This window comes from Xanthomonas hortorum, assembly GCF_011305375.1.
In the GTDB taxonomy this organism is placed as follows: Bacteria; Pseudomonadota; Gammaproteobacteria; order Xanthomonadales; family Xanthomonadaceae; genus Xanthomonas; species Xanthomonas hortorum_E.
The window spans coordinates 1-47,052 of sequence record NZ_VCME01000026.1 but is presented as its reverse complement, the minus strand read 5'-3'; the positions used below and the strand labels follow the sequence as shown (position 1 = coordinate 47,052).

Below are 47,052 nucleotides of genomic sequence, written 5' to 3'. Positions count from 1 at the left end.
TGGGCAAAGCGCCGCAAGGTCGGAATCTCGTGCAGCGCTTCTTCCATCGCCGGATCGCTCAACGCATACCACTGCTGCAGCAAATGAATCCGCAACATCGTCGCCAGTGCGTATGGCTGCCGACCTGGGCGTCCCGACACCGGATAGTGCGGTGCGATCAGACCGAGCAAGTGCTGCCACGGAACGACCTGCTCCATCTCGGCCAGGAAGATCTCCCGTCGGGTCTGCTTGCGCTTGCCCAGGCCTTCAGCGTCGCCGAACGTCAGTTGCATGGATTACTCCTCAACATGAGGCGGGTAGTGTCACGTATCTATGGTGCGTTGTTCAGAGGTTCCCTAACTCCGCAAGAGGCGAAGGAGCGGGTCTGCGCGGCGCTCTCGCGCGACAAGCGCTTTGCCAACCCAGCGGAAGTGTTTCCGAAGTGCGTCCGGCAGGTTTACTACGCGGGCTATCACATCGATATGCCGGTCTATCGCATCCGGAAGGAAGACGATGGACAGCGAGAGGTGTTTGAGCTGGCGGGTGACGGCAGTTGGGACGTGTCCGACGCACGCGCGACGACAAAGTGGTTTCGGGAGGAGGTCTCGACGCGAAACAAAGCGCATGAGGGCGAGGGGGAGCAAATGCGCCGTGTCGTTCGCCTCACCAAAGGTTTCGCTCGCAGCCAAGAGGACTGGAAGGACGAGACCACCAGTGGGATCGTGCTCACAAAGCTGGTGGTGGATTATTTCGTTCCCCGCGCCGGGCGCGATGACGAGGCGCTGCTGGATACGTGGAAGGCGATCGAGGCCCAGCTCAAAAAGTCGACGGTGGTGGCCCACCCAGTGAACGCATCGAATCTGGCCGAGGAGGGTAACGCGAAAGTTTCATTCTTCAAGGAAAAACTCAGCTGGGCGCTCCAAGAACTTGCGATTTTGGAAAAGGGCTGCACGCGGTCTGAGGCGCGCAAGGCTTGGGATGGCGTCTTCGATAGCGGTTACTTCCAGAAACTACCTGATCCGACCGTTAAGGATGATGCAAAAAAGGTCTTCTTTATTGCTGCTTCTGCTAAATCCGACGTCCGCAATGACGGCAACGGCCGCTTCGGCTAAGGATGAGGCGTCTGGATTTCACGGCAAGCTATGTTGAGGAGATTGAGCAGGGTCTGGAACAGTCCAGGCCCTGCTCTTGGCGTCGCTTGCGTCCGGAAGAGGAAGGTGCGTTCTTGCGCTTTGGACTGGTAGCAGCATGGTTGGTGGACATGCCTACAGCCTGGCATCGCCATCCTCTGATTGACCATGTCGTAATCGGCATAAACGCAGTGTTCCCCTTCGCTGACCCCGTTGTCGTCGCGCTACAAAGCATTGCAAAAGGCGCACCGTATTGGCCGCACATTGATCCGACTGGGAATATTTGTCTTGGTCGGCTTCGCTACTCGTCGGCGGCACCGATACGTGTTCTCAGCACGCTGCAGGATGCGCTGACTGTCCTTGACATGTCGGAGGAGGAACGGAATGCCGAGCATCGGCGTGAGTTCCTGGCCTACTGGTCACAATTGGGGGAGACAACCCAAGCACCTTACCTGTGCGTGATGGATGGTGCGAGAAATTCTAGGGATATTGCCTATTACAGCGGCCCGTGCCGAGGAGTGTTCTTTGCAGAAGATGCGACGCGTTTGGACGCATGGCTCATGCGTATCGGAAAGCAACCGCCGAAGGTGGCTTCTACCACGCATCTTATCTGGCTAGATAAACCACTCCTGCCGGATCAATTCCCCAAGACGGGAAGGGATGTCATTGCATTGGCAGGGCATCGTGCGCTTGAACCGCACGTGCGTGCGGGAAACGCGCTTCCTGTGTTGTTCGGCTGCGAGATTGATGGCAATCCCGTGTATGTCTGCACGGAGATTGAAGGAATTAGCGCTAAAGGTGCGGCGAAGGGATTTCGACCATCCAGGCCGCGACCGCCTGCTCTCATCGCTGCGAGCTTTTATGCAAAACCCGCAGTGCGCAGGAGTGTCCAGCGCGCTGACTACTCGTGGGTGCACGGGCGCGGCAGGAATGCTGATATCGAGGCGCTGCGTGGCAAGCGGGTCACCATTGTGGGTTGCGGTGCGCTCGGCGGCTTTCTAGCGAGAGCGCTTGCCCAAGCTGGTGTTGGCTCTCTGCTTTTGATCGACTCGGACGAAATGGTTTCGAGCAATGTCGGGCGACACGTGCTTGGTATGGAGGCTGTAGGTCAGGACAAATCAGTGGCCTTAGCGAAAAGCCTGCGTGCTAACTTCCCTCATGCGGTCGGCTTCGATTCCTGGAAGGGTTCGATTCAGAACGCTAGCACAGAGCAAAAGATGGAGCTCGCCGCTTGCGACCTTCTTGTGGCTGCTGGCATCAACCTAGCCGGCGAGCTGGCTCTGGATCGCTGGCGAAAAGAGCTAGAAAGCCCACCTCCACTAGTTTGGACATGGATTGAGGAGTTCGCAGTCTCGGGACATGCTATCGCCCTTATAGATAAGGCCTGCCTAGCTCAATCTCTTGACGCGGACGGGGAGTTCCTAATGAGGCTAACGTCGAGCTGGCCGGCGGGGCAGGGCCACGCTCTGGAAACTGGTTGTGGTGTTGCATATCAACCTTACAGCGCCGCTGACATGATGGGCACGATCAATTGCGCGCATCGCCTTTCGCTTGATGTCCTTCTTGGAAAGCAGCAGAGAAATGTCGTTCGGTCGTGGCTCGGTGATCGAGATGTTGCTGCTGCCGGTGGATGCACGATTGATGGTGTGTTTGATCGCTCATTCTGCGAAATTTCACGTGTTTGGGCGTGGTAGGCGATGACCATCTTTGCTTCGCTACCAGAAAGCTCTCAGCGCGTCGTCATCGAGAAAGGTGTGCTTGGTCATATTGCACGGCATCGGCAACTATCTTGGTATTCAAGGGAGGCAGGAGGCCAAATCTTCGGAACAATCGGTGCAAGTGAAGTTGTAATTTCTTCGGCATCAGGACCCTATAGGGGTGATCAACGCTGGCGGTTTAGCTATCGTTCCAATGCCGAATCCGCTCAAAGGGCGATTGACCAGCACGCCAAAAACGGGCTCTTCTACTTGGGGGAGTGGCACACGCATCCGGAGAAGCATCCGATGGCCTCGGCGGCTGACGTCGAGGCAATGAAGCGACTGCGCAATGCTTCGGAAACCAGGTTGAATGCCTTGTTGATGTTGATTCAGGGGAAAGCCATCGGTGCCCCCGGCATTGCCATCTATTCGTTCGGTCTGGATGGCCTCGCTCGCTGGAAAATCTTTCAAGACTGGGCGAGCAACGACAATTAAACTAGCCATGGCTAGCCGTCAATAGTAGTGGTGAAGCTTGGTGGAGATCGGCGGCTAGATCCAACGACTGCTTGTTTTTCCAGTAAATAAGTGGGTCGCAGTGTCTGGTAGCTGCAGGAAGAATTAATCTGAGGAATCTGCCTTCAGGAATCCGATATGGTGCACGGAATTAATATCAGCGGTGAAGCGTCCAGAATTGGATTCGCGCGCCAAATCGAACAGAAGGAGGTGATGGCCGGCCAAGTTGTATATGCTTTCGAGGTGATAGCGCGCCAGGATTGCTTCAACCTTTGACTTGTGAATGGAAATTCGGAAGCTAGTTTTCTCGGTGCCGAAGTTGGAGTAGTAGCTCTCTCCGTATGCCCAGTATTTAAAAGGCTGCACGATTCCCCAGAATCCAAGCCAGCGTCCCGTGTGCTGATCGATGTGTGCTTCGTTAAAACGAACAAAGCCATCATGCACAGGAACGATCGTTTGGTCTGGCATCCGCATGGGGAGCGCACTCGTCTTGAAGCTTGGCCAGTGGAGTAGCTGCTCTAGAAGTCGTTGCGGTCCCCGAGAGAGTGACCCTGATCGACGTGTCTGCCCGCCAGTGCCACTTCCGCCTGTCCGCGTATCCTCCGGAGAAACGGTGGGCTCATCAGTGCGCGTATTCACCTCATCAGCTTGCAATTGAATTCGGACAACGAGCGTCTGATTGTGTTTTTCCCACTGGCTGACTGCAGCGTCGCTTTCATTGGTTTCCCAAGGGTCCCCGTTACGCTTGATAACGTCGCAATTTGCGGCATGCGGGCGACAAAAGAAGTGGGGAATCGTCGGTTTACGCCCCGCTTGTGGCTCGCTTTCCCTGCGGTAATAGGCATTGGATACGCATCCCTTGCATTGCAGATGCCCGCTCATAGCCTGGCGTTGTTGTTCGGTGTATCGAGAAAGCTCAAAGGCCGTGTAAACGTGTTCGGTACGTCGATCAATGGCTTCTTGCATTAGACATCCCCTGTCGTTCTAGCAATGCTTTCTGACGCGGGGGCGCCGTGTCAAGCCCAGACGTAGGGCGCTTGGTCAGGCGATTCCATTCTCTTTGAATTCTGGCCGCGGCCGAGACTGTCAAGGTCGGAAGGCGACTTCGGCATAGCTCGCCCTTATTCCGCTAAAGTCCCGGGTTACGTGCGGAATGGCGCAAGCGGCTAAGTCTGTCTGGAAGGAAGTGGTTGTCGATGATGTTGAAGGGCCTAGTGGCTCTGCTGTTGGCCCTTCCTTTGGTTCCTGGCGCAGCAGCAGATTTCGTTGGCCGCGCCACCGTCACAGACGGCGACACGCTAACCGTGGCAAGGCAGCGCATCCGCCTGTGGGGCATTGATACCCGGAAAGCGGCCAACAATGCACTACCAAAGACGGACGTCCTTGGCCCTGTGGCCGGTCCGCCGCCGCGCTGGACGGCTATCTGCTGGACGATACGTCCACTGCCAGCTCAAGGGCACGGACCGCTACGGCAGGGTGGTCGCGGAGTGCTTCGTTCAAGGGCAGTCGGTCAACCGCTGGATGGTGAACTCCGGTTGGGCGGTGGCGTATCGGCAATACGCCACGGCATTCATCGCAGACGAAGCCGACGCGCGTCTGCGGCGGCGGAATCTCTGGCAAGGACCCTTCCAGATACTCGCGGGCTACTGCCGAAGCAAGCGCGACTAGGCAGCACGCTAGGCTCCAGTGGCTGCGCAACCCATGCCGGGCCGATGCCGCATCAAGGGCAACATCTCCCGTCACGGCAAGAAGATCTACCACATGCCCGGCCAACGGGACTACAAGCGCACGAGCATCGACCTGAGCCGCGGCGAGCGCATGTTCTGTCGTCCCGAGGCGGCAGCTCGGGCAGGGTGGCAGCCAGCGAGTCGCTGATTTCGCTCGCCACGGTAGAGCGAGCTGCGATGGTTTGGCATGCACTCTTTTGTCTGCCCCGGTCGGTGATCGGGACGGTAGACTCTGCTCGACTGAGGTGGAGACCAGACCCAGGTGGACGGAGTGCAGCGCATGGAAACAACGATGACCAATCAGCCCAAGAAAGGGGAGTTCTTCCACCTGCAGCCGGACGTTCGGCGCGGGGGAAAAGGCCATGGGGTTGTCTTTGAGAACCGAGACGCTCTCCTCACTCCGCCAAGGCTAATTCTGAAGCCCAAGGACGGCGGATTTCCCGCTTTGCGCGAGATCCCACGCCTGGTCTACCACCCCAGTGAAGGCGTGCTTCCCGAAGATCTAGAAGGGGGGTTCAGTGGTTACTGGCTGGTGTCAGAGCGCCTACGTCGAGTGATGGAGACGGCAGATCCTGGAGCGTTCGCGTTTGCCGAGACCGACTATCGTTTGGCCGATGGCTCGAAGGGGCCAAACGTCTACCTGTGCGATGTGGTCCGCACGGTTGACGCGCTGGATGAAGATGCCTCTCACCTAGATATTAAGGTTAGTGACGAATACGAAGACGGTAAATATTACAGCCTGGCGGGGGGCTCGCGGCTGGCCTTCAAACGCGACGTGCTCGGGACGGCGCATGTGTTCAGGCTGCCATTTCACGGCGGCGTCTTTTGTGACCGGGTGTTCAAGGATGCTGTGAAAGCAGCCGGGATAGGCGCGCAAGGTAAATCGGATGGCCTCTGGTTCTACGACGTGGTCAACCGATAAGGCGAGCCACAAGGTCGCAAGGAAGGAGCCTGATCCATGCCGAACTACCGAACGCTTTTTCAGAACCACCACAGCATCGAGCAGCAGACGCTGAAGAACAGCGAGTTGCTTGATGAGTTGCAACGGGCGGGGAAGTTTGACATCCACGCACCGGAAAACCGACTGTTCTTGCCGGCCAACCCCGCGTTCGCTCAAACGATGGGCATCACGCCACATAGCGGCGGCCCTCTTAGCGCATACCAGTATGGGCTGCTTGATCACCTTGAAGATCTTTACGCGTCCCGAGATGGACAAGCCATGTTGGAGGGCGACCCAGCGGCAATGGACCGCGTTGTCCAGCGCGTCGAGCAACTACGCGATACCGTCAAAGTAGGCCTAATCAACGGCGACTTGAACACCAATACGCCGGTTGGTTTAACCCCTCCGCAGACCAACCAGAAGGTTCAAGACTTTTTCCGCGATATCCCGACCTATCAGCAGACTCATGCCCAACAAATTGAAGCTCTGAAAGGATTCACTGGAGTGGATCACGGCTGGGGTGCCGTCGCGCACTCTGAGTCGCGCATCGTCGCCACGCTCAACCAAATCCAGGTTAGCAATAGCGCAATTATCCGGGGCGGGGATATCCAGCTTCAGCGCAGTGGGCTGTCCCTTGCCCTTTCCAATGCCCACCACGATGGGCGCGTGGTTTTTTCAGAGCAAGGCATCCTCAAGGTCGAGCAGACCCTGGGCGAGGAGGCCGCACATAACCTGCGCGTCCCCCGAGGCCAGCGGGGTGGCGTATCCATGGAACTGCTGCTGGGCGAAGCATCGGCCAGCAGCTTGGTGCGCTCGGGCGGCTTGCTGGCCACCGGCGCCGATGCGGTGTTGACTGCTCGCCGTTCTGCCGAGTTGCTGGAACAAAGCAATGCCACCGCCGCGCAGTCTGAGGTCACCCATGCCCTGGCGCGCAATGTCGGCGGCTGGGCCGGTGGTGCATCCACCGCCGCGGCGCTGGGCGGAACCGGCTTCGTGCCTGCGGCGATGGTGGTGGGCGATGCGCTGTTGATGAGCAAGGCGTTCGACAAAGGCGCCGATTTGCTGGACAACCGCGCCATCTACCACCAGACCGACAGAGTGGGCGTGGAGTGGCAGTTCAACGGTCGCAACTGGCAGCGCGCAGCGGCCATCGACCTTGCCCAGGATGGCCGCCGCACGTCGGGCGAGCAGCCCGTGGTGGCCAGCTACGAGAAGTCGCAGGAGCTAGGTGCGCTGGCCAACGCTAAGGCGGTGGAGCTGGCGTTGGGCAAAGTACCGCCGCCCCAGAACCCGTTCAACATCCCCGCACGGGCAAGCGACCAAGTGGGATTGGACAACCAGAATTGGGAGCGCAATCCCGAGCGTCAGACTTGGGAGCGCCAAGTCAGGACCGCCGCGTCCGGCACCGATGAGATTGGCAGCTATGCCATCCAACTCGCGCCCCCGGAACGCGTGCAGCAACTCAATCAGGAGGCGTTGGCACGCATCGAGAGCAACATCGCCACGGGGCGCGAAGCCATTGCCGCCGCCTACCTGGAAAACCACGCCGCGCAGCGTGCTCAGGCCTACGGTGTCGAAGTGCCGGCGGCAGTGGAAAGCGTCATGGGCAAGCAGTATCACGTGCAGGCACACGACGGGCAGCTCTACCAGCGCAACGAGTCGGGCCAGTGGGCCGGCAAGGATGGCGTCGCCAGTGGCAACCTAGCGGCGGAGCTGGAGCTCACCAACCAGATGCGCCAGGCCTCGCTGGAGCGCGCTCAGGAAACCTTGGCGGCCATCCAGGCGCTTCCCGCGCCCACGGCTGCGCAGATGCAACACAACGAGCTGCTGCACCGTTACCGGGCCGCAGGCGTCGATTTGAACGTCAACCCAGATACTCAGCAGGCCGTGGAGATGGCGGCGCAGCGCACCAGGGACGCCAGCGGCATCACCGGACCGACCATGCAGCTACTCCAGCGCAACGAGTCCGGGCAATACGGCTACGACAGCCCCATCGCGCACCTGCAACGCGGCAGCGATGGCGTCGCTCGCGTGGTGGCCGTTACGAGTAGTGAAGACATCCGGCAGGCGTTGGGTGAGGCGCAAGGCAACCGGCGAGAGGCGCCAAGCTTTGGGCGCGTGCCTGAGGGAACTGCAGACGCGGACACCTCGACCTCCGAGTCGTCCAACCCGCAACAAGTGCTCGACATCCAGGCACGCATGCAGGCCTCTGTCGCGGCGCAGGCGCGGCAAGAACGCGAACAACAAGATCGCCTCGCGCAAGAGCAACACGCCACCCAGGTGCGGGAGCACCTCCAGCACGCACAGACTGAGCGCGAAGATCGGCCGCAAAGCGAGCAAGTGCTCCAGGCGCACGTGGTGTTGGAAGGTCAACGCGAAGCAGAGCAGCAACGTGAGCTAGAAGAACGCCAAGTGCAGGAGCGCCAAGCGCAGACCAGCCAGCAACGCGAGCTGCAGGAGCGTGATGGTAGGGAAGTCCAGCAACGCCAAGCTCAGGACAACCAACAGCGGGAGCAGCAAGACCGCCAGGCTCTAGAAACCCGGCTAGTTGAAGTCCAGGAAGCTCAGGCTCAGCAAGTCGGGCATCAGGAACAGCCGACTCAAGGACTCGAACCGCAGCAGGACCAACGTCAGCAAACCTCGCAGCAACCGGACACTCAGACGCGTGCTCCAGATGCTGCGTTGGTTCAACAAACGCCACGACCCAAGTCGCAGCAAGAAGACGCACGCCAGCAGCCAGAGTCGCAGAACCAGCAGGCACGCGAGCACCTCGTTCCTGACGCGCGCGATCAGCTGAAGCAAACGCCCGGTCCTGGCGATGCGCCGCCGCTTCAAGCACGAGAGGCGGAACGTGCGCTGGAAATGCAGGCAATAGAGAGCCGCGACACAGCGCGCCTGTCAACGCCTCCATCCGATGGCCCGGAATCCGGTAACCAACCTTCGCAAAGTGCGAAGGCCGATGCGGTGCCCCCAGCGCTGCATCAGCAAGTGCAAACGCACCCAGCGGAGATAGAGCAAGCGTCAGTCCGCCAGCAAGACGTGGCGCGTGAGCAGGAGGCAGAGCCGGTTCGCGTCATGGCCCCAACAACGCCTGCGACAGCAGAACCGTTGATTGCCTCGCGGTTCACAGCGCCCACCACTCCTGAGCGAGAAGCCGAGGCAGAACAGCCTCGTCCTTCAAACGCCTTGCTCGCTGATCATGGGGCGGCTTTGCTGCCGGCAGCACACCTCGCGCAGGCACACGAGCAGTCCTTGGAAGACAGGGCTGTGAGTCGCTTGCCCGCAGGATTGGCGGAAGCGGGAGACCTGCGCACCCAATCGACTCCGGCGCAGGAACACAGCGCCGCAGATCCAGGCGGTGCCCTGTTCCTGGAAGAGACCATGCGCTCGTTGCGTCAGCTGCAACAGGAGATTGAGGCGGCGGATCGGGAAGACGAACGCTTTCACCAGGAATGGAAGGAGTATCGCGAGCGCGGAGAACCCTATCCCTTCGCTCGCGACGGGGCGCGCGACAAGGAGAGTGGAAGCATTGATGCATTCAGCGCGCACCAACCAAGTCGCCGCTCTCCCAGCGAAGCTGCTGAGCAAACCGATGCCTTCCCATCTTTAGCTCAGCGCTCCACCGGCCCAGGGAGAGGGGATGCGCCAAACGAATCGTCGCAGACCGAACGGAAATCCATTACCGGCGACCCCGACGTGGACGAAGTGCTCTATGCACTGGAAAGCAAGAACGAGCTCGCGATTGAGCAAGCCCTGACTCGGGTGGCCAACAGCGCAGCAACCCAGGCGCTGATCAAAAAAGGCAACGAGTTCCTGGAAGCCCAGGCGATGCAGGAAGCGCAAGAGCACGTCGCCACGCGCCAGGCGCTGGGGATGGATGTCGCGGCCGAGGTCAACACCAGCCGCGGTCCGGTGATGGTGATGACCTTGCCAGAGTTCGCCAAGGGGCCGATGCAGAACGGGCCCCAAGGGGACGGCGGCGGTGGAGATGGCGGTGGGGGCGGTGGAGGAGGCGGTGGTGGTGGTGGTGGTGGAGGCGGTTAGTCAAAATCGCTTCCATGACCCGCTGAGCTTAGGACACCTCATGGACAAGCAAGACCCTTCTGCAATGGCGGAAATGCTGGCGATGTTGAACGCCTCGAACGCCTCGTTGCAGCAGACCATCAAGGTGTTGACGACGCTGGTGTCATCCATGCAACAGCGCGAACACAACCTGCGCGATCTCATCGCCGAACAACTTCAAGTGCTGCAAAGCGCGGTGGGCAGCGCCGACTCCAAGGTCAATCGGGTGCTGGAGAACGCACTCCCGAGACTGACGCAGCTGACCAATCAAGCGTTGACGCAGACGCTGGAACCGGCCGCCAAGCGGTTCAACAAAGAAATGGCCACTGCGGACGAGACATTGCAGCAAGCCACTCGGCGTTACGCGCAGGCCCAGCAGTCCCTGGAGACACGGATCACGCGGCGCATGGGCATTGCATCCGCCACGATGCTCGTAGCGGGCGTGTTGGGCCTGGGGGCAGTGGCTTACTCGGTGGGCATCATCAACGAGAAGCGCAGCGAGCTGGTGCAACTCCGCACCTCAATCGACTATTGGGAGCGGGTTTCGCGCGCTGACCTAGCTCCCTGTGGCGAAGGCCGGCTCTGCGCCACGCTTGAGAAGAACGGGCCGCGTTACGGCAACCAGAGGCAATACAGAGCGGTCAACCTGCGCACTGCGCCGGCCGCGCGATGAAGTTTGCTGATTGTGGCCAGGTGGAAGAAAGGGTCAATTTTTCAAGGAGAAAGCGATGATTCCAATTCGTCCAACGTTGATTGGTAAAACTTTAGGTAGTGAGGAAATTTATATGGTTTCCGACTCCGTTTTTCAATGGGATGCTTACCAGTCAAAGCAATCTATGGAGGCTAATCATCTCAAGCATTTGAGCGATTTGCTCAAAAAGCAGAATCCACAGTTAGCATTCGAGACACTTGGACCAGGCCTTGATCCGCCTGATTTTTTAATATCTAGGGATGGGGTGCGGAGCGGGATTGAATTGACTGTTTGGCCCGCAGAGGATCGGATACAAAGAGCTGAATTCTTCTCAAAGTTGCAAGATAAACTTCTATCTTTGTATGAGTCCGGTAGGCTGAGGGGACTCGTTGGCATGGAGTTTCGGTTAAACTTTAACGGTTTAGGGGGTAAACCGACAAAACTTTCTGACTCGGTTCTTTATGATTTGGTCGGTCAAATTGAAGGTTGTGCAGATAGTCGCCCCAATGCCATTGATTTTTTTGGCGATGATTCCCCCCCGATGCCGAGTGGGAGCGTGGTTGGTTCGGGGGTTGACTGGTCTGTCACTGCAGTAGCGGACATTCCCTTTCATGGAAGCGATTTTGCAAATCGAACAGGTTTTGAGATCTCTGCTGGTCAGCAGAGCAACTTAAGTCAATCTCTCTTTGATGAAATTCTTCAGAGGGTGATAGGCGAGAAGGATAAGTCTGGAACGGATGAGCTCCTAATTTCGGTTGGCGCCCCTAATCGGAATGGTCGTGCACTTACGGGAGACGTGTCAGCGATAAGCTCGATTCTTAAAAAATGGAAAGGCTTGGTTTGCTCGCCTGTCCACTTAAAGAGAATATTTATCGACATATGGCTTGCCGATGTTGTGTTTGTAATTTATGAGAAGCCGGATGACTGACGGTTGGATGATGGCTCGGCTCTGGTCAATTCATCATTTGACTTTCATCAGCCTTGGCGTTCGCCATCCGCAACGCGCCGAGTGAGCTCGCTTGGTTACGGATCGCCGCGTCGCTCCGATTTCCCACGTGCGCCAATAGCGCGCCCACCAACTCGGTATCCTCCAGCGATTCCGCGCCTGCAAGGAACACGAGCTCTGCCACTCGCGTGCGCCGCTTGGCTTCCTCGCGGCGCTGCGTTTCCCTCGCTTTCGCCGCTTGACGTTGGCTCGCTAAAAGTTCGCGCGCCTGAAGTTGGGCCAGTCGTTCCGTCGCTCGATGGATTCGGTCGTGGTAGTGATTTGTCGCGCTCATCTGATTTCTCCTCTGCGTGCTTACGAGTCAACCAAAGAAATGGCTCGCGTCAAGTTCGTGCCGGCTTGAAAATTTGGGATCCCTCGAAATCGAAAAGATCTGAAAAACAAGGCTTAAAAGAAAGAAGCAAGAGCGCACTTATGCAATGTTTCACATTGCGCGCGCAAAGGGCTCCGCCCCTTGGACCCCAAGCGCTCCGCGCTTGCGCAAATCAAAAGCCACGGCATAAAGAGAGCAACCTCATCCGGAGCTCTGCATGGCCATCTACCACTCTCGCGTCAAAGTTTTTAGTCGTTCCCGCGGCGACTCTGCTGTGGCCGCAGCCGCTTATCGGGCTGGCCTGCTTCTTATCGATCACCTCACCGGCCAGCGTCACGACTACCGCCGACGAGGTGGAGTCGTGACATCCGAGTGTCTCGCTCCCCAGGACGCGCCCGACTGGGCGCTCGTCCCGGCCGAGCTCTGGCAAAAGGCCGAGGCGGCGGAGAACCGAAAAAACTCGGTCGTGGCCCGCGAGTTCGAGGTGGCGTTGCCGCACGAGCTCAATGACGAACAACGGTCCGATCTCGCTGTGGCCATTGGGCAAGCCCTGGTCGCCCGCTACGGGTTTGCTGTGCAAGCCAGCATCCACTCCCCGGGCTCACGGGATGGGCTGAACCATCACGTCCATCTGCTGGCCACTACGCGTCGGCTGACCAGCGAGGGCTTCGCCGAGAAAACGAGGGAGCTGGACGGCGGAGCGTCGGGGAAGATCGAGATCGAGTGGATCCGCCAAGCCATTGCATTCACCATCAACGAGCACTTGGCCGCTGCCGGCATCGATGCTCGGGTCGACCACCGCCGCCTGGAGGTCCAAGCAGAGGAGGCTCTGGCTCGCGGGGACTGGGCCGAAGCCATGGTGCTGTCCCGCCAGCCCACAAAGCACGTAGGCAAGACGGCCACAGCACTGGCCCGCAAGGGAGTGATGACTGAGCGTGCCGCCGAGAATGCGCGCATCGTGCGAGACAACGAGAAAGCTTTCGAACAACTGCTAGCCCAAGCTGAGCGGGAGGGCAGGGCGACTCTGGGCTCCGCTGGTCATAGCCACGACCGGGCGCAGCGCGACCGTCGACACAGGGTTGGCTCCACAAAAGACCTTCCGTCTTCTGTGCCGGGTTTGGAGATCCACGGGCTTCGAGGCATGCGCCTGTCCGAAGCGCTTGGTTGGTCTGCAGAAGAGATGGAACCTCGACCAATGCGCTCCATCGGTGAGTTGGTCATGGAAGCGGCTCGTGACCTTGCAGAGATCCTCTCGACTCGGTCCGACCTGGTGTTGGTGGCAACCCAGCGACTGTTGCGGAACTGGACGGCGCAAACGGCGACGTTTGTCGACAACGCCGACCTTCGCCGAGGACTTGATGGGCTGGTCGAACGACTGGGCCGCCTCAAGCGCAGCATGGTGAAGTTCGCCCAACGAACCAGCGCCTTGGGGCGTGCGAAGAAGCTCTTCCACCTAGCTGAGCAGGCATGGGAGCAGTTCAACGGCGACCATCCCCGTCCCGATGGCGAGTGGTCCTCTCAAGAATGGGAAAAGCGACGAGGACGGCGGTTGGCCGTGCTGGAAAAACGAACAGCCGAACTGGCGACAGCCCGGGCAGCGGTCTCCGAGCAGCGGTGGAACGACTACGAGAACGAGATTGAGATCCGCGCGGCTCAAGTGGAACAGTGGAGCGAAGCGATGCTCGCAAGTCCAGAGCCTGAAATCGTCCATGGCTCTGTTGCATCTATCGACGCTACTCCAGCCATGCCCAAGCCTTCGCCGATGCCAGTGCCTGTTCCGCAACCAACACGCCGGCGCCCGCGGCCCTGATGGATATCGAAAGCCCCGCAAGTGCGGGGCTTTTTTTTATGGGGTCCTTAGTGCCGGGGACGAGGGCGGAGATCTATCCGCTCGATCCCAATGGGCTCCTTGGGGCGGGGGACGTCCTCCTTGTTTTTCTTCTTCTTGCGCGCCTCTCGCCACTCCTCGATTGAAGCAGGCATGGTCGGCACGACGCTGCGATCGACAGCCGCTCGTTTGACGAGGATGGGTTGAGAAGGTGCCATGGCTGACGCCTGGGTTTGACTTGCCGGCCCTGGCGCGCCGAGCCGTAGCAACTCTGTAGCCAAATCGAGTGAGTATTGGATGTCCTCCACTTGGTTAGGGGGTAAGCGTGTGGTGTGTTGCTGGAGGAGGTGGCCGAGCAGGCGGCTGGCGACTTGGATTTGCGTTTGGTGGTGCATGGGTGCTCCTGTGTTGGGTAAGCCCTCATCCAACCAAGAAACGGTGCTTACGCAAGAGCTCGCTTGTGGCTGCATTTCACAAATTTGAATACGCGAAGAAATTCGATGGCAGTTATGCCAATTGACGAATAGGAAAGATTTCAACTGGGTCGGCGTCGCCGATTTGTCGTTTGTAGAAGCACATGGCCGCTGAGGCAACGGGAGCAATCACGCCGTATCGGCGGGCTCTGGCTTGTGCGCGATGCTGACCGACCAGCCGCCGGTCTCCTCCCGTTGCGTGGTCAGCAGGTCGTAGGTTTTCACCATGTTGAGCAGACCGGAGTGGCCGTAGAGGTTGGGTGAGAAAGACGGGTCAGTGCGTTTGAGGTATTGGCCCAGTGCTCCCAATCCAACCTTGCCTTCAGAGGTGTCTCCCGTCAGCAGGGTGACGGCTTCAACCAAGAACCGAGGGCGGCGCTTGGGTAGCGGCTTGGCTTCAGCGCGGGGCGCTTCTTCTTTCGCCGCCTCCGATTTCAGGACAGGAAGTTCATTGCCCTGGACTTCGGGTGCTGCCGCTTCCTTGGCCTTCCGGTCCCATTCGAAGAACTGGTCGCAGGCGTTGCGCAAAGCATCCGGGGTCTTGGGCTCGCCCACGATGAAGACCGTTGCCCCACGCTCCCGGAGCTTGCGGCAGAGGTAGGAAAAGTCGGAGTCGCTGGTGACCAAGCAGAACGTGTCGGCTCGGCTGTCGAACAGTGCCTCCAAAGCGTCTAGTGCCAGAGCGATGTCTGCGGTGTTCTTGCCGGAGGCGTATTGGTATTGAAGGCATGGAGTGAACGCCTGGCGGACCAGAACTTCCTGCCACTTGTTGGCGAGCGTGTTGTGGTTGCCATACCCACGGCGAAGCACGACCCGACCGAACTGCGCCACCATGAGTAACGCGTGTTCCACGATGTCGGTCGGCACGTTGTCGCAGTCGACCAATACAGCCACGCGAGATTCGTGCGGGAGGTTTGAGTTGCTCATGTTTGCGCGTCCCTAGGAAGCAATCCGAGCATCCATACCGGTATGCTCACGTAGCAAATAGAGCAATCCACCGCCGTCTATGAGTTCCAGAGGCTTGTTTTTGACGAAGTTGAAGGCGTCTGGCCCATAGCCACTGGTGCACACCAAGATGCCTTTGCTCGCTCCCTCGTTTTGCATGGTTCCATAGAGATCTCGAACAGCACTAATACCCACTGTGTCGCGATACCGTTTTGCTTGGATAACCACCTTCCCACCGAGCACCGGACGGGTATCGAAGGCCACTGCATCCACGCCTCCATCGCGAGAGTTGCGGGTGAGCTTAGTGTCGAGGCCCATCTTCGAAAACAGATTCGCCACCAGCACCTCAAACTCTCCTGGAGTCAGTTCTAGCAGATTAGGCCGCGATTCGAGTGTGGAGAGCACATCCCCCTGCTCGATGAAGCGCTTATCCACCATGTCGAAGTCGATGATAGGTTTGATTGCTTGGAGCTCGTCTGGACGATTGGAGACCTGGGCGCCTAAGTTCCGAAGGCACGGGATCTTCTCTACACGTTCCAAGCGGAGTTCCAGAAACGCTATCTTTGTTGTGCGAACTGAAACCACCGGGACTCGCAACTCGCGGCCGCTCGCGGGGTCGTGCGTGTCGATCATGCCGTTGAAGGTGACCAGCGATAAAGCGTTCGCTTGATCTGCCTCGAAAACTTCGTGCAGGGTTCGAAGCGCAATTGAAGCAATGATGTCCTGATAGAGTGCTTTGATCTCCGCCGGCTTACGGGCCTTGGATTCAATGAGATCCTTCGTCTTGACGTAGCGGTATTCAGCATCTGCAGGAATCGTTGATATTTCTGGTAAATCGTATTCGATGACAAGCTCGGACGAGTCCTGGCCATAAGCAAGTTTGAAGACCTGGGGGAAGCCCTCGGACGGATATTCTGAGCGTGTCAAAACCATCTCGTTGTAGGCCACGATCGCATCGGCATCGTGCGCCATGTAGGCCGATTGGAGAGCATCTATCTCGGTGTCGCGACGTTTGACATCGGCTTCGTAGACTGCTCGTTCCTTTTCGTATTTGGCCTTCAGTCCGGCAACACGATTGCTTTTGGCTCTTTCTTTTTCTTCAAAATCGTTCAGCACGAGCCTATGCGCCGCTGTTGCTTTCGCTACAGCTGCGGCATGGCGACCAGAGGCACCCGGAATGAACCGATAGATGCCCGTGGGGAGCGGAACTGGCTGCATCTCGGGAGGGCGAGCAGGTTGCAGATCCTTTGGTGTCTCGAACCGTTCAAAAGGCTCGACATGCCGAAGACTTGCAAAGTCGATGGTGTCGTCATGAGACAGCGTATGGGCAAGGATTCCACGCAAGTCCTCCATGCGGTCGGCAAGCTCTGCGTTGAGGTCATCCACCTCTCCCTGGCGGTCATCGAGGTATTCCGCTTTGGCTCGCTTAGCCGATTCTTTTTGTTCACGGTCGAACGCACGTTGATCGCGGACTTGCTGTGCCGCAGCCATGCGAGCATGGCGCTCCAATTGCCTAAAATGCGTTTGACGCATGCGCTCCTGCCGCTTGCGTTCCCTCTCAGCGCTTGCCGCAGCTCGTCCAGCTGCGCGGATGAATCCTTCCAAGCCTGTCCGTCTCCCCATACCTTCCCCCTTGTTTTGTCTGATCTTGAAAGCGTTGCGAGTACCATCCTATCGTTGCTCAACGCAGCTTTAGATTCAGCGCACTAAATTTCCCAGCGGCTGACCAAAGTGAGCGATTACCAATCACGTAAACGGCTTCCTTGGCTCGGGTGACTGCGACGTTGAGCAGGTTCGGCGTCGAACCGGCCCATTGCCGGGCGCCATTTTGGCCAGGGTCCGGGGCCCCTAGAACGATGATGACGGCCTCCGCCTCTCTTCCTTGGACAGTGTGGACGGTGCCAATCCGCTCGGATGGCCACTTGGAGGCATTTTCCACCCAGCCTTGCAAGACGCCGTCCTGCTTCACCAGCTCTCGAAGGCCATCTTGAACGGCGACAAAGGGCGTGACGATGTAGAGATCAGGGAGAACCGCGTTGTTTCTCAACGTCCTGAGAAAAAGCAACAGTTGCTGGCCTTCCTCCGGTGAGAACTTGTCCCGCGCACTTCCAAGCACGTCTATCCAATGGGAGTTGCCCAAGACATCTCGAATGCTCGAGCCCTTAGGGGGCTTTGCCTGGACCATCAACCCGCCATAAGCAATTGTGTTGGAAATCTCGAACATCGGCGACGCACACCGACGGTGGACGAGCAGGGGAGATCCCACCGTCCGGAATCCACCGGCCGTATCGAACGTGGCGCAATAGTCTCCAGCCTCGTCGGCCAAGGTTTGAGCCGACGCATTTGGGGCTCCGAATTTGTCAGGGTCGGCATCAAACTCGCGAAGGACGGCAGCAGTCAGCACGTCAGGCAGCGGAACGACTGGCTCAACTTGCTGCGGATCGCCCACGACCACTGCTCGCTGACATCGAAGCAGGGCACCTACGACTGCTTGCGGCGTCGCTTGCCCTGCTTCATCCACCAGCAGCCAGCCAAAGGTTTCCTGGGGAAGACGTCCCAACATTCGCTCGACGGAAGCAAACGTTGTTGAAATGACCGGCACGACCAGGAACAAGCTGCTCCATAGATGTCCGCTCAAGTGCTGTCGGTCTGGTGGAATGTTGAAGTTTCCTCCGACCAAGGCGTTGATGTTATGGAGAAGGGGCTTAGCTGCTGCGTCGATGAAGGCCCGATGCACTTCCATTGCTGCTTCGAAGACCTCCATTCGAAGCTTCTGTAGCTCACTGTCCAGCCAGGGCACGGCCAGCTGCTTCTGCTCGTGCGGCAGTGAAAGGAAATGCTCGTCCAGCACGTGAGCTCCAGCGCCGATCTGCACCTCGTGGCACTGCTGCTCCGTCGCTTCGCGTTTCTTACGGGCCTTTTCGAGTTCCTGTGAAGCAATCACTGCTTGCTGCCCAGCTGCCCGCGCCAAACCATCTGCCTTGGATTGGGCTTCTACAGCGACGCCTTTCGCCGTCTTTGCGATGTCAGCCTGATGTTTGAGAGGCCCATGCGTGACCTCCCAAGATTTGGCGGACTGGGCACCAAAAAGACGCCTTAGACTGAAAAAACTAGGTCGCTTTTGCGCATGATGGGACAGCGCGGTCTCACACTGCTGTAGCGCCAAAGTTGCGGTCTGTGTATCTCGAACCAAGGCAGCAAGCAGCGACTGTGCCTGGTTGGCATGACTGGACGCCTCCAGATGTTGTTGGCGTTTTTCCTTCTCGTCTTCCCGCAGCTTGGGTAGTTGGATCAAGGCGCGTCGCAAGCTTTCCAGCTGAGACAACCGCGTGGAGCACGCACTGGAGAGTTGCTTGAAATGCTTTCGAGCACGCTCCCAGCGGTCTTGGGCTTCCTTTGGAGTAGATGGCGCACCGCAAAGTTCGGCCAGGCTCTCGGGAGACCCCTCTTCACGCGGTGCGATGCCGCTGACCTGTTTGAGGTAGCGTTCAAGGGAGCGTGGCGAGTCTCCCCAAAATTTCTTTCGGAACGCAGACCGATTGGATGCATTGCCGAGGACCGCTGTCATCAACCCCCATGCCTCTCGGTCCAATAGATCAGAAGCCAACGGCGCGAAATAGCGCAGGGGGGAGTCGCCGGGAATCGCTTGCAGCGATGGCATTTCTGCACTGACGTTCTCGACTGCCTTGTTGTTCGAGCTGGCAACGATCATCTCGAATCCCCGCAAGCTGGCATCCAGCGCGTGAAGCTCCTGGGTCTCTCCCTTGGTCCTCTTTGTCCAACCGACTTTAAAAGCTTGGGTCGGGTCGGTGAACGCGCACATGGCTGTGGCTCGGCGAGTCAGTAAATCCGCCACAATGTCCCGCAGCAGTGTGCTTTTTCCCGTCCCAGGTGGGCCATTGACGCCTAAAATCCCGGGGCCTCCGGACAAACGCCCCGCCGAGTTGACAGCAGCCTGCTGTAACAGGGCAGGGGTATGCGATGCAGGGGTGGGCCATCGACCCAGTGGCACATCGGCTGGAGCCAACGAAGCTTCCAGGGCGGCATCGTCTTTCAATAAGTCCCGTCGTGCTGCTGGCTTCTGGCTGCCCAGATAGAGAGACAACGCTTTGGGGAGTTCGCCTTTGTTGGCGATCTCTCGTGCCTTGGCCAAGTCGCGCAGGTAAAAGCTATTGAGAAGAAGCGGATCTGGAACAATCCGCAACGTGTAGTAGAGGTAATGGGCAACAGCGAATGTCGGGCCGCTTACTTGGTGTCCGGATAACCCAAGGGTGTCTACCAGCCAGGAAGAAGCGCGTTGTAGCGCTTCCCACGTCAGTGGAACTGGGGTCTCTGTTGATGAAACGCCCAACTGCTTGGTGAGGCCTTCGATCAGCCGCGGTTCTTGTTGGGTCCAGGCAGCCAGATCCTTGAGCGACCCTCCCAGGGCGACAGGCAAGCCCCATCCGAACGCGGACAGCGAGACGGGTGCCTCTCCAGCAAGGATTCCTTCCTTGTCCACAAGCAACGAGGCAAGAACAACGTCACCTTTAACGCTCGGGCGTTCAAGACGGGAGTCTTTGAAGCGGTCTATCAATGCAGCGAAAGCGGGCGCGGCAGGAATGGTTGCCAAAACGATGTGGAAATAAATCTTCTGCCTGGGGCGCGAGCTCGCAGGCCCTCTGTCCCAAGGCAGGCGGCCATCGCTGATAGAAACAATGGCTCGGTCCCCCTTCGCCAGGTCGGTAGGGCGGTCATACGTCTGCGGTGACAGCACCTCCAGTGCAGACCACGAAGCAAGCACATCCTTGGGGCGATTGGCATAAATTTTTGGGCGGTGTGCCGAGTCAGGCGGAGCCACGGGTGGAGACCAGAGCCTGTCCCCATCTCCGGTGGCACCTTCGGCCTGCGATGGGGGTTCAGGACGTTCTTGCTCAGCTTCCGGGCTCAAGCGAGCCAAGGTCTGCATCACCTCGACCTCCAACTCTTTTGCCCGTGCAGTTCTTCTAAACCCTAGTTCGGTCGCAATGGCGAGCAATACCGGGGAGGCATTCTGGGAAGTGGAAAACAGTTCCTCGAGCTGATCGATGGAGCTGGAAAGATAGGGACGGCTCATCCTTGACTCGGTGGTGATTTGGCTTCGGTCCAGTTTACGCAGAGGAGCGGTGCCAGCGTCGATCTACCTCACAGGCAAGCGGGCGCTAGCAATCGGGCCAAGCCGAAGGCTATGATCGAGGAAACATTGACAGGAAACCTGCCGAGCACGCTTTCTGCAACGGATTGAATGGGTTAAGTAGGAGGTGATCCGATCCCACTCTCTCCGCCAAATCAAGGCGCGTTGTTGCTTGACCACAGCGTTAAGATTTTCTCGAGATCCCGAAGATCCGAGAAGGACGCAAGCCGGGACATCTTCGACGTCTTGGCAAGACAGACGCAGGCCACTGTTGCCGAATGTGCTGTCACTTTCGTGCCCAATCTAGGCGGGTGGTTCGGCTATAAACGCGTCCGGCAGCAAGGTAGCTGAGTTCAGCCTCTATCCAAAGCGCTCAATGCGCTGTTGACGACTTTATAGAGCCACATCCGTCTTACGATTCCAAAAATTTATCTGGTCAAGAGCGCAGTTCATCCATTAACCGGTTGGTGTTCTTGAAGCAGGCGTGCGCATGGCGGCCAATCTCGATCTGTTCGACTGAAGCATCGAAGAACCCATCTCCGACGCTTACCTCAAGCCGCTTGTGTGGTGTTGGGCAGCACGATCCCCCGGCTGGAAAGCAGGCTGACCGAATTGCGGAACACGTAGAGAATCAGGTCATAGTCGATCGAGCTGCTGTCGGGAATCACGACGACGCAATCGATTTGTTTGTGCTCGGGCGGAATCGTGTCCGCGAACTGCACGGAGAAGTCGTTGGATCCCATGGCGAAGGTGCCGGATGGGTCCGGGTAGCGCGAGCGTGCGACGATGACGAAGTAGGGCGTGCATGTGGCGAAATTCATCGGGCGTGCGGGCGTGCTGACAGGCGTGTTATTGATGGAGTACGTCGCGGCCGAGGCGCTGATGTTTGCGATATAGACTTTGCCCGTCATTGCATCCTCCGATAGCGCATGGGTGTCACTCCGGTGGTCTTGCATCGCGACTGCCCGCAAGCCGGTGGCGGCCCGGCGTGTCGGCTGGGTCGCCGCCGGTCCACATTACGTTTGCTGCTGGAACGTGGCGGTCTGCATTCCGCCACCTGGCGCGTGCACCAGCTCTACTAAGATTCCGGGCGGATAATTCGGGTCCGAGATGCTGTAGGTGTTGCCGACCACCAGATCCCGGTTGGGATACGGCGCGATATGCGAGACGAGGTACTGGGTCGGGTTGCCGGCCTGGACCACGATGTTGTTGCCGCTTGCGATGGCGCGGAAGCCGGGGATTTGCTTCACGGTGGTAGGCATGATGCGGTTCCTTCAATGATGCGAGGCGGAACGGGCGGCCTCGCTACGCCCTCGGCGTCGGAGCTGTCGTTGGCGTTCATGGGGGGGGGGCTTCCACCCGCCCGGCGGAACCTGGATCTCCAGCTCGGGCGCAAGCACGATCGGTACTTGAGTGCCTTCCACATTGGCGAACAACGTGACGTCCAGACGCAGCAGTGCGACGTCGGTGGATGGCTGCATGATCGCCAACCAGCGCGCGCAGTCGTTGGCCAATTGTCCGGCCAGCACAGGCAGCGTCACGGCATCATCCGAGACGGCTTGCGCGTCATCGCTGGTGAGTCGCACGTCGGTGGCCAGCAAAATCGGCATGTCGCTCCACAGGCCGGTGCCACCTTGTGCTGGCGCGGCGATCTGGTAGCTATACGTGGCAGCGATTTTGAGCAGGCGTTCCTTGGCCGCTGCGCTGGTGGCCTCGGCGAGCGGCGCCAACGCGTTTTCGATTGCGTCGGCCAGTGCGTCGCCGGAGCCGAAGGTGCAGCGCGGTACGGTGATGATCGGCACCACTGGCGAGGCGAACGAGACCTCCGGCGTCCGGTAGATCAGGGCGGGATTGGTCCTTACGCCGTTGGCGCTGGCAAGATTGGCGTTGCGGACGATCCACCAGGTCGAGTAGCCGGTCTGGCGCGTGGCGATGTCCAGGTTCTCCCAGACGAAGTCGAGGGTGCCGGTGGCTGCTTCGGGCAACGCCGCGTAGGCGTAGGTCGCCATGAACCAGCACGCCGTGTCGTCGGGTGCAGCCGCGCCAGCGGGTGACACCTCGCCGTGCATCTGGCCATTAATGGCTGGCCAGACGATGCTTGAGGCATCGCATTGGCCGTTCGCATACGCACCCTGGGCGAACAGCTGTACGGTTTTCTGTTCGTCGAACGCATGCGAAAGATTCAAGACGTAGCCCGTGCTCGACTGCGCTACCGGTGCGTTGGCGAGCAGCACCCGGGCTGCATCGCCGGGCGGGCCGCGCCATGCCGCCCATGCAGCGGTGACATGGCCGATCTGATCGAGCAGTGCGCCGATCACCTGCTGTGGTGTCGGCATGCCCACATGTGCGTCGAACGCACTCTGCTGCACCGCCAGCACGGCGGGCCGCAACACCGGCCAGGCGGCCATGAACGCGGCCAACGCCTCGAACACGGCTTCGATGGTGCCGAGCTCGGAGAGTTGCCGGCCGCGCAGCGTGCCGCTCACTGGCCGGTTATAGGTCAGCGTCAGCCACAGTTCGTCCTGCGCTTCCTGCTCGGCCAGCACGAGCCGGGTCGAGTAATCCCATTGCAACGCGGTGGTGGCCGAGGCGGTGAAACTAACCGGCGTTGTCTGTTCGGCGCGCTGCGTCTGCAGCACCGGCGAGGCGGGAAACGCGCGCACCGGCACCGGTGCGTCGATCGCACCAAGCGGCATGGACAGCGGATCGTTGGGAAGCTCGAGCACGAAGCGCAGCCATTGCGACGGCGTATAGCCGAATGCCGCTTGCGTGTCGTCGATCAGATGCTCGACGAAACGTGCGCCGTAGGTCAGGTCCAGATGCAGGTTGGCATCGTTGCCCGCGTGCGCGGCCGTCACCAGGAAATTGAGCAGGCCAGGCGTGGACGCGGTAGCTGTGGCAATCGGCAGCTTTGCGCTGCTGATGCTGCAGGAGGAGGGTAGGGTTTCGGTCGGGCCACTTGCCTTAGCGCTGGCAGTGAGGCCACCGAAGAAACGCGGTGGCAGCGTGCACGCTTCTGCGGTGTTGGCCACGAAGACGTCGGCCGGCATTTGTACGATCGAGGAGACTGCGTAGGCGGTCGAGAGTGCGGCCAGTACGCTTTGTTCGAATTGATCCTGCGCGGCGGCAAGATCGCCGCCGGAAAGCGCTGGGAACACCGGGCCGACACCGCGCGCGAGCGCTTTTGCCAGGGTGGCTTTATGCCCCATCAGCGTCTGGTAGGCGGCACCGTCGAGCGCGGCGAGCGCGGCGCAGTTTGCCGGCGCGAGCAGTTCGTCGAATGCGGATAAAAAGCTCTGCGCCCAGGCATCGACATCCACGCCACTGAAGGTCTGCGTGGTGTAGGTCGGCAGGAGCGTATCGGGATTGTAGACAGGCACCTGGGCGGGACCAGACATCAGCTTGGTGTTGAGCGGCAGCAGGGTGAAGTAGCTGGCCGCGTCCTGGCGGAACTGCACATGGATGCCGTGGGTCTTGCTCCAGCGCATGCCCCATAGCGAGGCCCCGCCGTCGCCGGTTGCCGGGCTGTCGGCTGCTGTGCGCACGGCGAGCCGGGTGGTGCCGTCGGCGCCATCGAAACCCGCGAAGCTGGCCTCGAACTGGCTGGCAAACCAGGCCAGGCCGACATCTTCCACCGGGGCCGTGCCGCTGGCAGCAGCGCGCTGGCGTGCGCGGGCAGTGCCCTGCGACGGCGGGTCGAGATCGGCGGCCAGCGGCATCGCCACCGACACCGCGCGCGGCATGCCAGTGCGGGCTACCTCGTCGACCAACTCGGGCGGTCGGGCGAAGGTGAGCGTGACCGTTACCGCAAACAAATCATCGCCGCGATTTGCCAGATCGGTCTTGTCGAAGGGGAGCTGCAGCAGCAGGCTTTTGGGCGTTGCCGTGCCGCCGCCGAGCGCGTTGCTCAACTGCTGCACGATGTCGTTTGCGAACGCAGTCAGCGCCTGCTTGATGGCGCTACCGTCGCCGAGTTCGCCGCCGTTGGAGGGCAACACCGATTGGGTGAGCGTCACGCAGGTATGCGGATCTGCCAATTGCGCGGCCACGGTGGCATAGCGACCGAGTGCTGCGCGAATCTGCTGCTGGGCGCGGTCGTCGTCGGTTGCGGTCGCACCAGTTGCCAGGCCATGTACGCGCACGTGGGCCAGCGCCGGATCGGTGCGGATCACAAGGCTGGGGTCGAACTGCATCGACAAGCCCAGCTGGCTAGGCTTGTCCAGCTGGCCGGGTTCGAAGCGATAGGCGCAGCGCACGCCAGGCCATTCCATTGGCGCGAGCAGCGCATCGTTGTAAAGCACCGGGAAGTCGGTGGTAAAGGTGTCGGTCGCGCCGTCGAGCGCGTTGCCGAACACGTCGTTCACGCGCAGCGTCAGATTCGGCTTGCCGCCGATCGCCGCGTAGGGCAACGGCGTGCTGCTGACCAGTCCATTCTGGGTGACGAAGCGATAGGCAGGCACCACTTGCCGATAGCTCTGCTGGGCCGCGTCGAAGCTGTCCGGGCGCGCAGCGTTGGCCGCGTCCTCCCCGGCGCTGTCGGACGACGGGCTCAGCGCCAGACTCCACAGCGAGGTGCCGAACGGAACCGCGCTGTCGGCCTCTGCGCCGTCGATGCGGAACTGCAGCAGGTGATAGAGGGCGGCGATCCAGTCGGCGTCGTACAGCGTGCCGGCTTCGCGCGCGAGCATCGTGTTGGCAAGCGACCAGTCGGCCACAAAGCCAAGACAGCCGGGTGGATAGGACGGCTGGTAGTGCAGCAGCGGCGTGCCTGCGGCGTCGGCGACGCCGAGATACAGCGTGCCGTCCACGCTGCCCTGTGGCGCGAGCGCGAACGCGTTGTGCCAGGGCTGGAATGTGGTCGAGGCGGGGAAGCTCACCAGCAGCGTAAGGGTGGCGGTGTCGCCGTTGGCAATGCCGTCGGTGGGCGCCGGTTGCCCTTTGGGGGTGAAGATACGCACCGGTAGCGGTTGGCCGCTGACGTCTGCGTAGCGCAGGAAATAGCCATCCGACTGGGTGACGCTGACTTCCCAGATCAATTGCAGAAGCGCTTCGAGGCGCTGCTGGTTTTCCGGGGCGTCGGGGTGTTGCGGATCGGGGAAAAGTGTCGACACCGGGCCGAGTGGGTCGTCGCCCGCGCGCAGCAAGGTCTGGCGCATCGGCACATTCGCAAGCGCCGGTTCGCTGCTTGTCGACAGGTTGGTCTTTGCCAGCAATATCGGTTGCGCGGACAACGCGATTGCGTCGGACTGGTAGCCGGTGGTGGTGGCGTCGTAGAGCACCGAAAGCGTTGCGCCGGCCAGTGCTTGCGCGCTCAGTAAGGCATGGATGCGCTCGCGCGTGGCGTCGTCTGCACCGCCGATGCGGTAGATATCGGTGTAATACGGATTCGCAGGGCCGCCGTCGCCATCCACACTGCCGGCTGCGGCGCGATTCACTAGCCAGATCGGCACCTGGATCATCAGGGCCGGGTTGACCTGCTGCAGGCAGGCCGGGTCCGAGGTCTGCGGCCTGCCGGTCTGGACCGTCAAGGTGAGCGGCGCGCTGGCCGACTGCTGCAGCACCGCCGGCGGCAGCGGCACTACGAAGCGTGCTGGCGCGTCTGGTGCTGTCCAGGGCAGGCGATCGCGCGCGGCATACCAGACGGCCTCGCCATGCACCGGCGGGATCGGCGCCACGCTGACGGTTGCAGCTGCGGCAAGCGCCAGGCCGCGTCGGCTCCACAGCGGGCAGGGCACCGGTGGCACAGCTTCGACGGGCATCGTTGAGGTGACGCTGCTGCCGCCACCGGCGAATTTCACCGGAATTGCCGCCACCGCGCCGAGCGGGGCGGGTGCAAGCGAGAGGGTCGCCGAGACACTGGTGGGCGGCTCGCTTGCGTTGTTCGCAATTGCGAACTGCTGCCCGTTGAGCGCGTAGCCGGCGGCAATGTCGAGCGTGGATAGATCGACCTTCTCGATATCTGCTGGCGTCGTGGCCGGGTCGGGAAGGCGCATGCCGTTCATCAGGTAGCGCGAGGTCATGCCCCCCAGGGTGCGCGTCAGCGCGGTGTCCGGCAGTGCGCCGGGTTGCCCCGTCTCGCGCTCTGCGTCGGCGAGGCTGCTCGCCATCTGGCGGCACAGCGTGAGGAAGTAATCGTCGAACATGTAAGCCGTCAGCGACGGACCCTGCGGCGCGTCGCCGTCGGCTGCGCCGAAGCGTGCCGCGCCGCGCAGGTCGGGGTTGTCGGTCAGCACGCTGAGCGAGAGCTGGGCGAAATAGGCCTCGACGGCCTGACGGTAATCCGGATAGGTGCGCGCGTGGTCGGCGAACACCAGCGGCGTATCCTGTCCGGTCAAGCTCATCTGCAGCGCGTCGAACATCGGGAACATCGCCCAGTCGCCGTCCTCGCGATGCACGCTCAGATCGATCGGATTGAGCGTGAAGCGGACGTCGGTGGACAGGCAACCGGTCAGCGTCTTATCCCACTCGGCAGGTGGCAAAGCGCGGCCTTGTCCCAGGTTCGCGATCACCTGGGCCCAACTGCCGGTACCGTTGGACCAGGTGCGCAAGAGCCATGATGCGAGCGCGCCGACCAGCATCTCGAGCGCGCTCAAGTGCGCGGCGTCGCTGGCGCCGGGCGCACCGATGATCAGCGTCGCCACGCCGACTGCGCTGCCGACGTCAGCCGTATACACCACCGACGGCTGCAGGAGGAACGACAGCGCCACCTCGACCGGCTCGACCGGCGGACTTGCGTGCCATGCGGTCCGGGCCAGCGGTGCGGTGGCAGCACGCAGCCGCTGACGATGGGCGAGCAGACTGCGCTCATGCTGTTCGATGCCGCGATGCGCCCAGTCGTTCATGCCATGGAAGGCGGGATCGAGCGGTCCATCCAGGCTGGCCGGGGTGCCGCCGGTGATCTCGAAAGAGGTGGAAATTGTGGTGTGGAAGCCCACCGAGATCGTGACGAACAGGATCTTCAGGCGTGCCTCGGCGTCCACGCGCGCGGTGACGTTGATGACCGTGCCGTAGCCGGTTTCGAATGCGATGCCGGCAACCACCGAGAGCCGCACAAGCACCGAGAGTTTGACCACGCTCAGATCGACCTCGCCCTGCAACTGCCCGACGATGCCGACGGTGGCGGCGAACCAGAAATAATCGGGCGTCTTCGAAACCGAGCCGCCATCCGCCGCGTCGCGCCATGCCAGGATGCCCTGGAAGGTGCCCTGCGCGGTCAGCGACAGCGACGCCGAGAATGGGCCCGCACTGATCGAACGCCCGACCCCGAACCACATCGCCAGACCGAAGGTCACAATCGGGTTGTAGCTGACCACGTCGGTGACCGCCGCCGAGCCGATTGCCTTCAGCGCGGCGGTGGCGCTGGCTGGATTGTCGCCGCTGCGCAGCTTGCCGAAGTAGAAGCCGCAGCCGCCGGTGAAGATGTAGACCTGCACGCCGATCGAATCGTCGCCGAGCGGCCAGCCGACGCTGACCTTGAAGTCGCCATTGGTGTAGATCCAGATCTTGAACGAGGGCAGCGTGAGCGCCACCGCGCCGAGGTTGATCTGACGGAACTGCGTGGGCATCGTCAGCGCGCCGTAATACACGCCAAGATGTGGGCCGAGTTTTTGGTACAGGATTTCGAACAGCAGTCCTTTGAACTGGTCGGCCGAGCAGGTGATTTCCAGTCCATAGAGCACTGGATCGTTGAAGACGGCACGGATGTCCCAGCCACGCACCAGGATGTGTGCGGCCACGAACCAGTCGCGCGATGCGTCGTAATACGTGCCCAGGCTATCCAGCAGTTGCCGCGGGTCGTTGGTGGTGAACGTCGATTCGAGTTCGGTAAACATCGCCGCAATCGGATCGTCCTTGGTCATATCCGCGCGCGGGCCGAAGCGCTGGCCCAGGCCCAGATACTTCACCTGGAAATTGCTGCCGCCCTGCGCGGGGACCGGGAACGGATAGTTGACGACCGAGGTCTTCGCGTCATCGTCCAGCGGTGCTGCGATCGTCGTTGCCGGTTGGATCCCTGCCGCGAGCAAACGCGTCTGCATAAACGCGTCCTGCTCCGAAAACGCCACGCGTGCACTGACCGCCAGCCCATCCTTGGACGTGTCGTAACCGACGATCAGATCGTAGACGGTGAATTTCGGCTCGATGGTGACCGGGCCATAGCTGCCGCCGAGCCGGATGCCGTAGCCATCGTCGTCGTACAGTTGCACCACCAGTTGTACTGCCGTCACCTCGCCGATCGACACAGTGAGATATGGCGCGATCTGCACCTCGAAGATCTTGCTCCATGGCAGCGAGGCGCTCAGATGCGCAATCTGCCCGACCGCATCGATCCCCAGCATCTTGGCGATCTGTTCGATCACCGTGCCCAGGCTCAGCGGCGGCTGCCGCGGCGATGGCCCCACCACGAATTGGGCAGGGCCATCGCCGAACGCAAAGCCGAATTGCAGGCCATAGCCGGCCGCATCGGCATCGACGAGTGCGTGCGATGCCGACGGCAGCAGCAAGGTGGCTTGTACGCCTAGCGTGAACCTGCTCATGGGCGGCGCGTCAGCTGTTGGACTTGGGCGTTTCGTTACTGGCGCCGAACATCGCGCCTTCGATCGACAGCAAGCCCGGAATCAGCGGGATGCCCTGGCCGTCAGGCCACACCGCCGACATCGCAAGTGTGTACAGGGTGGACTGGTCGGGGGAGGCCGTGCCCGGTACCTTTATGTGGAATTGATCGACGGCCACGTCGAGCGTGGTGAGCTTGCTCATGATGCTGTCCAGCGGTGCCGGCAATTGGTCGGCGCTGGGCAGGTCGATGTTGAACTGCGTCTTGAACCATGCCGCAAAGTCGTCCAGCGTGCCGAGATCGACCGGCGCGGGCAGCGTGAACTCGATTCCGTTGGTCTTGGCGTTGGCGATGTCGTCGGTCGATACCGGCACCATGGTGCCGTGCAGATTGAAGTTCAGGCCGAAGACCAGATGCGTGCTCGGCGGGGTCGGCGGATCAGCGGCGACCACGGCGGCGGCCTTGCGCGACAGTTGCTTGCTCATGGGTGGTTCTCCTGGGTGCGGCACTGCGGTGGGTGATGGGCGCGGGAGGCAACGGGTGGGTGCCGCCGCTGAGGACCTGGGCATCGACGATCCCTTCGAGGATCGCCGCGACCGGGTAGGTGGTGCTGCCAGTGGCGAGGTAGAGCACGCCGGTGGCCGGATCCTTGCGCACGCTGATGGCGATTGCCCACAGTGCCGCCAGCGGCGTGCCGGCGGCCATCGCGACGGGCAGGTTCCACCCGTAGACGTCGTTGAGCGCTTGCATCAGCACAGGAACACTGCGTGCGGCGAGAATCGGATCGGTGTCGGTCATGGCGTCTGCGTCGCAGCCAGGCTCCAGCCCAGATTGCCGCCGCCCGGATCATTGGCGTCGGCAAACAGGATGAAATCGGCAAGTACCTTCGGCGGCAGCGTGATACCGAACACGCTGAGTGCCACGTTGTTGAACATCAGCACGTAGGCCGGCCCATTCTTTGTCTTCACCAGCCCCAGGTTGGCCGCCGAGAAGGTCGTCTTGAGCAGGCCTTGCAGGTTGAAGCCGAAGGCGCCGGCAGTGACCTGCGGCAACTGCACGAACAGCGCGACGCCGTCGTCGTCGGGCGTGTAGGTGCTCGCACCCCAGGCGACGATCAGCGAGGCATCGAGCGATGCATGGGCATCGGCCAGCGCGCCGAGCGCGCCGAGCGGCAGCGCGAATTGCAGGGCATACAGCGGCTTGGAGGTCACATACGCGACCTGCGTGGGCATCGGCGCAACGCCACCGCCGCCTGGCACGCTGGCAGCGACGCCGGTCAGCGCCGGCACCTGCACGGGCAACGCGCCCAGCGCCTTGATATCCAGGCCCGCCTCGTCGTGCAGGATCGCCTGCAGCGTGAGCGGCAGCATGCGCACCAGTGCGCCGGGCCGCCGTCCGCTGCGATCGTCCGTTGCCCGAAGCCCCGAGAAATCCACCGTGATCTGCGGCAGCCCGATGCGCTTGCCGTCGGCGTCGAGCTGACAGCTGATGCCAAACGCCAGGCTTGTCAGCGCCACACCGGTGGTGGTCGTGCCGGGTGCGGCACCGGGCAGGCCGTACGAGAACAGGTCGAGCCCGGTCACGCCAGGAAACGGATCGGCCGCGAACGCGAGCGTGCCGCTCAGTGCAAAGCGCGAGGTGATGGTGGTGCCGGCATCGGCATCGGCGGGGACGGACGGGACGGAGGCAATCGGCACCAGGCTGGCGCCACTGACCTGGAAGGTATCGATCACCCGGATGCGTGAGCGGTCCGGGTTGAACGCGAAGCTGCCGTGCTGGCCGCCGTCGAACGTCACCGTGCCGACCTCGCCGTGCCGCTGATAACGGCCCGCCACTACCACGGTGTTGGGCGGCACGTCGGCGGTGGCATCCGCGCCAGTCAGCGTGACCGCACGGCCGAACAGCGTGTTGATGGTCATTCCCACCCGACAATTGAACTGGGTGACGAGCGACTGGTTGATCGCCACCGACAGCTCCTCCACGACGAATGCGTAGTCCGGCGGCGTCTGGTCCGAGTGCGGCGCGGCCGGCTCGCGTTTGAATATCGCAGTCGCCGCATGGTGATAGATCACCCCGAACAGCGCGCTTTCGCTGATCTGCGGCTCCTGGTCGGCGCCGTCGCTGATGCGGTTGACCTGCACCCCGAAGTGATGGGCGCTCAGCTGCCCGTCGATGCCGGCCAGCAGCATCTGCAGATCGTCCGGCATGCCGTTGCCATTGAGCGGTGCATTGAAGGCAAGCATGCCGGTCCAGCCGGGATCGGCGGCCTTGGTGCGGAAATCGGCGAACGGGTCGTCGTCATCGCTGCTCGCCTTTTCTGCAACAGCCAGCGCATCGATCAGCACAGACTGCGTGTCGGTTACGCGCGTAGCGTCGCCGATGAAATAGTCCGTGTTGGCCCAACTCTCCGGCGCACGGATCAGCTCGGCCAGGCTCTGTGTCGTTGCGTACTTGAAGACTAGGACGGTGCGCCAGCGATCGGTTGCGTCGACGTCGGGCGCGATCTCGAAGTTGAAGCCTGCCACCGCGATCATGCGGGTGATGTTCGGGAACCGGCTCCAATCGTTGAGCACCAGAAACAGTTGTTCGCGCATCAAGGTGCTGGCCAACTGCGCGTCCACCACGCCGGTTGCAGGATCGGCGTCGAACGACAGCGTCTGCTCCGCACTGCGTGCGAGCAATAGCGACTGCCAGGTGCCGGCCTGCACCTCGGGCGCCTGCGCGGCGGCAATGCCGGCCCGCGTTGAATGCGTTGCCGAGTTGAGCTGGACCAGCAGCCCTTGCGGTGTGGAAGTGCGGGTGCCGGGCAAGGGCGCGCCCTGTTCGCCAACGAACACCGGGCGATCAGGCGTGCTACCGCGGATCAGCGCGCCGCGCAGGCCGGCGATCACCTGTTTCTCGTAGCCAGCCAGCAGCTGAGCGTCCTGTACGGTCGCGTCGGCGAGCGCGAACACGCCGCCGTACTGCACCATCGGAAACGCCACCGGGATCTCGTCACTCTTCGTCGTCGATGCGAGCGTGGAGACGAGCGCAGACACCGCAGCCGGATAGCGCATGTCCGGGGAGACCGCGCCGCGCCCGAAATTGACCGACGCGCCAGGTTGCGCGTAGTAGCCGCGCATGGCGGCGGCTGCGCCTGGACGAAACCGTACCCACGAGGTGGCAAATGGCCCGTCGAGCAATGGCTTGGTGTCGGCGCCATCGGCCAGCGTCATGCGCCGTTCCATGGCGGTGCCAAACGCCGTTGAGCAGGCCGGCATCGATGGCACGAAATCGAGAATGTCGCCGTCTGCGACGCGCAGGTATTCGGTGCCGAGCGTGCCGCAGGAAAGCTTCGCCGCACCGCCCGGTACCGTCAGCACGAACGGGCCAAGTGGGGCGAGATAGGCTGCCGGCGCTTGCGCAGCGCCGGGCCGTGCAGCCGGATAGAGCCCGGCCGGCGAACCGTTGGACGGCACGCTCGGTGCCAGTGTCACCAGATCGCCAGACACGGTACGGCCGAACGACGAGGCCAGGTTGTCCAGCCGCTGCGGCCGGAACAGGAAACGGGTGCGTGTCCCGTCTAGCGGTGCGAGCGGATCCATCTCGCAGTCCAGCAGAAACGCCGGCCAGTCGTTGGCGGGCAGCGGCGGTAGCGGCGGTAGCACCGGATAGCGCAGTTGCGCAAACCCCTGCGGCGCCTGCGGGTCCGGATGGAAGTAGCGCAGCTCGCCGCCTTGCAGGCCGGGCGCCTGCGGATCGTCGGCGAACAGCCCGAACAGGTTGTATGGATCCCACGCTGCGGTGAAGCCCAGCAGGCCGGCCGCGGCCGGATCGAACGACAGCGACACCCTGTAGGCGTCTGGCGAGAGCGGCGTGCCCTGGCCGGAGTCGCGTAGCAGGGCGATGCCATCGCCCACGAAGGTGGCCTGCCCGGTCTCTTCTGACAGCGTCCATTGCGTACCGCTCGGTAGCACCAGATCGACATGACCGAACGGCAGCGAGCCGTTGCTGCCCGCCACCTGCCCGCTGGTGGGCGAGAAGTAGAACAGCGGTACGCTCGCGCAGGCCCAGGATTGCGGCGGCGCCGCTTGCCATAGCCAGGCCACCCCACGCAGCGTGGCGTAAGGCGGCGTGAGCCCGAGGGTTTGTGCGATGTCGGCCGGCTCCGCCGGCAGTGCCTGCGATTGCGGATGGAACAGGAAATAGCCGGGCTGTTGCCAGGCTTGCGACAAGCTCAACTCCTGCGGCGCCTGCTCGTCTCGCCGGACGCCAATCTGCGATGCGCCGGCACCGCCCGGCAGCAGCAAAAAGCCTGCCTGGACGGGCGCGACACCAACGGCCTGATCCACGGCGGCCGAATAGAGCGCAAAGCCGGCAGCGTCGAGCGCGATCCGAGTGAAGATCATGTCTGCCATGGCGTGCATCGGTGAGCTGATCTCCGGTGAGCCGCGACGTACCTCGATCCGAGTGCGCCGACGGACGCAATGACGACGATCCGGATGCAGCGTGGTCGTCGGCATCGATGGACGGCGGTTGTCTGCCGGCCATCGCGCCTGCATCAACCGCGGACGTTGGGTACGCCAGATGCCGCCTGTGCGTGGTCGATCAGACCGCGTCCTGCGATTCTTCCTTGGCCGCCATGCTCAGCGATGTGGTGACATCGAAGGTGTTGAGCACCACGCCGCGCGCCGTCAACAGGATCGCCTTGTTCTGCGTGATATACAGAATCAGGTCGTCGTCGAGGCTGCTGTCCTGTGAAATAGTGACCGTGGCGTGGCCAGTGCGGCTATCCCATGGGAAGACCAACGTGTTGTCGCCGTATGCGAACACCGCGCTCGTCGAGGGATACTTCGAACGCGGCACGGCCATCGAACTCGGGGTATATAACGGCGGCGTCGGGCCGGCGGCCCAACCGGCGATGTTGCCGGCATTGTTGTTGGTTACCAGCAGAGACGTGATGGGTTCGTTGTAGCTGTTGAATACCGTGACTTTGCCTGCCATGAGATGCTCCCGACGTTGTGGGTGAAGAGACGGAGACGGTGATTCGCTCCGTTTGCCGATTTGCTTGCTGCGCTAACGACAGTTGGAAAAGGAATCCGAATTGGTATCGATGCGACACGTGAGACATGGCGCCCAGCGATCATCCTGACGAGGGTGGCGACGCGTTTGCGGTGGATCGTTCAAAGGTTCCCTCTGTCTGCACCTTGCCGGTTTAAAAAAAACGCTACCCGACATAACGTCTCACCAGGTGGTCCATCTTCGATTACTCCTGATGGCGGTTTCGTCACCGGTCGCCGAACGAAATCATTCACGCATCGGTTGTGATCGCGTGATAAGGCAGGGCTTGGCGTTGCCCGTCGAGTTTTTCCGAGACCACGTCCATCGAACCAATGGCTCAAATGCAAGTGGTTGGGTTTCTGCTTCCCTGCGGTGCATTGGACGGAAGCTTGAAGACGTGGCAGGTCTTGGTCGGCGCGGTATCGATGCGAACCGTGACATGGGTGTCGCCCCCTGCTCCGGGAGGTATTTGCCCACCGCCGTGCTCTCCTCTCGTGAAGGTGCAGCTATTGGCGGCGTATGCGGTTCTGAGCCGATCATTTGAAGAGTTCGCAACCCGGGTGGGCCAGCCGCTGATGGAGCCCTCGATGTGGGCGACAACGTTGCAACTGGCGGTTGCGTGACCACTTAACGCAAGCAGCGTCAGCAAGACGGCTGCTTTGATGCCTTGATTGTGGATAGGCATATCGATGTCCTGACGAGCGTTGGGAGCTGCATAAAATGCGTTGGCCAACCTTGTCGGATGCGCCAATGGGAACCCGACATAACGTCTCAGAGTCGACGAAATCTTCAGCCGACCATGTGGTCCGGCGCATTCGTGGCGCGACGTCCAGCGAGGGCAATCGATGGTGTGAGAGCGGCAAACAAAGCGACTGCGCTCACCGCCAGGCGAGCGCAGCGGGTACTCGGTGCGGCATGTGCCACTCGTCCACTGTTGTTCTGAGTGTGCCGTCCATACCCAGCCGACGGCTGCTCGCGACGTTGGGGACGCCGCTTAAATGACCGCAGCCTTGACCTTGAACACGTCCACAGCGCGGATCAGCTGTACGGAGTGGTCTTCCAGCGCACGCGCGGCAGTGCTTGCCGCTTCTACCAGGCGGACGTTGTGTTGGGTGGTTTCGTCCATCTGGGCGATGGTCTGATTGACCTGTTCGATGCCGCCGGCCTGCTCTTGGGAGGCGGCGGAGATGTGGCCCATGATGTCGGTGACGTGCTGGACGCTGGTGACGACCTCGCTCATGGTGGTGCCGGCCTTTTGCACCAGTGTGGCGCCGTCGGCGACGCGTTGTACGGAGTCGTCGATGAGCCGTTTGATTTCCTTGGCGGCGTCCGATGAGCGGTGCGAAAGGGTGCGCACTTCGGAGGCGACCACGGCGAATCCGCGGCCTTGTTCGCCTGCGCGTGCGGCTTCGACGGCGGCGTTGAGGGCGAGGATGTTGGTCTGGAAGGCGATGCCGTCGATGACCGAGATGATGTCGGCGATGCGCTTGGACGCCGCTTCGATCCCTGACATCTTTTCGATGACCTGGCCGACCACGTCGCGTCCGTCCGAGGCGATCGCGGCGGCGCCCAGCGCGAGCTGGTTGGCGCGGCCTGCGTGCTCGGCGTTCTGCTTGACGGTGGAGGTCAGCTCTTCCATCGAGGCGGCGGTTTCTTCGAGACTGGCGGCCTGCTGTTCGCTGCGGCGCGCCAGTTCCTGATTGCCGCTGGCGATGTCTTCGGCGGCAAACCCAATGCTGTTGGAGGTGGTCTGGATATGCGTGACGATGTCGGTCAGGCGATGCACGGTGCTGTTGGCATCGTCGCGCATCGAGGCGAACACGCCGTGGAAGTTGCCGGTCATGCGTACGGTCAGATCGCCGTCGGCGATGGCGCGCAGCAGGTCGGAGAACTTGGCCAGGTTGGTATCGGAGGTGGCCATCATGGTGTTGAGGTTTTCGACCATCAGGCGGAAGTCGTGCTCGAACTTTTCCGGCTGGCCGCGGAGTGCGAAGTTGCCTGCACAGGCGGCCTGGGTGAGTTCCTGGATCTGTGCGTTGATGGCGCGCAGGTTCTGCCGTACCTGCTGCATGGTGGCGGTGATGGCGGCCTTTTCGCCGGGATACTGTTCGATTTCCTGCGCGAGATTGCCCACCGCGTAGTTGCCCATGACCTCGGTCATGCGCAACTGAGTCTGCACATGCGCATGCACCAGTGCGTTGGTGTCCTGCACCATATCGCCGTATTCGCCCGGGAAACGCTTGGCGTCGGTGCGGTAGCTGATCTCGCCGGCTTCGTGGCGGGCGGCCATGGCGCGCTGGGCGGAGATCACCTCTTGCAGACGGCGCTGCATCTGTTGCATGGCACGCAGCAACTGGCCGGATTCGTCCTGGCTGGTGGGCATGTCCTGGCTGCGCAGATCGCCGTCGTTGATGCGCTCGGCCAGGCGTAGCGACTGGCGCAAGGGCAGCACCACGCTGCGGGTGAGCAAGAAGGCAATCGTGGCGCCCAGCAGCAGTGCGATGACGGTAGAGATCACCATCAGCATGGCGAAGCCGCGTGCAGTGGCGACGGCGTCTTTGGCGGCGTCGCGGTTCTTGGCTTCCTGCAGATCGATGAAGGCGTTGATGCTGGCCAGCCAGGCGATGAAGTCGGGCCGCGCTTCATGTAACAGCAGCTGCTCTGCCTGCGGTTTGTCGCCGGCCTCGCGCAGTGCACGCACGTTGGCGATAAACGGCATGGTGCGCTGCTCGATCGCCTTGATCTGCTGGAGAATCTTTTTCTCTTTGGCATCCGAAGAGGCGGCGATCATGTTGTCGAGCGGCTGCGCGGAGCGTGCGTAGTCTGCGGCGAGCTTGTCGATCGATTGTTCTGCCGCGTGCCGGTCTGCCGCCTCGTCCATCAGCACCACATCGCGCAGCGCAATCGCACGGTCGTGGACGCTGCCGCGAAAGTTGATCGCATAGCGTTGTTTGACGCTGTTGACCTCGTTGATGGCGGTCAGCTGCTGGTCGATGCTGCGCACGCGGTGGATGCCGACGACGGTCAGGATCACCATCAGCACGATGATCGACAGAAAGCCAAGGGCCAGGCGTTGACCAATACGCAGATTCAAAAAGACATGCATGGGGGTTCGATCGATGGTCCGACAAAGCGGAGAGCAGGGGAGTCCCGGCAGCAGCCGGGAGGCGAAGGCAGGTGCACGCTCCTCGGAGCGGCATGGCTGCCGCTGCTCCGATTGCGTCTCTACGTGTTCGTTAGCGACCCCGGCCATTGAAACTGAAACCGGCGCGTCGGCCGATTCAGGTGTGGTTGGTTTCGTGGCGATGCGACGTCATCCCGATCGGGACGACACATCGCAACGTCACCGCGCTGCGCAGCGCTTGAGGTCCCGGCAGGCTCAGTCGTAGCGCGCCAGATCCGGCGCCTTGATCGAGGGCGTCATCAGCTTCGCAGCGATGGTCTGGATGCTCGGTTGGCTGGCGAACTTCAGTGCACCGTGCAACAGCTGGATGCCGAGCCGGCTATGCGGGTTCATCAGTCGCGGACCGATCTTGGGCACGCCCTGGCCCTGTTCGACCATCGGCCGCATGGCGGCTTCGTAGGCGGCGAATGCGCTCTGCAGATCATCGGTGCGTGCGATCTCGCTTGCCAACACATAGCCGCCGGTGATCGCCAGGGTGGCGCCGATACCGGCCAGCGGGGTTGCGCACCACGCCGCGTCACCGGTCAGGACGACGCGGCCTGTGTGCCAGCGCGGCATGCGCACCTGCCGCAAGGCGTCGAAATAGAAGTCGTCGGTGCTGTCCATGCCGTCCAGTACGCGCGCTGCCTGCCAGCCGGCGTCGGCGAACTGTTCACGCAAGTACGCTTTCTGCGTTGCCTGATCCCAGTCCTGCTCGCCATCGGTGACCTTCTGCAGCGACAGCATGGCGCGCGTGGTGCCGTGCCGGTCCGGCCGCAACGAGATGCTGCGGCCGCCGGTGGTGTGATACCAGCGCCAGAGGCGATCGTCGTCTGCGCTGCGTGCGATGGTGAAGTAGGCGATGGTCAGATCCATCCAGCGTGGGTCGTTTTCGCCCGGGAAAAGCTGTTCGCGCGTGGAGGAGCCGACGCCTTCGGCGATGATGACTGCATCGAAGCGGTCGCTGCTTCCGCTGTGGAAATTGACTGTCGCGCCGTTGCCGTCGTCCTGGATGCTGGCGATGCGGTCGCCGAAGCGATAGGTCACCTTGTCGCGTGCGGCTTCGTAGAGCAGGCGGGCTAGGTCGCCGCGCAGGATCTCCAGCTCGGCGGTCGGGCCGTCGCCGTCGATGTCGTCGGTCTTGAAGGTGGCCACCGCATGGCCGTGTTCGTCGACCCAGGCAGTGCCTTGCTCGCCGGTGCCATGGTCGAGTGCGGCCTGCTCCAGGCCCATGCGCTGCAGGACCTGGCGGCCGACGCCACGCACGTCGATGTTCTGGCCGCCGTCGCGGAAGTGCGCCGCCTGTTCCACCACCACGACGTCGATGCCCTGGTTGGCCAGCGTCCAGGCGGCGGTGTTGCCGGCGACGCTGGCGCCGGTGATGAGGATGCGACGCGCCATTACGATCACCCGTAGAGATAAATATCAGAGGTGATATTACAGGTCTGCGCCACGTTGCTCCAGGTTGACGATCAGGCGCTGCATGAACGCGACGGTTTTCTGGGCCTCCTCAGCTGAGAAGCCTTGCAAGGCATCGGCATTCAGATCGATCAGCACCCGAGCGCCCAGCTCGGCCATCTTGCGACCGCGCGCGGTGAGCGATACCAGCGCAGCGCGGCGGTCCTGCGCGGTGGGTGCGCGTTTGACGAGCTTTTGCGCTTCCAGCTTGTCGAGCAGGGCGACCATGGCGGGCTGCTTGACCGCCGAGGCGATCACCAGGTCGCGTTGCAACATCGGCCCCTTCCAGGACAGCAGCAGAATCGGGCCGATCAGGGCCAGCGAGACGCCGTGCGGCCGCAGTTCGGCGTCGACCAGCCGGTTGAAGACCCGCGCTGCGTGATTGGCCAGGTAACCCGGCGCCACTGCCGCCTGGGGGTGAATGCGTTCGTCTTGATCCTGCATGCGCGCAACCGTGTGATGCCTTTCAGCCATCGGGCGATTTTATCGGGCATCCAGGCGCGGGGCATGGGTGCTGCTCCCGGCGACGCGTTCACGGCTGCATCGGTGCGACCTCTGCTGCCTGGCACGGCACGCCGTCGCCGGTTGGGCACGCTGCCGGTCAGGCAGTCGTTGCGCACTCGAGGCAGTGCATCGCCTGGGTGCTGCGCAGCGCGCGTTGCCTGCGCTAGCTATTCAGCAATGCCGGGTGGGTTCGGCTGGACGCAGCCGGGCGCAGGCCAGATGATAGCCGGATGCGCGTGCGCCTGGTCTTGCGATAGGCGACACGCAAGGTTGGCAGCTGGCCTCTCTATCAATGGTTTGAAAAAGATGCAGGTAGGTGTGATCGGTAATCCGGGCCAGGGCGGCGTTGCGTTGCGCCCGTGGTCCACACAGTGCGGCTGCCGCATGGCGCTAGTGCGGTCGCATTGCGTATGAGTTCGTCATTCCCGCACGGCGACAGCGCCATGGCGCAGGCGGTCCGCAGCCACGATTGGGCGTCCACGCCACTGGGGCCGAGTGCACAGTGGCCATCGCCGTTGCGCAACGCGGTCAGCTTGATGCTGGGCTCGCCGGAAAGCATGTATGTGGTGTGGGGCGATGCGCTGACGTTTTTCTACAACGATGCGTATGCGCCGATTTTGGGGCCGCGTCAGCCGCAGGCCTTGGGTGCACCGCTGCGCGCGTTGTGGGCCGATGCGTGGGAGGCCGTGCGTGGGCCGATCGAAGCCGCGTTCGAAGGGCGCGCATCGCGCTTCGAAGAAGTGCCGATCGGCATGAGCCGCTACGGCGCGCCCGAAGAGACCTGGTGGACGTTCTCGTTCTCGCCGATCTATCTGGACGATGGCCGTGTTGGCGGTGCGTTCTGCGTGACCAACGAAGTCACCGACCGCAAGCTGGCGCAGAGCCGGCTTGCCGATGAGCACGAGCGCTTGATCCGGTTGTTCGAGCAGGCGCCGATGTTCATGGCGTTCCTGAGCGGGCCGCAGCACCGGGTGGAATTCGCCAACCCGTGTTATTCGCGTTTGATCGGCCACCGCGACGTGATCGGGAAGCCATTGGCCGAGGCCTTGCCCGACCTGGTCGAGCAGGGCCATCTGCGCCGCCTGGACCAGGTCTATCAGTCGGGGCGTGCCTACGCGGCCAATGCGCTTGCGTACAACGTGCAGGCCACGCCAGGTGGCCCGGTGGAGCGGCGCCTGCTGGATCTGGTCTATCAGCCGATTGCAGGCGCCAACGGCACCGTCTCCGGCATCTTCGTGCAGGGTCTGGACATCACCGATCGCATCAGCCTGGAACGCGCGGTGCGCGAGGCGGAGGTGCGCAACCGGCAGATCCTGGACAGCGTGATGGATTACGCGATCATCGCCACCGATCTGCAGGGGCGGGTCACCTCATGGAACGAAGGCGCGCGGCGCATCCTGGGCTGGACCGAGACGGAAATGCTCGGCCAGTCGTTGGAGCGCACGTTCACGCCTGAAGATGTGGAGCACCGGCAGATCCTGATCGAAGCGGCTGCGGCGCTGGAAAGCGGCAGCGGCATGGACGAGCGCTGGCACATTCGCAAATCCGGCGAGCGCTTCTGGGCCAATGGTTCGTTGATGGTGCTGCGCGAAGAGACCGGCGCGGCGATCGGCTTCGTCAAAGTGCTGCGCGATCGCACTGCCGAACGGTTGGCCAGCGAGGCCTTGCGCAAGAGCGAACGCCGGCTCGATGCGCTGGTGCGTGCATCGTCGCAATCGATTTTTTCGGCCAGTGCCGATTGGTGCGAACTGCGTCAGCTGGTTGGCGATGGCGCGCTGAGCGATGCGTTGTCGGCCACGCCGAACTGGCAGCAGGACATGGTGCATCCGGACGATCGCGCGCGGCTGGCAGAGGCCATTGCGCATTCGATCGTCAACAAGACCGCACTGGATCTGGAATACCGCGTGCCGGGTTCCGATCAACGCGTGGGCTGGACCTTGATGCGCGCCATTCCGCTGCTCAACGAGCATGAGCAGATCGTCGAATGGTTTGGCACCGCAGCGGATATCACCGACAAGCGCATTGCCGAAGAGCAATTGCGCCAGCTGACCGAAACGCTGGAAGAGCGCGTGCGCGAGCGCAGCGCGGCCTTGTTGCTGGCCGAAGAGAAACTGCGCCAGAGCCAGAAGATGGAAGCGGTGGGCCAGCTCACCGGCGGCCTGGCGCACGACTTCAACAACCTGCTGACGGCCATCAGCGTTGGGCTGGAGCTGCTGCAGACGCGCATCGAACAAGGCAAGTACGACCGTCTGGAACGCTATGTGGACATGGCGCAATCCAGCGCCGCGCGCGCCACGGCGTTGACGCAGCGGTTGCTGGCATTCTCGCGCAGGCAGACCCTGGCACCGACCGCGCTTGAGGTGGAAGCGCTGGTGCGCGACATGCACGACATCATCGCGCGCACGCTGGGGCCTTCGATCAGTTTGCAACTGCGCCCGGCGGCAGAGTCGTGGAAAGTGCTGGTGGATGCGCCGCAGCTGGAAAACGCGTTGTTGAACCTGTGCATCAACGCACGCGATGCCATGCCCGATGGCGGCGAACTCACCATTGCCATTGCCAATTGCGTGTTGAACGAGGCCGCGGCGCAGCAGCTCGATCTGCCGGTTGGCGATTATGTGTGCCTGAGCGTGCAAGACAGTGGCACCGGCATGAGCGCCGAGGTCATGTCCAAGGTGTTCGAGCCGTTCTTCACCACCAAACCGATCGGGCAGGGCACCGGCCTGGGCTTGTCGATGATCTATGGGTTCACCCGGCAATCCGGCGGGCATGTGCGTATCGATTCGGAAGAGGGCGTGGGCACCACCATGTTGCTGTATCTGCCGCGTTTCACCGGCCTGCTGCCGGCCGATGAGACGCAGCACCCGGTCGAACCCTCGCTGCAATCGCCCACGCACAGCAGCACGGTGCTGCTGGTGGAAGACGAAACCGCGATCCGTGTCCTGGTGTCCGAAGTGCTGACCGAAGCGGGCTACCGCGTCATCGAAACAGCCGAAGGCAGTGCTGCCGTGGAGCGCTTGCGCTCGCAGGAAGCGATCGACTTGCTGGTGACGGATGTGGGCCTGACCGGCGGCTTGAACGGACGCCAGGTCGCCGATGCGGGGCGCCAGTATCGACCGTCGCTACCGGTGCTGTTCGTGACCGGCTATGCGGCCACCGCTGCGGTTGGAGCGGGTCAGTTGGACGATGGCATGGAAGTGCTCACCAAGCCGTTTCTTGCGATCGATCTGGAGCGGCGCGTGGCGCAACTGCTGGGGCGGACGCCGCAGTAATCGTGCACACGGAGTGGATGGCGCGCTTGCTCCGCTCGCTTATAGCGTGGTCTGCACGATACCCAGCAGATCGCGCAACGAGAACGGTTTGGTCAGCAGACGCATGCCGGTATCCAGAAAGTCGGCACGCTTGGCAATGCCGCCTGCGTAGCCGGTCATGAACACGATCGGCAATGCGGGATAAAGAAACCGGGCCTCGTCGGCCAGGTCGCGGCCGTTCATGCCGGGCAGGCAGATGTCCGAGAGCAACAGGTCGAACGGACGCGCCGTATTGAGCTGTTCCAGCGCGTGCTCAGCATCGGCGGTGGCGACGACCTGGTAACCCTCATCGCCCAGGATATCTTCGGTCATGGCGCGGATCGCATCGTCGTCTTCGACCAGCAGGATGCGTCTGGTGCTTGCTGCGTGATTCACCACTGTCCTCGAACAATCGCAACAACGCGATGTACTTCAGGCGCAACGCTAGGCGGGTGCATGTGACGGGGGTGTCGGATTTGTCATAAAGGCATTGCCGAAAAAATCGGTTGAGCGCGCAATGGCAGCAGCGAACGCAAGCTGAGCAAGCATGGCCGGACAGGCAAGCTGATCAATTCAGTCGTACGCATCGGGCGCTCACATGCGCGTGATAAATTGAAGGCTATGGGAAACTTGAAGCCGACGACCGCAAAACGCATCACCACGGGTACCGAGGGGTTGGACACCATCCTTCGCGGTGGACTGCCGCCCAATCGGCTGTATCTGCTGGAGGGCCAGCCGGGCTCGGGCAAGACCACGCTGGCGTTGCAGTTCCTGCTCGACGGCGCGGCCAAGGGCGAGAGCTGCCTGTATGTGACCTTGTCGGAAACCATCGACGAGCTCAACGAGGTGGCGGCCTCGCACGACTGGACGCTGGATGCGCTGCATATCTTCGAGCTGGCATCGGCCGAGGCGTTTCTGGGCGACGGGCGTCAGCAGTCGATCCTGCACCCGTGGGAAATGGAACTGGATGGCACCATCAAGCTCATCCAGGCCGAGATCGATCGGGTCAAGCCGACCCGTGTGGTGTTCGATTCGCTGTCCGAATTGCGTCTGCTGGCGCAGGATCCGCTGCGTTATCGCCGACAGGTGCTGGCGCTCAAGCAGTTTTTCGCGCCGCGCAACATCACCGTGCTTCTGGTCGACGATCTCACTGGCGAAAACGGCCAGCGTGACGCGCATCTGCACAGCCTGTGCCATGGCGTGATCTCGCTGGAGCGCATGACGCTGGACTTCGGCGCGGCGCGTCGGCGCATGCAGGTGCAGAAACTGCGCGGCGTGAATTTCATCGCCGGCTATCACGACCTGACCATCGTCACCGGTGGCATGCGGATTTATCCGCGCCTGATCGCCTCCGACCACCACGCGCCCTTCATTGGCGAGGCGGTGTCCAGCGGGGTGGGACGCATCGATGCGCTGCTGCATGGCGGTCCGCTGCGTGGCACCAGCACGTTGCTGACCGGGCCGGCCGGGTCGGGCAAGACCAATATCGCGCTTCAGTACGTCATTGCCGCCTGCGAGCGCGGCGAGCACTGCTGCATCCTGGAGTTCGACGAGCGCACCGGCACCTTGCTGACGCGCGCCGAAAGCCTGGGCATGGATCTGCGCAAGCATCTGGACTCGGGTCTGCTGGAACTGCATCAGATGGACCCGGCCGAACTGACACCGGGCGAGTTCGCCTGGACGGTGCGTGCCAGTGTCGAAGAGCGTCATTGCCGGGTGCTGGTGATCGACAGCCTCAACGGCTATCTGACGTCGATGCCGCAGGAAAAGCAGCTGATGCTGCAGATGCACGAGTTGCTGTCGTATCTCAACCAGTGCGGTGTCACCACGTTCCTGATCAACCCGCAGCATGGTCTGGTGGGCACGATGTCGACCGGCAACCTCAATGTTTCTTATATGGCCGACACCGTCATCCTGTTCCGTTTTTTCGAAGCGCAAGGACGCATTCGCAAGGCCTTGTCGGTGATCAAGAATCGCAGCGGCGCGCATGAGGATTCGATCCGCGAGTTGCGCATCGGTGGCGGCGGGATCCAGTTGAGCGAGCCGTTGGAGAAATTCCACGGTGTGCTGACCGGCACGCCGCAGTTCGTTGGAGACGCTGCGCCGTTGCTGGATCGTCCACTTGACTACCCGTGACCCGGACGGGTCCATCGTCCACATCATTGCGCCGTTCGGGCGCGACGCCGAAAGCATTGCCGGCATCGTTGGCCAGCGCGGGCTGACGCGTCGGGTGTATGCCTCGCTGGCCGCGCTGGCGGACGAACTGCTCGACGCCTCGGGCGTGGTGGTGTTGACCGAAGAGGTCATCGGCGGCGATCTGCAGCAGTTGTCGCACATCTTGCGGGGCCAGGCCGCGTGGTCAGACATTCCGTTCGTGCTGTTGCGTGCCCCGCGCGGAACCCACAACGGGCGTCAGGCCACGTTACCGGCCGAGCTGACCAACGTCATCGAGCTGGAGCGGCCGCTGAGTTCGGCCTCGTTGATGAGCGCCATTTCCACTGCGTTGCGGTCGCGGCAGAAGCAGTTCGTGATCCGCGACCAGATGGCGCAGCTGGCCGAGAGCAAGGCGGCGCTGGCGTCGAGCGAAGCCGAACTGCGTCGCGTTACCGATGCCTTGCCGGTGCTGATCGCCTTTATCGACAAGAACCTGATCTATCGCTTTGCCAATCGCTCCTATGAAGACTGGATCGGCATTCCGCCTGCCGATGTGATCGGGCGGCCGTTGGTGGATGTGGTCGGACCTGCGGTGGTGGAGGAGCGTCGCGCCTGGATCGAAGCCGCATTGGCCGGTCAGACGTTGACGGTGGAAGCAAGCTGGCCACACGCCGATGGGCGCCGCCGGGATGCGGAGATCCGCTATATGCCGCGCCTGGATGCAGATGGCGTGGTGGATGGCTTTCATGTGTTCGCCACCGACATCACCGCACGCACGCTGGCGTTGGAATCGATCCAGCAGCAGGCCAATCTGCTCGAGGTCAAGGTCGCCGAGCGCACCGCCGAGTTGCAGCAGCAGATGCAGGCGCGCGAATCCAGCGAAGCGGCATTGCGTCAGGCGCAGAAGATGGAGGCGGTGGGCCAGCTGACCGGCGGTATCGCGCACGACTTCAACAACATGCTCACCGGTATTTTGTCTGCGCTGGATCTGGCGCGCCTGCGTATCGATCAAGGCCGCACCGAAGGACTGGGCCGCTTTCTGGATGTGGCCTCGGCCTCGGCATTGCGGGCCGCCGCGCTGACGCAGCGGTTGTTGGCGTTTTCGCGCAGGCAATCGCTGGAAGCGCGCCATCTGCATCTGAACGATCTGGTGGTGTCGCTGCAGGAATTGCTGGCGCGCACGCTGGGCGAATCGGTGCGTCTGGAAACCGATCTGCACGCCGACATGCCGCAGGCGTATGTCGATGAAAACCAGTTGGAGAGCGCACTGCTCAATCTGGCGATCAACGCACGCGATGCCATGCCCGGTGGTGGTCAATTACGGATCGCCACGCGTCATCTGCTGGTCGATGCGCAGCCGCTCGAACTTGGCCGTGGCGTGACGCTGGCGCCCGGCAATTATGCGGTGGTGTCGGTCACCGACAGCGGTACCGGCATGCCGATGGATGTGCTGGAGCGCGTGTTCGAGCCGTTCTACACCACCAAGCCGATCGGGCAGGGCACCGGCCTAGGCATGTCGATGATCTACGGCTTCATGCAGCAGTCCAACGGGCAGGTGTGGGTGGAGTCGACGATGGGCGTGGGCACCACCGTCAGTCTCTATCTGCCGGCGGGCGTGCATCTGCAGCCAGCCCAGCCGCTGCCGCAGGCCGGGGCGGTGGTCACCGGGAGAGGCCAGCAGGTGCTGGTGGTGGAAGACGACGAACAGGTGCGCTTGCTGGTCACCGAGCTGCTCAACGAATTGGGCTACGAGGCCGATGTGGTTGCCGACGCAGACGCCGCACTGCCGATTCTGGCCTCGCAGCGGCGGATCGATCTGCTGGTGACCGACGTCGGCCTGCCCGGGCTCAACGGACGCCAGCTGGCGGAAATCGCACGTCAGTCACGTCGCGATCTGCCGGTGATCTTCATGACCGGCTATGCGGAAACCGCGCGCGATCGTGGCGAATTTCTGGGCGAAGGCATGAGCATGATCGCCAAGCCTTTTACGCTGGGCGAGTTCAGCGGCAAGTTGCACGAAGTGCTGGGGCCTTCGGCCTGAGTGCGGAGCACGTTTGACCCACGTGCACTCGGTTTTGCATTGCCGATGGCTTCCGAGCGGCTAGCAAAACCTTTTGAATGCTGTAACGCCGAATCGATATCCATCTGGAGTTGCCCTGGTTTGCTTGCTCCATCGTCTGTTGATGGTTTCTTTCTGGGTTTGTTAGCGACTCTTCGCTACATTTGAATACTTCCAAGCCGCGTCGGTCTGTCGGTCGAGGGCGCGGTGCCCTCACCGCTCGCGGGACACGCCGTGAATCCGTCCCTGGAGGCTCGGTGGCGGCATCCATGCCGCCACACGGTCCCGCAATCGGTGAGGACACCGCACCAGACAGTTTGCTGGTCGCTTTGAGAAGAGCTAAGCATACCGACCATCTTGACTGGTCCTTGCCCGCTCAC

At 61.9% G+C, this 47,052-nt stretch carries 30 protein-coding genes and 1 pseudogene; 12 read left to right on the top strand and 19 right to left on the bottom strand.

What is annotated here, in order from left to right; translation table 11 throughout:
- On the bottom strand, positions 1–272 hold a 272-nt coding region (locus FFY45_RS19785; RefSeq protein WP_176341746.1), incomplete at its 3' end, for a transposase.
- A gap of 27 nt (positions 273–299) precedes the next feature.
- Between FFY45_RS19785 and FFY45_RS19780 the strand changes: the two genes are divergently transcribed.
- The 3 genes from FFY45_RS19780 (at position 300) to FFY45_RS19770 (ending at position 3,301) form a co-directional block, all read left to right on the top strand.
- The gene (locus tag FFY45_RS19780; protein ID WP_176341745.1) at positions 300–1,091 is read left to right on the top strand and encodes a hypothetical protein; all 792 of its coding nucleotides are present in this window, start codon (positions 300–302) and stop codon (positions 1,089–1,091) included.
- 149 nt (positions 1,092–1,240) lie between these two features.
- Entirely contained in the window at positions 1,241–2,803 is a 1,563-nt protein-coding gene (locus FFY45_RS19775; protein WP_176341744.1) for a ThiF family adenylyltransferase, read from the top strand.
- Positions 2,804–2,806: 3 nt separating this feature from the next.
- A complete protein-coding gene (locus FFY45_RS19770; protein WP_176341743.1) occupies positions 2,807–3,301 on the top strand; it encodes a Mov34/MPN/PAD-1 family protein in 495 nt (164 codons plus the stop codon).
- A gap of 123 nt (positions 3,302–3,424) precedes the next feature.
- Here FFY45_RS19770 and FFY45_RS22230 read toward each other — a convergent pair whose 3' ends face one another.
- Entirely contained in the window at positions 3,425–4,285 is an 861-nt protein-coding gene (locus FFY45_RS22230; protein WP_255172090.1) for an RING finger protein, read from the bottom strand.
- Between the two features lie 230 nt (positions 4,286–4,515).
- On the opposite strand from FFY45_RS22230, the pseudogene FFY45_RS19760 reads away from it, so the two are divergent.
- The 5 genes and pseudogenes from FFY45_RS19760 (at position 4,516) to FFY45_RS19740 (ending at position 11,667) form a co-directional block, all read left to right on the top strand.
- A pseudogene (locus FFY45_RS19760) lies at positions 4,516–5,194 on the top strand (thermonuclease family protein).
- A gap of 132 nt (positions 5,195–5,326) precedes the next feature.
- On the top strand, positions 5,327–5,968 hold the full coding sequence (locus FFY45_RS19755; RefSeq protein ID WP_176341742.1) for a DUF1629 domain-containing protein: 642 nt from the start codon (positions 5,327–5,329) through the stop codon (positions 5,966–5,968).
- 36 nt (positions 5,969–6,004) lie between these two features.
- Positions 6,005–10,030: a coiled-coil domain-containing protein gene (locus FFY45_RS19750; protein ID WP_176341741.1), complete on the top strand. Its 4,026-nt coding sequence runs from the start codon at positions 6,005–6,007 to the stop codon at positions 10,028–10,030.
- Between the two features lie 40 nt (positions 10,031–10,070).
- Positions 10,071–10,721: a hypothetical protein gene (locus FFY45_RS19745; RefSeq protein WP_176341750.1), complete on the top strand. Its 651-nt coding sequence runs from the start codon at positions 10,071–10,073 to the stop codon at positions 10,719–10,721.
- A gap of 55 nt (positions 10,722–10,776) precedes the next feature.
- On the top strand, positions 10,777–11,667 hold the full coding sequence (locus FFY45_RS19740) for a hypothetical protein (RefSeq protein WP_176341740.1): 891 nt from the start codon (positions 10,777–10,779) through the stop codon (positions 11,665–11,667).
- 25 nt (positions 11,668–11,692) lie between these two features.
- On the opposite strand, the gene FFY45_RS19735 is transcribed toward FFY45_RS19740, so the two are convergent.
- Positions 11,693–12,019 carry a hypothetical protein gene (locus tag FFY45_RS19735; protein ID WP_176341739.1) on the bottom strand — a complete coding sequence of 109 codons (327 nt, stop codon included), beginning with the start codon at positions 12,017–12,019 and terminating at the stop codon, positions 11,693–11,695.
- A 256-nt stretch (positions 12,020–12,275) separates the two neighbouring features.
- Between FFY45_RS19735 and mobQ the strand changes: the two genes are divergently transcribed.
- Positions 12,276–13,868 (top strand): MobQ family relaxase, encoded by a 1,593-nt coding sequence (gene mobQ / locus FFY45_RS19730; RefSeq protein WP_176341738.1) that lies wholly within the window; start codon positions 12,276–12,278, stop codon positions 13,866–13,868.
- 47 nt (positions 13,869–13,915) lie between these two features.
- On the opposite strand, the gene FFY45_RS19725 is transcribed toward mobQ, so the two are convergent.
- The 15 genes from FFY45_RS19725 to FFY45_RS19655 form a co-directional block, all read right to left on the bottom strand.
- Positions 13,916–14,281: a hypothetical protein gene (locus FFY45_RS19725; protein ID WP_176341737.1), complete on the bottom strand. Its 366-nt coding sequence runs from the start codon at positions 14,279–14,281 to the stop codon at positions 13,916–13,918.
- A gap of 207 nt (positions 14,282–14,488) precedes the next feature.
- Complete coding sequence (locus tag FFY45_RS19720) at positions 14,489–15,286, bottom strand: NYN domain-containing protein (RefSeq protein WP_055828817.1); 798 nt, start codon at positions 15,284–15,286, stop codon at positions 14,489–14,491.
- 12 nt (positions 15,287–15,298) lie between these two features.
- Entirely contained in the window at positions 15,299–16,909 is a 1,611-nt protein-coding gene (locus tag FFY45_RS19715) for a restriction endonuclease (RefSeq protein WP_217902675.1), read from the bottom strand.
- 76 nt (positions 16,910–16,985) lie between these two features.
- The gene (locus FFY45_RS19710) at positions 16,986–20,399 is read right to left on the bottom strand and encodes a DEAD/DEAH box helicase (RefSeq protein ID WP_255172089.1); all 3,414 of its coding nucleotides are present in this window, start codon (positions 20,397–20,399) and stop codon (positions 16,986–16,988) included.
- Between the two features lie 608 nt (positions 20,400–21,007).
- On the bottom strand, positions 21,008–21,367 hold the full coding sequence (locus FFY45_RS19705; RefSeq protein ID WP_176341735.1) for a hypothetical protein: 360 nt from the start codon (positions 21,365–21,367) through the stop codon (positions 21,008–21,010).
- A gap of 105 nt (positions 21,368–21,472) precedes the next feature.
- A complete protein-coding gene (locus tag FFY45_RS19700; protein WP_176341734.1) occupies positions 21,473–21,718 on the bottom strand; it encodes a hypothetical protein in 246 nt (81 codons plus the stop codon).
- 12 nt (positions 21,719–21,730) lie between these two features.
- Entirely contained in the window at positions 21,731–28,990 is a 7,260-nt protein-coding gene (locus FFY45_RS19695; RefSeq protein WP_176341733.1) for a hypothetical protein, read from the bottom strand.
- Between the two features lie 10 nt (positions 28,991–29,000).
- The gene (locus FFY45_RS19690; protein WP_176341732.1) at positions 29,001–29,492 is read right to left on the bottom strand and encodes a hypothetical protein; all 492 of its coding nucleotides are present in this window, start codon (positions 29,490–29,492) and stop codon (positions 29,001–29,003) included.
- A complete protein-coding gene (locus tag FFY45_RS19685; protein WP_176341731.1) occupies positions 29,446–29,805 on the bottom strand; it encodes a hypothetical protein in 360 nt (119 codons plus the stop codon). The genes FFY45_RS19690 and FFY45_RS19685 overlap by 47 nt, the downstream gene beginning before the upstream one ends.
- Positions 29,802–33,404, bottom strand: a complete 3,603-nt coding sequence (locus FFY45_RS19680; RefSeq protein WP_176341730.1) for a hypothetical protein — start codon at positions 33,402–33,404, stop codon at positions 29,802–29,804. The genes FFY45_RS19685 and FFY45_RS19680 overlap by 4 nt, the downstream gene beginning before the upstream one ends.
- 190 nt (positions 33,405–33,594) lie before the next feature.
- Positions 33,595–33,990: a hypothetical protein gene (locus tag FFY45_RS19675; RefSeq protein ID WP_176341729.1), complete on the bottom strand. Its 396-nt coding sequence runs from the start codon at positions 33,988–33,990 to the stop codon at positions 33,595–33,597.
- Positions 33,991–34,384: 394 nt separating this feature from the next.
- On the bottom strand, positions 34,385–34,732 hold the full coding sequence (locus tag FFY45_RS19670; protein ID WP_176341728.1) for a hypothetical protein: 348 nt from the start codon (positions 34,730–34,732) through the stop codon (positions 34,385–34,387).
- Positions 34,733–35,041: 309 nt separating this feature from the next.
- Positions 35,042–37,153 carry a methyl-accepting chemotaxis protein gene (locus FFY45_RS19665; protein ID WP_176341727.1) on the bottom strand — a complete coding sequence of 704 codons (2,112 nt, stop codon included), beginning with the start codon at positions 37,151–37,153 and terminating at the stop codon, positions 35,042–35,044.
- Between the two features lie 273 nt (positions 37,154–37,426).
- Complete coding sequence (locus FFY45_RS19660; RefSeq protein WP_176341726.1) at positions 37,427–38,611, bottom strand: FAD-dependent monooxygenase; 1,185 nt, start codon at positions 38,609–38,611, stop codon at positions 37,427–37,429.
- A gap of 36 nt (positions 38,612–38,647) precedes the next feature.
- Positions 38,648–39,112 (bottom strand): MarR family winged helix-turn-helix transcriptional regulator, encoded by a 465-nt coding sequence (locus FFY45_RS19655; protein WP_176341725.1) that lies wholly within the window; start codon positions 39,110–39,112, stop codon positions 38,648–38,650.
- A gap of 470 nt (positions 39,113–39,582) precedes the next feature.
- On the opposite strand from FFY45_RS19655, the gene FFY45_RS19650 reads away from it, so the two are divergent.
- Entirely contained in the window at positions 39,583–42,441 is a 2,859-nt protein-coding gene (locus FFY45_RS19650) for a hybrid sensor histidine kinase/response regulator (RefSeq protein ID WP_176341724.1), read from the top strand.
- 39 nt (positions 42,442–42,480) lie between these two features.
- Here the strand turns inward: FFY45_RS19650 and FFY45_RS19645 are convergent, their stop codons facing one another.
- On the bottom strand, positions 42,481–42,825 hold the full coding sequence (locus FFY45_RS19645; protein WP_176341748.1) for a response regulator: 345 nt from the start codon (positions 42,823–42,825) through the stop codon (positions 42,481–42,483).
- Between the two features lie 255 nt (positions 42,826–43,080).
- Here FFY45_RS19645 and FFY45_RS19640 point away from each other — a divergent pair, with 255 nt between their 5' ends.
- The gene (locus tag FFY45_RS19640; protein WP_306432099.1) at positions 43,081–44,595 is read left to right on the top strand and encodes an ATPase domain-containing protein; all 1,515 of its coding nucleotides are present in this window, start codon (positions 43,081–43,083) and stop codon (positions 44,593–44,595) included.
- Positions 44,582–46,654, top strand: a complete 2,073-nt coding sequence (locus tag FFY45_RS19635; protein WP_176341723.1) for an ATP-binding protein — start codon at positions 44,582–44,584, stop codon at positions 46,652–46,654. The genes FFY45_RS19640 and FFY45_RS19635 overlap by 14 nt, the downstream gene beginning before the upstream one ends.
- Positions 46,655–47,052: the final 398 nt, after the last annotated feature.

What these genes read in the sequence shown, in the direction of transcription:
- FFY45_RS19775 (WP_176341744.1), top strand. Translation starts at nt 1,241, where the DNA reads ATGCCTACAGCCTGGCATCGCCATCCTCTGATTGACCATGTCGTAATC.
- FFY45_RS19755 (WP_176341742.1), top strand. Translation starts at nt 5,327, where the DNA reads ATGGAAACAACGATGACCAATCAGCCCAAGAAAGGGGAGTTCTTCCAC.
- FFY45_RS19650 (WP_176341724.1), top strand. Translation starts at nt 39,583, where the DNA reads ATGAGTTCGTCATTCCCGCACGGCGACAGCGCCATGGCGCAGGCGGTC.
- FFY45_RS19710 (WP_255172089.1), bottom strand. Translation starts at nt 20,399, where the DNA reads ATGAGCCGTCCCTATCTTTCCAGCTCCATCGATCAGCTCGAGGAACTG.
- FFY45_RS19745 (WP_176341750.1), top strand. Translation starts at nt 10,071, where the DNA reads ATGGACAAGCAAGACCCTTCTGCAATGGCGGAAATGCTGGCGATGTTG.
- mobQ (WP_176341738.1), top strand. Translation starts at nt 12,276, where the DNA reads ATGGCCATCTACCACTCTCGCGTCAAAGTTTTTAGTCGTTCCCGCGGC.
- FFY45_RS19665 (WP_176341727.1), bottom strand. Translation starts at nt 37,153, where the DNA reads ATGCATGTCTTTTTGAATCTGCGTATTGGTCAACGCCTGGCCCTTGGC.
- FFY45_RS19660 (WP_176341726.1), bottom strand. Translation starts at nt 38,611, where the DNA reads ATGGCGCGTCGCATCCTCATCACCGGCGCCAGCGTCGCCGGCAACACC.
- FFY45_RS19655 (WP_176341725.1), bottom strand. Translation starts at nt 39,112, where the DNA reads ATGCAGGATCAAGACGAACGCATTCACCCCCAGGCGGCAGTGGCGCCG.
- FFY45_RS19750 (WP_176341741.1), top strand. Translation starts at nt 6,005, where the DNA reads ATGCCGAACTACCGAACGCTTTTTCAGAACCACCACAGCATCGAGCAG.
- FFY45_RS19740 (WP_176341740.1), top strand. Translation starts at nt 10,777, where the DNA reads ATGATTCCAATTCGTCCAACGTTGATTGGTAAAACTTTAGGTAGTGAG.
- FFY45_RS19705 (WP_176341735.1), bottom strand. Translation starts at nt 21,367, where the DNA reads ATGACGGGCAAAGTCTATATCGCAAACATCAGCGCCTCGGCCGCGACG.
- FFY45_RS19720 (WP_055828817.1), bottom strand. Translation starts at nt 15,286, where the DNA reads ATGAGCAACTCAAACCTCCCGCACGAATCTCGCGTGGCTGTATTGGTC.
- FFY45_RS19725 (WP_176341737.1), bottom strand. Translation starts at nt 14,281, where the DNA reads ATGCACCACCAAACGCAAATCCAAGTCGCCAGCCGCCTGCTCGGCCAC.
- FFY45_RS19680 (WP_176341730.1), bottom strand. Translation starts at nt 33,404, where the DNA reads ATGGCAGACATGATCTTCACTCGGATCGCGCTCGACGCTGCCGGCTTT.
- FFY45_RS19685 (WP_176341731.1), bottom strand. Translation starts at nt 29,805, where the DNA reads ATGACCGACACCGATCCGATTCTCGCCGCACGCAGTGTTCCTGTGCTG.
- FFY45_RS19675 (WP_176341729.1), bottom strand. Translation starts at nt 33,990, where the DNA reads ATGGCAGGCAAAGTCACGGTATTCAACAGCTACAACGAACCCATCACG.
- FFY45_RS19700 (WP_176341734.1), bottom strand. Translation starts at nt 21,718, where the DNA reads ATGCCTACCACCGTGAAGCAAATCCCCGGCTTCCGCGCCATCGCAAGC.
- FFY45_RS19670 (WP_176341728.1), bottom strand. Translation starts at nt 34,732, where the DNA reads ATGCCTATCCACAATCAAGGCATCAAAGCAGCCGTCTTGCTGACGCTG.
- FFY45_RS19640 (WP_306432099.1), top strand. Translation starts at nt 43,081, where the DNA reads ATGGGAAACTTGAAGCCGACGACCGCAAAACGCATCACCACGGGTACC.
- FFY45_RS19690 (WP_176341732.1), bottom strand. Translation starts at nt 29,492, where the DNA reads ATGAGCAAGCAACTGTCGCGCAAGGCCGCCGCCGTGGTCGCCGCTGAT.
- FFY45_RS19735 (WP_176341739.1), bottom strand. Translation starts at nt 12,019, where the DNA reads ATGAGCGCGACAAATCACTACCACGACCGAATCCATCGAGCGACGGAA.
- FFY45_RS19770 (WP_176341743.1), top strand. Translation starts at nt 2,807, where the DNA reads ATGACCATCTTTGCTTCGCTACCAGAAAGCTCTCAGCGCGTCGTCATC.
- FFY45_RS19695 (WP_176341733.1), bottom strand. Translation starts at nt 28,990, where the DNA reads ATGAGCAGGTTCACGCTAGGCGTACAAGCCACCTTGCTGCTGCCGTCG.
- FFY45_RS22230 (WP_255172090.1), bottom strand. Translation starts at nt 4,285, where the DNA reads ATGCAAGAAGCCATTGATCGACGTACCGAACACGTTTACACGGCCTTT.